The 56,073-nt window shown below is 70.6% G+C and carries 57 protein-coding genes, 2 tRNA genes and 1 pseudogene (1 of these 60 only partly in view); 38 read left to right on the top strand and 22 right to left on the bottom strand.

What is annotated here, in order from left to right; genetic code table 11:
- The 3 genes from otsB to GUI43_RS03215 all read right to left on the bottom strand — a co-directional run.
- A protein-coding gene (gene otsB / locus GUI43_RS03225; RefSeq protein ID WP_112584176.1) for a trehalose-phosphatase crosses the window boundary here: on the bottom strand, positions 1-436 show its 5' portion. Its footprint begins 2,129 nt before the window's first position; 436 of the gene's 2,565 nt are visible here — the first part of the coding sequence; the start codon lies at positions 434-436; its stop codon lies beyond the left edge, outside the window.
- 41 nt (positions 437-477) lie between these two features.
- Positions 478-1,878, bottom strand: a complete 1,401-nt coding sequence (locus GUI43_RS03220; RefSeq protein ID WP_030333449.1) for an alpha,alpha-trehalose-phosphate synthase (UDP-forming) — start codon at positions 1,876-1,878, stop codon at positions 478-480.
- A 142-nt stretch (positions 1,879-2,020) separates the two neighbouring features.
- The gene (locus tag GUI43_RS03215) at positions 2,021-2,683 is read right to left on the bottom strand and encodes a hypothetical protein (protein WP_112584126.1); all 663 of its coding nucleotides are present in this window, start codon (positions 2,681-2,683) and stop codon (positions 2,021-2,023) included.
- Positions 2,684-2,891: 208 nt separating this feature from the next.
- Between GUI43_RS03215 and ettA the strand changes: the two genes are divergently transcribed.
- The 4 genes from ettA (at position 2,892) to GUI43_RS03195 (ending at position 6,477) form a co-directional block, all read left to right on the top strand.
- Positions 2,892-4,568 (top strand): energy-dependent translational throttle protein EttA, encoded by a 1,677-nt coding sequence (gene ettA / locus GUI43_RS03210; protein ID WP_112584177.1) that lies wholly within the window; start codon positions 2,892-2,894, stop codon positions 4,566-4,568.
- A 12-nt stretch (positions 4,569-4,580) separates the two neighbouring features.
- On the top strand, positions 4,581-5,027 hold the full coding sequence (locus tag GUI43_RS03205; RefSeq protein WP_112584127.1) for an acyl-CoA thioesterase: 447 nt from the start codon (positions 4,581-4,583) through the stop codon (positions 5,025-5,027).
- Positions 5,024-5,761: a DUF8185 domain-containing protein gene (locus tag GUI43_RS03200; RefSeq protein ID WP_112697958.1), complete on the top strand. Its 738-nt coding sequence runs from the start codon at positions 5,024-5,026 to the stop codon at positions 5,759-5,761. The genes GUI43_RS03205 and GUI43_RS03200 overlap by 4 nt, the downstream gene beginning before the upstream one ends.
- A 131-nt stretch (positions 5,762-5,892) precedes the next feature.
- Positions 5,893-6,477, top strand: coding sequence for a type III secretion system chaperone family protein (locus tag GUI43_RS03195; RefSeq protein WP_030333460.1), 585 nt, complete (start codon positions 5,893-5,895; stop codon positions 6,475-6,477).
- A 21-nt stretch (positions 6,478-6,498) separates the two neighbouring features.
- Here GUI43_RS03195 and GUI43_RS03190 read toward each other — a convergent pair whose 3' ends face one another.
- The 3 genes from GUI43_RS03190 to GUI43_RS03180 all read right to left on the bottom strand — a co-directional run bounded on the left by GUI43_RS03190 (position 6,499) and on the right by GUI43_RS03180 (position 9,662).
- Positions 6,499-6,927, bottom strand: coding sequence for a globin (locus tag GUI43_RS03190; protein ID WP_112584129.1), 429 nt, complete (start codon positions 6,925-6,927; stop codon positions 6,499-6,501).
- Between the two features lie 123 nt (positions 6,928-7,050).
- Entirely contained in the window at positions 7,051-8,436 is a 1,386-nt protein-coding gene (locus GUI43_RS03185; protein WP_112697957.1) for an MFS transporter, read from the bottom strand.
- Between the two features lie 233 nt (positions 8,437-8,669).
- Entirely contained in the window at positions 8,670-9,662 is a 993-nt protein-coding gene (locus GUI43_RS03180; protein WP_482805329.1) for a mechanosensitive ion channel family protein, read from the bottom strand.
- Between the two features lie 403 nt (positions 9,663-10,065).
- On the opposite strand from GUI43_RS03180, the gene GUI43_RS03175 reads away from it, so the two are divergent.
- Positions 10,066-10,602 carry an HNH endonuclease gene (locus GUI43_RS03175; protein WP_030488239.1) on the top strand — a complete coding sequence of 179 codons (537 nt, stop codon included), beginning with the start codon at positions 10,066-10,068 and terminating at the stop codon, positions 10,600-10,602.
- A gap of 12 nt (positions 10,603-10,614) precedes the next feature.
- On the opposite strand, the gene GUI43_RS03170 is transcribed toward GUI43_RS03175, so the two are convergent.
- Complete coding sequence (locus tag GUI43_RS03170) at positions 10,615-12,210, bottom strand: DUF6194 family protein (RefSeq protein WP_112584132.1); 1,596 nt, start codon at positions 12,208-12,210, stop codon at positions 10,615-10,617.
- Between the two features lie 3 nt (positions 12,211-12,213).
- Here GUI43_RS03170 and GUI43_RS03165 point away from each other — a divergent pair, with 3 nt between their 5' ends.
- The 3 genes from GUI43_RS03165 to GUI43_RS03155 are packed head-to-tail and all read left to right on the top strand — an operon-like array spanning position 12,214 to position 13,742.
- A complete protein-coding gene (locus tag GUI43_RS03165; protein ID WP_112584133.1) occupies positions 12,214-13,032 on the top strand; it encodes a MerR family transcriptional regulator in 819 nt (272 codons plus the stop codon).
- A gap of 24 nt (positions 13,033-13,056) precedes the next feature.
- Entirely contained in the window at positions 13,057-13,335 is a 279-nt protein-coding gene (locus GUI43_RS03160) for a type II toxin-antitoxin system Phd/YefM family antitoxin (protein ID WP_170158668.1), read from the top strand.
- A complete protein-coding gene (locus tag GUI43_RS03155; protein ID WP_112584135.1) occupies positions 13,332-13,742 on the top strand; it encodes a type II toxin-antitoxin system VapC family toxin in 411 nt (136 codons plus the stop codon). The genes GUI43_RS03160 and GUI43_RS03155 overlap by 4 nt, the downstream gene beginning before the upstream one ends.
- Positions 13,743-13,766: 24 nt before the next feature.
- Here GUI43_RS03155 and GUI43_RS03150 read toward each other — a convergent pair whose 3' ends face one another.
- The 3 genes from GUI43_RS03150 to GUI43_RS03140 all read right to left on the bottom strand — a co-directional run bounded on the left by GUI43_RS03150 (position 13,767) and on the right by GUI43_RS03140 (position 15,702).
- Positions 13,767-14,603, bottom strand: a complete 837-nt coding sequence (locus GUI43_RS03150; protein ID WP_112697956.1) for a class F sortase — start codon at positions 14,601-14,603, stop codon at positions 13,767-13,769.
- A 12-nt stretch (positions 14,604-14,615) separates the two neighbouring features.
- Positions 14,616-15,140, bottom strand: a complete 525-nt coding sequence (locus GUI43_RS03145) for a hypothetical protein (RefSeq protein WP_211326635.1) — start codon at positions 15,138-15,140, stop codon at positions 14,616-14,618.
- 97 nt (positions 15,141-15,237) lie between these two features.
- Positions 15,238-15,702 carry an Lrp/AsnC family transcriptional regulator gene (locus GUI43_RS03140; protein ID WP_112584137.1) on the bottom strand — a complete coding sequence of 155 codons (465 nt, stop codon included), beginning with the start codon at positions 15,700-15,702 and terminating at the stop codon, positions 15,238-15,240.
- Between the two features lie 148 nt (positions 15,703-15,850).
- Here GUI43_RS03140 and GUI43_RS03135 point away from each other — a divergent pair, with 148 nt between their 5' ends.
- From GUI43_RS03135 to GUI43_RS03070, 14 genes and pseudogenes are all read left to right on the top strand, one after another.
- On the top strand, positions 15,851-16,753 hold the full coding sequence (locus GUI43_RS03135; RefSeq protein WP_112698020.1) for a tryptophan 2,3-dioxygenase: 903 nt from the start codon (positions 15,851-15,853) through the stop codon (positions 16,751-16,753).
- Positions 16,729-18,065 (top strand): annotated as a pseudogene (gene kynU / locus GUI43_RS03130) (kynureninase); the annotation flags it as partial. The gene GUI43_RS03135 and the pseudogene kynU, both read left to right, overlap by 25 nt.
- A gap of 74 nt (positions 18,066-18,139) precedes the next feature.
- Entirely contained in the window at positions 18,140-19,477 is a 1,338-nt protein-coding gene (locus tag GUI43_RS03125) for an FAD-dependent oxidoreductase (RefSeq protein ID WP_112697955.1), read from the top strand.
- A gap of 23 nt (positions 19,478-19,500) precedes the next feature.
- On the top strand, positions 19,501-20,982 hold the full coding sequence (locus tag GUI43_RS03120; protein WP_112698019.1) for a 2-hydroxymuconic semialdehyde dehydrogenase: 1,482 nt from the start codon (positions 19,501-19,503) through the stop codon (positions 20,980-20,982).
- Positions 20,983-21,002: 20 nt separating this feature from the next.
- Positions 21,003-21,800: a 2-keto-4-pentenoate hydratase gene (locus GUI43_RS03115; RefSeq protein WP_112584140.1), complete on the top strand. Its 798-nt coding sequence runs from the start codon at positions 21,003-21,005 to the stop codon at positions 21,798-21,800.
- Positions 21,797-22,732, top strand: coding sequence for an acetaldehyde dehydrogenase (acetylating) (locus GUI43_RS03110; protein WP_112697954.1), 936 nt, complete (start codon positions 21,797-21,799; stop codon positions 22,730-22,732). The genes GUI43_RS03115 and GUI43_RS03110 overlap by 4 nt, the downstream gene beginning before the upstream one ends.
- Positions 22,729-23,793: a 4-hydroxy-2-oxovalerate aldolase gene (gene dmpG, locus GUI43_RS03105; RefSeq protein WP_112584142.1), complete on the top strand. Its 1,065-nt coding sequence runs from the start codon at positions 22,729-22,731 to the stop codon at positions 23,791-23,793. The genes GUI43_RS03110 and dmpG overlap by 4 nt, the downstream gene beginning before the upstream one ends.
- Positions 23,790-24,563: a 2-keto-4-pentenoate hydratase gene (locus GUI43_RS03100; protein ID WP_112697953.1), complete on the top strand. Its 774-nt coding sequence runs from the start codon at positions 23,790-23,792 to the stop codon at positions 24,561-24,563. Before dmpG ends, GUI43_RS03100 begins: the two co-directional genes overlap by 4 nt.
- Positions 24,560-24,982, top strand: coding sequence for a RidA family protein (locus tag GUI43_RS03095; RefSeq protein ID WP_091405437.1), 423 nt, complete (start codon positions 24,560-24,562; stop codon positions 24,980-24,982). The genes GUI43_RS03100 and GUI43_RS03095 overlap by 4 nt, the downstream gene beginning before the upstream one ends.
- Positions 24,979-25,503 carry a 3-hydroxyanthranilate 3,4-dioxygenase gene (locus tag GUI43_RS03090; protein ID WP_112584144.1) on the top strand — a complete coding sequence of 175 codons (525 nt, stop codon included), beginning with the start codon at positions 24,979-24,981 and terminating at the stop codon, positions 25,501-25,503. Before GUI43_RS03095 ends, GUI43_RS03090 begins: the two co-directional genes overlap by 4 nt.
- Positions 25,503-26,504: an amidohydrolase family protein gene (locus GUI43_RS03085; protein ID WP_112601427.1), complete on the top strand. Its 1,002-nt coding sequence runs from the start codon at positions 25,503-25,505 to the stop codon at positions 26,502-26,504. Before GUI43_RS03090 ends, GUI43_RS03085 begins: the two co-directional genes overlap by 1 nt.
- A 180-nt stretch (positions 26,505-26,684) precedes the next feature.
- Positions 26,685-28,148, top strand: coding sequence for an amidase (locus GUI43_RS03080; protein ID WP_112697952.1), 1,464 nt, complete (start codon positions 26,685-26,687; stop codon positions 28,146-28,148).
- 57 nt (positions 28,149-28,205) lie between these two features.
- A complete protein-coding gene (ctaJ, locus tag GUI43_RS03075; RefSeq protein ID WP_428842198.1) occupies positions 28,206-28,520 on the top strand; it encodes an aa3-type cytochrome oxidase subunit CtaJ in 315 nt (104 codons plus the stop codon).
- Positions 28,507-28,914, top strand: coding sequence for a DUF5130 family protein (locus GUI43_RS03070; RefSeq protein WP_091405419.1), 408 nt, complete (start codon positions 28,507-28,509; stop codon positions 28,912-28,914). Before ctaJ ends, GUI43_RS03070 begins: the two co-directional genes overlap by 14 nt.
- Before the next feature lie 53 nt (positions 28,915-28,967).
- Here the strand turns inward: GUI43_RS03070 and GUI43_RS03065 are convergent, their stop codons facing one another.
- Both GUI43_RS03065 and pepN read right to left on the bottom strand, forming a co-directional pair.
- On the bottom strand, positions 28,968-29,531 hold the full coding sequence (locus GUI43_RS03065; protein ID WP_112698018.1) for a Uma2 family endonuclease: 564 nt from the start codon (positions 29,529-29,531) through the stop codon (positions 28,968-28,970).
- 83 nt (positions 29,532-29,614) lie between these two features.
- Positions 29,615-32,164 (bottom strand): aminopeptidase N, encoded by a 2,550-nt coding sequence (gene pepN / locus GUI43_RS03060; RefSeq protein ID WP_112697951.1) that lies wholly within the window; start codon positions 32,162-32,164, stop codon positions 29,615-29,617.
- Between the two features lie 223 nt (positions 32,165-32,387).
- Between pepN and GUI43_RS03055 the strand changes: the two genes are divergently transcribed.
- From GUI43_RS03055 to GUI43_RS03040, 4 genes are all read left to right on the top strand, one after another.
- Positions 32,388-33,014, top strand: coding sequence for a mycothiol-dependent nitroreductase Rv2466c family protein (locus GUI43_RS03055; protein ID WP_112697950.1), 627 nt, complete (start codon positions 32,388-32,390; stop codon positions 33,012-33,014).
- A 182-nt stretch (positions 33,015-33,196) separates the two neighbouring features.
- Positions 33,197-33,712, top strand: coding sequence for a hypothetical protein (locus GUI43_RS03050; protein WP_112584152.1), 516 nt, complete (start codon positions 33,197-33,199; stop codon positions 33,710-33,712).
- Between the two features lie 89 nt (positions 33,713-33,801).
- The gene (locus tag GUI43_RS03045) at positions 33,802-35,001 is read left to right on the top strand and encodes a DUF1015 family protein (RefSeq protein ID WP_091405411.1); all 1,200 of its coding nucleotides are present in this window, start codon (positions 33,802-33,804) and stop codon (positions 34,999-35,001) included.
- An 87-nt stretch (positions 35,002-35,088) separates the two neighbouring features.
- Complete coding sequence (locus GUI43_RS03040; protein ID WP_112584153.1) at positions 35,089-35,556, top strand: ribose-5-phosphate isomerase; 468 nt, start codon at positions 35,089-35,091, stop codon at positions 35,554-35,556.
- A gap of 11 nt (positions 35,557-35,567) precedes the next feature.
- On the opposite strand, the gene GUI43_RS03035 is transcribed toward GUI43_RS03040, so the two are convergent.
- Positions 35,568-35,909 carry a hypothetical protein gene (locus GUI43_RS03035; RefSeq protein ID WP_091405403.1) on the bottom strand — a complete coding sequence of 114 codons (342 nt, stop codon included), beginning with the start codon at positions 35,907-35,909 and terminating at the stop codon, positions 35,568-35,570.
- Positions 35,910-36,047: 138 nt separating this feature from the next.
- Here GUI43_RS03035 and GUI43_RS03030 point away from each other — a divergent pair, with 138 nt between their 5' ends.
- The gene (locus tag GUI43_RS03030; protein ID WP_112584154.1) at positions 36,048-36,593 is read left to right on the top strand and encodes a hypothetical protein; all 546 of its coding nucleotides are present in this window, start codon (positions 36,048-36,050) and stop codon (positions 36,591-36,593) included.
- 165 nt (positions 36,594-36,758) lie between these two features.
- Here GUI43_RS03030 and GUI43_RS03025 read toward each other — a convergent pair whose 3' ends face one another.
- Both GUI43_RS03025 and GUI43_RS03020 read right to left on the bottom strand, forming a co-directional pair.
- Positions 36,759-37,025, bottom strand: a complete 267-nt coding sequence (locus GUI43_RS03025) for a hypothetical protein (RefSeq protein WP_091405397.1) — start codon at positions 37,023-37,025, stop codon at positions 36,759-36,761.
- Positions 37,026-37,096: 71 nt separating this feature from the next.
- A complete protein-coding gene (locus tag GUI43_RS03020) occupies positions 37,097-37,861 on the bottom strand; it encodes a class I SAM-dependent methyltransferase (RefSeq protein WP_112584155.1) in 765 nt (254 codons plus the stop codon).
- Positions 37,862-37,991: 130 nt separating this feature from the next.
- Here GUI43_RS03020 and GUI43_RS03015 point away from each other — a divergent pair, with 130 nt between their 5' ends.
- From GUI43_RS03015 to fxsT, 3 genes are read left to right on the top strand one after another with little or no spacing between them, the layout of a single operon-like run.
- Positions 37,992-38,363 carry a CU044_2847 family protein gene (locus GUI43_RS03015; protein ID WP_112584156.1) on the top strand — a complete coding sequence of 124 codons (372 nt, stop codon included), beginning with the start codon at positions 37,992-37,994 and terminating at the stop codon, positions 38,361-38,363.
- Between the two features lie 57 nt (positions 38,364-38,420).
- Positions 38,421-39,392, top strand: coding sequence for a trypsin-like peptidase domain-containing protein (locus GUI43_RS03010; protein ID WP_170158667.1), 972 nt, complete (start codon positions 38,421-38,423; stop codon positions 39,390-39,392).
- Entirely contained in the window at positions 39,389-42,589 is a 3,201-nt protein-coding gene (fxsT, locus tag GUI43_RS03005; RefSeq protein ID WP_146765854.1) for an FxSxx-COOH system tetratricopeptide repeat protein, read from the top strand. Before GUI43_RS03010 ends, fxsT begins: the two co-directional genes overlap by 4 nt.
- A gap of 39 nt (positions 42,590-42,628) precedes the next feature.
- Here fxsT and GUI43_RS03000 read toward each other — a convergent pair whose 3' ends face one another.
- From GUI43_RS03000 to GUI43_RS02995, 3 genes are all read right to left on the bottom strand, one after another.
- Positions 42,629-43,729 (bottom strand): aKG-HExxH-type peptide beta-hydroxylase, encoded by a 1,101-nt coding sequence (locus GUI43_RS03000; RefSeq protein ID WP_249037638.1) that lies wholly within the window; start codon positions 43,727-43,729, stop codon positions 42,629-42,631.
- 86 nt (positions 43,730-43,815) lie between these two features.
- Entirely contained in the window at positions 43,816-44,010 is a 195-nt protein-coding gene (locus GUI43_RS33425; RefSeq protein WP_146765853.1) for a hypothetical protein, read from the bottom strand.
- 146 nt (positions 44,011-44,156) lie between these two features.
- On the bottom strand, positions 44,157-46,304 hold the full coding sequence (locus GUI43_RS02995; RefSeq protein WP_112697948.1) for a M14 family zinc carboxypeptidase: 2,148 nt from the start codon (positions 46,302-46,304) through the stop codon (positions 44,157-44,159).
- Between the two features lie 179 nt (positions 46,305-46,483).
- Between GUI43_RS02995 and GUI43_RS02990 the strand changes: the two genes are divergently transcribed.
- On the top strand, positions 46,484-46,993 hold the full coding sequence (locus GUI43_RS02990) for a SigE family RNA polymerase sigma factor (protein WP_112697947.1): 510 nt from the start codon (positions 46,484-46,486) through the stop codon (positions 46,991-46,993).
- A complete protein-coding gene (locus GUI43_RS02985; protein WP_112584162.1) occupies positions 46,990-47,820 on the top strand; it encodes a hypothetical protein in 831 nt (276 codons plus the stop codon). Before GUI43_RS02990 ends, GUI43_RS02985 begins: the two co-directional genes overlap by 4 nt.
- Before the next feature lie 111 nt (positions 47,821-47,931).
- Here GUI43_RS02985 and GUI43_RS34210 read toward each other — a convergent pair whose 3' ends face one another.
- The 3 genes from GUI43_RS34210 to GUI43_RS02970 all read right to left on the bottom strand — a co-directional run bounded on the left by GUI43_RS34210 (position 47,932) and on the right by GUI43_RS02970 (position 49,306).
- Positions 47,932-48,324: a hypothetical protein gene (locus GUI43_RS34210; protein WP_211326634.1), complete on the bottom strand. Its 393-nt coding sequence runs from the start codon at positions 48,322-48,324 to the stop codon at positions 47,932-47,934.
- Between the two features lie 118 nt (positions 48,325-48,442).
- Complete coding sequence (locus tag GUI43_RS02975; RefSeq protein ID WP_146754586.1) at positions 48,443-48,955, bottom strand: hypothetical protein; 513 nt, start codon at positions 48,953-48,955, stop codon at positions 48,443-48,445.
- Positions 48,956-49,232: 277 nt separating this feature from the next.
- Positions 49,233-49,306: transfer RNA gene (locus tag GUI43_RS02970), tRNA-Gly, on the bottom strand.
- Between the two features lie 322 nt (positions 49,307-49,628).
- Here GUI43_RS02970 and GUI43_RS02965 point away from each other — a divergent pair.
- The 6 genes from GUI43_RS02965 to GUI43_RS02940 all read left to right on the top strand — a co-directional run bounded on the left by GUI43_RS02965 (position 49,629) and on the right by GUI43_RS02940 (position 55,192).
- Positions 49,629-49,702 (top strand) — tRNA-Pro (locus tag GUI43_RS02965).
- Between the two features lie 138 nt (positions 49,703-49,840).
- Positions 49,841-51,187, top strand: coding sequence for a trigger factor (gene tig / locus GUI43_RS02960; RefSeq protein ID WP_091405381.1), 1,347 nt, complete (start codon positions 49,841-49,843; stop codon positions 51,185-51,187).
- Between the two features lie 248 nt (positions 51,188-51,435).
- Complete coding sequence (locus tag GUI43_RS02955; protein WP_007464111.1) at positions 51,436-52,077, top strand: ATP-dependent Clp protease proteolytic subunit; 642 nt, start codon at positions 51,436-51,438, stop codon at positions 52,075-52,077.
- 10 nt (positions 52,078-52,087) lie between these two features.
- On the top strand, positions 52,088-52,750 hold the full coding sequence (locus tag GUI43_RS02950; RefSeq protein ID WP_030333536.1) for an ATP-dependent Clp protease proteolytic subunit: 663 nt from the start codon (positions 52,088-52,090) through the stop codon (positions 52,748-52,750).
- Between the two features lie 209 nt (positions 52,751-52,959).
- Complete coding sequence (clpX, locus tag GUI43_RS02945; RefSeq protein WP_030333537.1) at positions 52,960-54,255, top strand: ATP-dependent Clp protease ATP-binding subunit ClpX; 1,296 nt, start codon at positions 52,960-52,962, stop codon at positions 54,253-54,255.
- 139 nt (positions 54,256-54,394) lie between these two features.
- Positions 54,395-55,192, top strand: coding sequence for a carbon-nitrogen hydrolase family protein (locus GUI43_RS02940; protein WP_112584182.1), 798 nt, complete (start codon positions 54,395-54,397; stop codon positions 55,190-55,192).
- 3 nt (positions 55,193-55,195) lie between these two features.
- Here GUI43_RS02940 and GUI43_RS02935 read toward each other — a convergent pair whose 3' ends face one another.
- On the bottom strand, positions 55,196-55,420 hold the full coding sequence (locus GUI43_RS02935; RefSeq protein WP_112584164.1) for a hypothetical protein: 225 nt from the start codon (positions 55,418-55,420) through the stop codon (positions 55,196-55,198).
- Positions 55,421-56,073 lie beyond the last annotated feature (653 nt).

The following is a 56,073-nucleotide window of genomic DNA, read 5'->3' as shown; positions in this document are numbered from 1 at the left end:
CGGCGGCGATCTGCGGGTCGACCCCACGGGTGTGCATCGCGACGCTCGCCGGTTTGCGTTCCAGCCGGATACCCGGGTGCTGGGCGGCGATCTCACGCAGCGCGTTGCGGACCTGGGTCCGCACGGCGACCAGCTCGGGGGAGAGCCGCTCGACGAAGCCGATGTCGAACTCGGAGCCGTGGCTGCCGACGAGGTGCACCTCGCTGGGCAGCCGCGAGAGCGCGGCCAGGTCGCGCAGCGCCCGACCGGAAACCACCGCCACTGTGGTCTGCGGCAGCGCGGCGAGCGCGCGGACCGCGGCCACCGACTCGGGCAGCGGGACGGCCGTGCTCGGGTCCTCCACGATCGGCGCCAGCGTGCCGTCATAGTCGCAGGCGACCAGGAGCTGGGGGACCCGGGCGATCCGGCCGATGGCGGAACGCAACTCAGGGTCCATGACCCCGGTGGCGATTGCCGCCCCATCGTTGACGGGCGTGTTCACTCGGCCTCCGCCTCGGGAACTCCGAGCTCCGAGAGGAAAGACTTGGCCCAGTGGCCCACGTCGTGGGTACGCAGGTGACGTTGCATTGTCCGCATCCGGCGGCGTGCCTCGGTTTTCTCCACGTGCACTGCCCGGAGGAGGGCGTCCTTGACCGCGTCCGGGTCGTGCGGGTTACACAAAAATGCCTGGCGAAGCTCGGTGGCGGCGCCGGCGAACTCGCTGAGTACGAGCGCGCCACCCTGGTCGGCACGTGATGCTACGTATTCCTTCGCCACGAGGTTCATTCCGTCTCGCAGCGGGGTCACCATCATCACGTCGGCAGCAACGTACATCGCCGCCAGCTCACTGCGACTGTACGACTGATGGAGGTAATGGACCGCCGGCACGCCGACCCTGCCGAACTCGCCGTTGATCCGGCCGACCTCGCGCTCGACCTTCACCCGTAGTGCCTGGTAGTGCTCCACGCGCTCGCGGCTGGGTGTGGCGACCTGAACCATGACCGCGTCGGGAACTGTCAACTTTCCGTCAGCCAGCAGCTCCCGGAAGGCCTTGAGTCGCAACTCGATGCCCTTGGTGTAATCCAGCCGGTCCACGCCCAGGATTATCGTCTTCGGGTCGCCCAACTCGGCGCGGATCTGCTTGGCCCGCGCCTGGATCGCCGGATCGGCGGCCATCCGCTCCATCTCCTGGGTGTCGATCGAGATGGGGAAGGCGCCCGCCTTCACCTGCCGACCGTCGACCTGGATCATCTGCCCCTCGTAGCGCAGCCCGAGCAGGTGCCGGGCCAGCCGGACGAAGTTCTGCGCGGCCAGCCGCTGCTGGAAACCGACCAGGTCGGCGCCGAGCAGACCGCGAAGGATCTCGGTACGGAACGGCATCTGCATGAACAGCTCGATCGGCGGGAACGGGATGTGCAGGAAGAACCCGATCCGCAGGTCCGGGCGAAGCTCACGGAGCATCGCCGGCACCAACTGGAGCTGGTAGTCCTGCACCCAGACCGTCGCGCCCTCGGCCGCCACGTCGGCTGCGGCCTCCGCGAACCGGGCGTTGACCAGGCGGTACGCCTCGCGCCACCGGCGCTTGTAGGCCGGCGTCTCCACCGCGTCGTGGTAGAGCGGCCAGATCGTCGCGTTGGACTGGCCCTCGTAGTAGCGCTCCAACTCCTCGGCACTGAGCGGGACCGGGTGCAGCCGGATCCCCTCGAGGTCGAACGGCTCGGGGGCGGCGCCGGTGCCACCGGCCCAGCCGACCCAGGTGCCCTTGTGCTCGGCGAGTACGGGATGCAGCGCGGTGACCAGCCCGCCAGGGCTACGTCGCCACTGCCGGCCCTCGGGTGTGCTCACCTCGTCGACCGGCAGACGGTTCGCCACTACGACAAAGGAGCTACGGACGGTCACGATCGGCCACCTCCGGGTACTGACGGGTCCACCGCGATGAGCGTACTGAGCGTAGCTGCGGCGTCTTGTGCCCCGTGCCGGAGTCTCCTACCCGCCTCGGTGCGACCGAATCCTAGAGGTGATCTTGTCGACAGCCCGCGGGTCAGAGGTCGATGATCGGCCATTCCTTCGGCAGCACCTCGCCGAGCAGCTCCCGTCGGTCCGTCATGATCGGTGTGATCGCCCGAGCCGCCTCCATCGCAGCCTGGGCCAGGTCCATGGCCGGCACACTCCGCGACCACAGGCCCAGCGCAGCCGAGCAGTCCGCAGTCACGGCCGTGACCTGCGTCGGGCGTAGAGCGGCAAGGAGGCCCAGCACCCACCATCCCTCTTGAGGAACTTGTCGGTAGGCGCTGGCCAGGCATCCCGCCGGGACGACCACCGTCAGTCGGCGATCAGAGGCCACCGCGATTCTGGCGGCGACATCCTCATCGCCACCCGCGAAGGCCAGCACCGCCGGAGTGTCCAACACGAATGCTGATCTGCCAGGAGTCAACGCCGGTTTGTCCGGCATGCCCGCCCTGGGTCCTGCGACGAGAGCACCCAGTTCCGGTGTGATCAGCTGCAGCGCCGCGTTCAACACCCGCCCGGCCCGCTTCAGGTGAGCCGGAGAGAGTGCGAAGCCCGCCTGCCGGAGTGTGCGCAGGATGCGCTCGTCGGTCATGTCATTTCGTACACACTCCGTCACAAAGGCTGATATGTCGGGTTCCTCGGCCAGCCGGTCGGCCAGTTCGTCCGGCAGCTCGATGACGAACTCGGTAGGCATCGAGTCACGATAAAAGCGGACTGCCGAGCGGCAAGGAGGCGCGCCCGCGTACTCCTGGGGCGGGGTGATGTGGGCGAAGCGCGCCGTACCTGTCAGGATTGACGATGGCGTGCGCGCGGCCGGCTCCCGGCCGGCAGCGGCGGGCGGTCCTCGCAGCCCGCGCCGCGCCGCCGATCAGCGACAGCAACCGACGGAGGTAGCCCGCACCGTGGCCCAGTACATCTACGTTCTGGAAAAGGCGCGCAAGGCGCACGGCGACAAGGTCGTGCTCGACAACGTCACGTTGAGCTTCCTGCCGGGAGCCAAGATCGGTGTGCTCGGTCCGAACGGCGCCGGTAAGTCCAGCCTCCTCAAGATCATGGCAGGGCTGGACAAGCCGAGCAACGGCGAAGCGCGACTCATGCCCGGCTACACCGTCGGCATGCTCGCCCAGGAGCCCCCGCTCAACGAGGCCAAGACCGTGCTCGGCAACGTCGAGGAGGCGGTCGCCGAGACCAAGGCCAAGCTGGAGCGGTTCAACAAGATCGCCGAGCAGATGGCCACCGACTACTCCGACGAGCTGATGGAGGAGATGGGCAAGCTCCAGGAGGAGCTTGATCACCTCGACGCCTGGGACGTCGACTCCAAGCTCGAACTGGCCATGGACGCGCTGCGCTGCCCGCCGCCGGACGCCGACGTGACCCAGCTCTCCGGTGGTGAGCGTCGCCGGGTCGCGCTCTGCAAGCTGCTGCTGGAGGCGCCCGACCTGCTGCTGCTCGACGAGCCCACCAACCACCTGGACGCGGAGAGCGTCTCCTGGCTGGAGCAGCACCTGGCGAAGTACGCCGGCACCGTCATGGCGATCACCCACGACCGGTACTTCCTCGACAACGTGGCCGGCTGGATCCTGGAGCTGGACCGCGGCCGGGCGATCGGGTACGAGGGCAACTACTCCACCTACCTGGAGAAGAAGGCCGCCCGGCTGGCCGTCGAGGGTCGCCGCGACGCCAAGATGAAGAAGCGCCTCACCGAGGAGCTGGAGTGGGTCCGCTCCAACGCCAAGGCCCGGCAGACCAAGTCCAAGGCCCGCCTGGACCGGTATGACGAAATGGCCAACGAGGCGGAGAAGACCCGCAAGCTCGACTTCGAGGAGATCCAGATCCCGCCGGGCCCGCGCCTGGGCAGCACGGTGATCGAGGCGGTCGACCTCAGCAAGGGCTTCGGCGACCGGCTGCTGATCGAAAACCTGTCGTTCTCGCTGCCGCGCAACGGCATCGTCGGCATCATCGGCCCCAACGGCGTCGGTAAGACCACCCTGTTCAAGACCATCGTCGGGCTGGAGGAGCCGACCGGCGGTCAGGTCCGGGTCGGCCCCACCGTCTCGCTGTCGTACGTCGACCAGAACCGTGAGGGCCTCAACGGCGACAAGACCGTCTGGGAGGTCGTCTCCGACGGGCTGGACTACCTGATGGTGGGCAAGGTCGAGATGCCGTCGCGGGCGTACATCGCCGCGTTCGGTTTCAAGGGCCCGGACCAGCAGAAGCCGACGAAGGTGCTCTCCGGCGGTGAGCGCAACCGGCTCAACCTGGCGCTGACCCTGAAGATCGGCGGCAACGTCATCCTGCTCGACGAGCCGACGAACGACCTGGACGTGGAGACGCTGTCCAGCCTGGAGAACGCGCTGCTGGAGTTCCCCGGCTGCGCCGTGGTCATCTCGCACGACCGGATGTTCCTGGACCGCGTCGCCACGCACATCCTGGCCTGGGAGGGCGACGACCAGGATCCGTCAAAGTGGTTCTGGTTCGAGGGCAACTTCGAGGCGTACGAGAAGAACAAGATCGACCGCCTCGGTGCGGAGGCCGCCCGGCCGCACCGGGTGACCTACCGCAAGCTGACCCGCGACTGACCGGCCGAGAAGGTGTCTGACCGCTTCGTCTACCACTGCACCCTGCGCTGGTCCGACCTGGACGCGTACGGCCACGTCAACAACTCGCGCTTCCTCACCCTGTACGAGGAGGCGCGGGTGGCGTTGATGTTCGCCGGGGGTCGGGCCTGGGGCGTCGGCTCGTTCGCCGACGGGGTGGTGATCCGCCGGCACGAGGTCGACTACCTGCGCCCGGTCGACTACGCGCTCGGCCGGGCCACCGCGGAGGCGGCACCCACAGTGCGGATCGAGCTGTGGGTGGAGGAGATCCGGGCCTCCCGGTTCACCGTCGCCTACGAGTTGTACGACGGTGAGGTGCTGGCCAGCCGGGCCCGCTCGGTGCTGGTGCCGTTCGACCTGACCCGCCAGGTGCCGCGGCGGATCACCACCGAGGAACGGGACTTCCTGCTCACGTACGCGCCGCAGGGCGGTGTGGCGTGACCCGGCCGGGCACCGCCGAGCCGGGCCGGACGGCGGCGTCCACCCACGGTGTCGCCGGGGTGGCGGACGCGGGCGCCTTCCTGGCCCGGCTGGTCCGGTTGGATCCGGTCGCGCCGGTCCGGCTGCGGCCGGCCGGCGCACCGGGCCGGGTCGCCCTGTGGGCCCGGCTGCCGTGGCAGGTCCTGGTGGTCCGCACGGTTGCCGGTGGGCCGGACGACGGCGTCGCGGAGGACGTCACTGTGGCAGCCGCGGAGCTGCTCGCCGAGCTGGAGCGGGGCGGCACGACCCTGCCGACCCGCCGGGACGCCCAGTGGCGGTGGCCGCTGCCGCCGACGCGGAGCCGCCAGGTGGAGGCGCTGCCCGTTGCCGAGTTGCGACGGATCGCCGACGCGGCGGCGGGCACCCTGCGGACGGCGAGCGAGCAGGGTGTGGCCGGCCGTGCCGTGGGCCAGCGGGCCCTGCGTGACGCGTTGCTCGACCACGTGGCGGTGCTGATCACACCGGACGGGACGCCCGCCGCGCCGGTCGAGGTGCCGCAGCGGCTGGTGCAGGGGGTGGTCCGGATGGGCTTCCTCGGCGCCGCCCACGGCTCAACGGCTGACGAGGGCGGGAACGCCGTTCAGGTGCGGGTGGCCGGTCGTTGGGTCGGCCTGGTGGGACCGCACGGAGCGGCTTGGTTGCAGAAGGCCACGGATCTTGCCGTGACACCCCTGAGCGCTCGTCCGAACGGATGACCCCGGATCATTCTTCTGGTCAGGGGCGGTCGTTGGGGGGGTGCTTCAACCCGGCTGTCCGGGTACCGTCCATCCTCGGATCCAACGCACCGTAGGCGACTGGATCCGCTGGGGAGTGAGGTGCGCGAGCGATGCCGTGGTGGTCATGGCGCCCCGGTCCCGCCGACGGCGGCGATCCGGAAACCCGAAGCGGGATCACAGTCGATAGCGCGGTCCGGATCGGGCCGCCCAGTCCTCGCCAGCCCGGGGACGACTGCCCGTCCAACGAGCGGCCCGTGCTGACCGAGATGCCCGCCACCGTCGAGCCGGTGAGTCTGCGCCGGGTCTGTGACGCGCTCGATCTGCTCGACGTGCGTTACCTGGCCGACGGCGACGGCAACCTGCTGGCGATGTGGGAGCGGCACGCGGTGCTGGTCACCCTCGAAGGGCCGGAGGACGAGATCCTGGTCATGCGGGCACGTCCGCACGCCACGGTCCCGCCGGACTGGGCCGACCGGGCGTACCGGGTGGTCAACGAGTGGAACCACACCCGCCGGTTCTGCAAGGCGTACATCGGTGACCCGACCGAGCGCGGTCAGCTACCGATCTACGCCGAGCTTCAGGTGCCCCTGGGTGCCGGCACCCACGACGCGCTCCTGGTCGAGATGCTCGACTGCGGCGCGGCGGTCGCCACCAGCTTCGTGGACTGGCTGCACGACGAGGGCGCGCTGCTCTGACGCCGCTCCGGGTGGGGTGGGTCAGCCGGCGTTGGCCGGGTCGTCCTCGACGTTGACCATGAAGTACGCGGCCCGCTCCAGGTAGTCCCAGAGGGTGCTGGCGATCTCCGGCTCAAGGTCGAGCCGGTCCACGGCGCGGCGCATGTTCCGCAGCCAGGCGTCCCGTTCGGCCGCGCCGATCCGGAACGGCGCGTGGCGCATCCGCAGCCGCGGATGCCCGCGCTGAGCGGAGTACGTGTTCGGCCCGCCCCAGTACTGCATCAGGAACAGGGTCATCCGGTCCGCGGCCGGGCCCAGGTCCTCCTCCGGGTACATGGGTCGCAGCAGGGGGTCGGTGGCGACGCCGGCGTAGAACTCGTCGACCAGCTTGCGGAAGGTGGGTTCGCCGCCGACCGCTTCGAAGAGGGTCATCGACGCACCGGGACGGTCGGATTCACCTGCGGAAGTCACCGTTCCATCCTGCCAGGTGCGTCCGGTGCCGACCCGACCCGCACGGCGTGCGTCGGATCACGCCGGGTCGACAACCCCGAATATGGGGCACCCGGCCTGCTCGGGTGGGGGCCGGTTCGACTGTCAGGTGACCGCGTGCCGGCGGTGGCCGTCACCGGCATGCGGGTCGGACGTGCCTTCCACCGGGCGGTCGCTGGTCGGGTCGCCGAGCCCGGAGGGTGGCGGATCGGCGTTGGCCAACGAGGCGGCGGTGATCGCGTCGTCCACCGTCTGCCGGTCTGGCCAACGCAGCGTGGCCACCGCCATCAGCGCCACCCCGGCTGCGCTCCAGACCCCCACCACGATCGGAATGGGGAACCGTTCGGCGAGCATGCCGGTGACCAGCACCGCGAGGCCCTGGATGACCTGTATGCCGGTGGCCATCACCCCGAAGGCGCGGGCTCGGAAGCCGTTGGGCAGCGCCTGGACGAACAACCCGTTGGCCATCGGCATCATGCCGGCGACTGCGAACCCGCAGAGCGCGGCGAGCAGCGCTACCACCAGCGGCGGGGGGTCGAGTAGTACCGGTACGAGCATCAACGGGGCGATCACCGCGAGCGGCCGCATCAGCTTCAGTCGGCGAGCCGGCCCGAACAGGCGACTCACCAGCAACCCACCGAGGATGAAGCCGACCGGGTTTGCCACCATGATCGCTGCTTGTGCGGTGCCCGCGCTCACCGCGCCACGGCTCTCGTCGTTGGCCCAGGCTGCGGCCAGACCCTCGGGAACGATCGAGAAGAGCATCGAACTGAACACCAGCACCGCGATGGCCCGCAGCACCGGTGTGCGGAACACGATGCCGAACCCCTGCCGGGTCTCCTGCAACAGGTGGCTGCGGTGCTCCGGGTTCATCACCGCCGGGCGGTGACGCACACCGAGGCGAACCAGCAGCGCCGAGAGACCGAACGTGACCGCGTTGAACAGCAGCGCCGCCTCCGGGTCGACCGCGGCGACAGCGGCGCCGAAGACGTACCCCACGACCTGGGCGGCCTGCCCGACGCTGCTGTTCAGCGACAGCCCCAGCACCAGTCGGTCCCCGGTGAGCAACTGCGGGATCAGCGCGGACTTCGCCGCCTGGCTCGGTGGGTTGGCCAGCGTGGCGGCGAAAATGAGCACCAGCACCGCCTGGTACGGCAGGCCCGGAATGGCGATGAGCAGCATCAGCGCCATGCGGATGATGTCGCATGCCACCATCACCCGTCGGAACGGGTATCGCTCCGCGAGTGCGGCGAGCACGGGACCGCCGAGCAGCCAGGGCAGGAAGCTGACCGCGAAGGCAGCCGCGGAGAGCGCGACGGACCGGGTCTGCTGATAGACGAGCAGAGTTACGGCGGCCTTCGCGACATAGTCGCCGACCCAGGAGAGAGCGCCAGCCACGAACACAGCCCGGAACTCGCGCTGGGCGAAGACTTCGCGAAATGTGGCGGGGCCTTCCGCGGAAGGTCGCTCGTCAGGCACCGTCGCCTCCATCGGCCCCGGCTCGGCCGCTCGTGGCAGCCCGGCCGGAAGCGCTCGTCAGATCTACGGATCAGCGAGGATGTGATCACGCTTTGGTGGGAACGCGTGCTCCGGATTCTGCCCGATCGTCTGACAACTAGCTAGGTCGAACGGGTCGTTCGTCGCCTCCCCGACTGAACGAACGGACGATACCCGAGGGGCCGGCCGGCTCGCGACCCCTGAATTGCCGGACAGTGTCGGCGGTGTCAGGTGGCGCCGCCCTGACCGGTCTCACCCTCGGGCAACGGACGGGTCGACAGACCGGGATAGATGCGGGCCGCAGCGATCTGCGCGGTGATCCCCGAATTTTCCAGCGCCTCGGCGAGACGCCGACGCAGTTCCCGGCCCACCGCGAACTGCCCGTCCGCTGTGGTCTTCACCACGGTGCGGATGACCGCGCCGTCCACCGTCACCTGCTCGACACCCAGCACCTCGGGCGCCTCCACGATCTCCGGTGACAGCTCCGGGTCCATGGCGATCGAGGCGGCAGCGGTCCGGAGCACCGCCGTGGCCTCCTCGGTGCTGTTGAAACCGATGGGCAGGTCCACCACCACGAGTGCCCAACCCTGGCTCTTGTTGCCCACCCGGATGATCTCGCCGTTGCGGATGTACCAGAGCACACCGCGGCCGTCGCGCACCGTGGTGACCCGCAGGCCGACCGACTCGACCACGCCCATCGCCTCGCCCAGGTCGACGTTGTCACCCACGCCGTACTGGTCCTCGATCAGCATGAAGAGGCCGGCGATCAGGTCCTTCACCAGGCTCTGCGCGCCGAAGCCCAGCGCGACGCCAGCGATCCCCGCGCTGGCCAGCAACGGAGCCAGGTCGAAGCTGAACTCGCGCAGGATCATCAGCAGCGCGATGCCGAAGACGAACGCGGTGGTCAGGCTGCGCAGCACCGACCCGATCGCCTCGGCCCGCTGCCTCCGTCGCTCGGGCACGAACTCGGCCGGGTCGACCGCGGCGGTGGGCACCCGTTCGCGCAGCGGCCGCAGCATCGTCGGCACCGCACCGTCGGTGGTCGTCCGGACCAACCGGTTGATCGTCCGGTGCAGCGCCCAGCGGGCCACCATCGCCAGTGCCAGGATCAGCAGCACGCGAAGCGGTTTGAGCAGGATCCAGTAGCTTCCCTCGGCGAACCAGGCCGACCCGGTGATCCGGTAGATCCACTCGCAGGAGGTGCTGCCCTGGCAGCTCACCGAGACGGCGTCGGGCAGGGCTAGGGGCGTCACACTGGCGGCACTCACTCTGTCTTCGTACCGCAAGGGGCCCGAGCGCCCGCCGCCGACCCACCGGCGGGACGCCACAGCTCGCGCTCGCGGCCGCCGATTCGATCAGGCGGCCGGCGCAGGTCCGGTACCGGTGAGACCGGCGGCGGGGGTGTCACACGTCAGCGTCCGCCCAGGCTGGAGCAGTTGCCCGTCCCGACGTGGGTGATCCGCTTACCAGAAGAGAGATTAGTACGTGCAATCCGGGGTCCGATCAGGGACTATTGGCGCAACGGACGTCGGTGATCGGCCCGGCGTCGACCGTGTGGGCCCCTGTGCCCGGCCCCGGTCGGCGGCGGTCCCCAGCAGCCGCTGAACCGGGAGGGTGAGCGCGATGCCTGACATACGACCCACGGTGGGCTCCGGCGCGCTGGTCCTCAACGCCACCTACGAGCCGCTGTGTGTCGTGTCGGTGCGTCGCGCCGCGATCCTCGTCCTCTCCGCCAAGGCGGTCTGCGTCGCCGACGGTGACGGCATCCTGCACAGCGCCCGGGACGCGCTGCCGGTGCCATCAGTGGTCCGGCTGACGCGCTTCGTCCGGGTGCCGTACCGAACGCATGTCGGGCTGTCCCGCCGGGCGATCTTCGCCCGGGACGGGTGGCGGTGCGCCTACTGCCGGGGCCCGGCCGAGACCATCGATCACGTTTTTCCGCGCAGCCGCGGTGGCCGGCACGCCTGGGAGAACGTGGTCGCCGCGTGTGCCAGGTGCAACCACACCAAGGGCGACAAGACCCCGGCCGAGATGGGTTGGCGGTTGCACGCGTTGCCGGCGCCGCCGAAGGGCACCGCCTGGCGGGTGCTGGGCCACCGCGCCCCGGACCCCCGCTGGGCCGACTGGCTGGACCTGCGGGAGCCCGAGGCAGCCGCCTGACCACGGGCGTGGTCAGGCTCCGGGTTGCGGGCGGATTGCCCGGCGCGCTGCGCGTTCGTGGCGGTCGACCGCTCGGCTGTAGGCGATCGCGAGTAGCCGGTCGATCTCGGGCAGCAGTTGCGGACCGGGCATGACGATGCTGGCGAAGCCGTACTGTGCGTAGCCCGGGTGCGGCACGAGGGTGTCCAGTCGGGCGAAGTCGAACTCGTGCCGGTGCTCCTCGAACGCCTTGGGCGGGAAGCCGAACAGCCGCTCGAACTCGGCCCGGCCCAGGTCCAGGTTGAGGCGGAAGACGCCGGGGCGGTCAAGCTGTGCGGCCTCGTCGAAGCCGGGCACGTCGTGCTCGACGATGGTGGCGAACGGCTGGCGGCGGTCCGGGCCGACGAAGAAGAACCGGTCGCCCCGGGCCGCCTCAGGTGATCCGTTCTCCTCGGTCGCCACGACCTGCTCGACGCCGGGCAGTGCGGCGATCCGATCGGCGAGCACGGCCGTGTCGACACCGGTCGGGACGTGCAGGACCGCGTCGGCGTGTTCGATGGTGGCCTGGTCCAGCGGGAAGTAGCGGTAGTCGTGCGTTCGCTGCTCGGCCGCTGCGATGTCGGATGTCGGCAGGTACCGGGGAAGGCTGGTCTCCTGCTGAAGTCGGCCCTCGTAGGTCGAGGCGGCGGGCGGCCCGATGCCGAGTGCCGGGCTCGCGCCGAGGCTGCCGGCGATCACCGCGTACCGGTCGCCCAGCAGCGACGCGATGATGGCGCCGGCGCCGGCCCATGTCACCTTCGTGTCGGCCAGCGTCATCGTGCTCAGGTGACGCTGGAGGTGCGTGTTGTGCGCGAAGACCAGTGTGGGCCCGCGGTGTGCCTCGGCCGATCGGATCGCGAGCAGGTTCTCGGCCATCAGCGCGTCCCGGACCGCGGCCAGGCGGGCGAAGCGTTCCTCCTGGGCCAGTGGTGCGGCGGCTGCGGCGTGGTAACGCAGCAACGCGACAGCGGCCGTGGCGTGCACGAACGCGGCCCGCCAGCCCGCTGACTTCCACGGTGCCCGCAGGTACAGCTCGGTCAGCAGGTCGTCGGCGAGCACCCGCAGTCGCTGGGCGTTGATCGAGCGCCCGACCGATCTGCCGGGTTCCCAGATCGCGGCCGTGTCACTCCACAGCACCTCGTCCCCGATCAGGTCGTCGATCTCGGCAGCCCGGTCCAGGTTGAGGAACTGGCAGACCTGGATGAGGTGGTGTCGCGGGCTCGGGGCGCTCTCCAACTCCACCGGGGCGTCGAAGCCGTGGAACGTCAGGCGCTCGGCGACCGGCCGTCCGGCGTTCCACTCCCGCATCCGCAGCAGGAGGTCGCGGTTGGCCGGGGCCGCTCCGAATCCGTGGCTGAACCCTTCGGCGAGGGCCCGGTCGAGCGTCACAGCGGCGACGCCCTGCACGAAGTCGTCGGCGATCAGCCCGGCCGTCCGGTCGCTCTCCAGGGCGATCGAGCGGTAGCCGTGCTCCGCCAGCGACAGAAAGGCCTCGTTGCGGAGCTGGAGGAAGGCGGACTCACCGTGCGTCGGCTCGCCGAGCGCGAGCAGGTCCGGGGATACCGCCAGCAGGTCGAGAAAAGGTGGCATTCCATGAACCGTATCGTTGAACCGGCGGTTGAGACCTACGAGCGGTGGAGCGCGGTGACAGGCACAAAAGCTTCAAACCCAGGGGTACGCCGACCGGTCGACCTCGCGCGCGCCCACGGCCTCTCCGCGCAGGCCGTGCGCAACTACGAACGAGACGGCGTCCTGCCGCCGGCCCAGCGCACGCCGAACGGCTACCGTCGCTTCACCGAGCTGCACGTCAAGGCGCTGCGTGCCTACCTCGCGTTGATCCCGGGCCACGGCTATGCGGCCAGTGGCGAGATCATGAGGGCCGTCAACCGGGGTGAGATCGACACGGCGTTGCGCACCATCGACCAGGGCCATGCCCTGCTCCAGCGCGATCGGGAAACTCTGGACGCTGTCGAGGCGGCGGTGGCGACGCTCACCGGAACGAGACCGCAACCGCAGAGCCAGAAAGCCGTGCCGATCAGCGTGCTGGCTCACCGGCTCGGTCTACAGCCGGCCACGCTGCGCAAATGGGAGCGGGCCGGGGTGCTGCGGCCGGTACGTGACCCGGTGACCCACTACCGGCTCTACCTGCCCGACGATGTCCGTGACGCCGAGCTGGCCCACCTGTTGCGCCGTGGCGGGTACCGGCTCGACCACATCGCCGGCGTGCTGCGTCGAGTGCGCGACGCTGGCGGTGCCGAACCGCTCGCCGCCTCGCTGCGCCAGTGGCGGCAACGGCTCACCGAGCGAGGCCTGGCCATGCTCACCGGGGCCGCCGGGCTCGCCGAGTACGTCGACGCTTGTCAACCACCGGCACGCGCCTTGACCAGCGAGGCGAATAGGCTCGCAGTGTAGAACATTTAGTTCTACACTGTGTTCGTGGAGCGTATCGGGGTCCGAGAGCTGAACCAGAACACGAGTCAGGTCCTGGCTCGGGTGAGTGGTGGTGAGACGGTTGAGATCACCGATCGCGGGCGCCCCGTCGCCCGACTCGTTCCGGTTGGCGACGACAGGTCGGTGCTGGCCAAGCTCGTGGCGGCGGGGCGGGCAGTCGCTCCAACCGGCGGTGGTCCTGTCCCGCTTCCGCCAAAGCTCGGCGCTGAGGATGTGGACGCCGCCGCCACGCTCGCCGAGATGCGGGACGAGGAGCGCTGGTGATTTATCTCGACTCCGCCGCAGTCGTCAAGCTGGTTCGGCAGGAGGCTTGCAGCGCTGACCTCGTCTCCTGGCTCAACAGCCACGGAGACGTCCCGCTGGCCTCCTCCGCCCTCGTCGAGGTTGAGGTGCCCAGAGCGTTGCGCCGATCAGCCCCGCAGGCGTTGATCGGAGTGCCGGCAGCCGTCGGACGCCTCTTCCGGCTGGAGATCGACAGCACTGTCCGCGCGACCGCAGCTGCGTTCGCCGAGCCCACGCTACGCAGCCTCGACGCTATCCACCTCGCCACGGCCCAGGTTCTGACAAACGAGTCCGGAACGGCACTTATCGCGTTCGTCAGTTACGACCGGCGACTGCTCGACTGTGCCAAGGCCGCAGGGTTGCCCGTGGCAAGCCCTGGCCAGAACTGACCCCTGGTTCCGAACTGCCCGCCCTCACCCTGGACGCGCCTTGACCAGCGAGGCGAAGACCACCACGTTGTCCGCGTAGCCGGTCTCGCCACCGACCCACTGGCCGCCGCAGGTGATCAGTCGGAGGCTCGGGCGGCTGAAGTCGCCGTACACCTCGTCCACCGGCAGTCGGCCCTTGTCGAACTTCTCCACCGAGTTGACCTCGAAGACGGCCACGCGCTGGTCGGTGCGGGTGACCTCGATCTCGTCACCGGAGCGCAGCTCGCGGAGTTTGTGGAAGACCGCCGGCCCGCTGGTGGTGTCGACGTGCCCGACGATCACGGCTGGGCCGTACTGACCGGGGGTGGGCCCCTGGTCGTACCAGCCGGCCTCCTGGGCGCGGCCCGCGTCCGGCACGGCGATCGTGCCGTCCGGGGCGATGCCGACGTCGTGTACGGGCGCCCGCACGTCGATTTTGTCGATGGCGAGGCTGGTCGGCTGGCTGGCCGGCAGCACCGGGAACTTCTTCGGCGGCGGTCGCAGTCCGGCGCTGAGCCGGTCCGGCAGCAGGCTCATTCCGGTCACCTGCTCGACGCCGAGCATCGCCACGATCAGCACCATCAGCGCGGCGATGGCCAGCACCGGCAACCCGGGACTCGTACCGAACCGGTGCCGAGTCGACCCCGGCCCGGCCGGACGCCGCGGCGGCAGCGGCCGGGCGGCCGGGTCGGTGGTGGTGACGCTGGCCGACACGGCCTGCCCGGCGACCCGACGCAGCCGTCCGGAGACGCGGGCCACCAGCCGGCCGGACGCGCGCAGCGCCGGCCCGGCCCGGAGTCGGGCGCGGCGATCCGGCCGCGCACGCGCGGATCTGCGGGTCATGGGTGATCCGGCTCAGGAGCCGGCTCCCGGCCGACGTCGGCCGCCGGCCATTCCGAGCACGATCGCGGTGGCCACCAACGCCACGCCACCGAGCACCAGCAGCGAGCCGGTGCCGCGACCGCCGGCCATTCCACCGCCACCGGTCGCCGGGCCCTTGCTCGGTGAGGCCATGTTCAGCACGGTCAGCGTGGTCGACGCCGTCTGGCCGTTCTCGCAGCGCAGGTCGACCGGGTAGTCACCGGCCGGCTTGTCCCTCGCGATGGTGGCCTGCCCGGTCAGGAAGCCCCTGTCCGGTTTGAGCTGCACGTGCCCGAACGCGTCGGAGTGCACGCTGGACTGCCGGTTGTTGTTGTCGTTGTCGCAGCTCGCCTTGATGTTGACCCGGCTGCCGGCCTGGGCGCTGTTCGGTGTCACCTCGACGAAGACGTTCTCGCCGGCCCGCGCCGGTGCGACCGACAACAGGACGAACGCTCCGATCAGCCCCACCAGTGTCAGTACGGACGAGAGCGCGCGGTTGATCGTGCGGATTGCCTGCATGATTTCCCCCCAACCGGCGACGACCGCCGGAACCCTCCCCTGGGCACGTGCGCTGCTTTCCCGCTGGCACTGGGGCAAACCCGCACTGTGGGCGGGGTCAGCGCGGGCGGGGGATGGGCCCGGTGGCGGGGAGGGGGGTGACGGGGTGCCAGTTCAGCGGGGAGGACAGGACCATCGTGCTCGACGGTTGGCCGTACGGGGCGAGACGGTCGATGACCCCCTCGAACGCGCCGATCGAGCCGGCCGCCACCTTCAGCACGCTGCACGCGTCCCCGGTGATCCGGTGGATCTCCAGGATCTCCGGCCAGTCGGCCACGGCCGGGTCGTGCAGGATGCACCGCGCGCCGTAGCAGGACATCCGGATCAGCGCGACCACGCTACGGCCGGCGCGGCTCAGGTCGACGTGGGCGTGGTAGCCGGTGATGATCCCGGCCTCCTCCAGCCGCCGGACCCGCTCCGCGACGGACGGTGGCGACAGGTGTACGCGCCGGGACAACTCGCTGAAGGAGAGCCGCGCGTCGGCCTGCAACTCGCGCAGCAGCGCCCAGTCCATGTCGTCCACGCTCAGACCTTACTTTCGTGAACCGACTTCGCCTAGTTGCCTTTGGTTTGCCAGGTGAAGGGGCTGAGAGCCGTTGATTCGGCATTCCGCAGGCCGATCCGACCGCGAGATCATGACGTCGGCCAGTCCGGGGGAGGGAGACGAGATGGTGGATCAGACGGAGCGGCGGCCGCCGAACCGCCGTGCCACGGTGCAACCGGTGACCCCCGGGCAGCGCGTCGCGCAGGCGGAGCGCACCGGTGGTGAGCCGACCCTGGAGTTCGCCGACATGGTGCCGTACGACGCGTACGTGCAGGCCAGCGCCCTGCACAAGATGCAGCATCCGCTCAGCAGCGACCCTGGCGAGATGTCCTTCCTGATGGTCAGCCAGATCATGGAGCTGTACTTCGGGCTGACCTGCCACGAGCTGCGGGAGACCCAGCGGCTGATCCGCGCCGACCAGATCTGGGAGGCGTTGGCACCGCTGGGCCGAGCCAAGCTGCACCTGGAGGGGCTCAACGCCGCCTGGCAGGGCCTGCGCTGGATGAGCCCTGCCGACTTCAACCGGTTCCGCAATCTGCTCGGTGAGGCCTCCGGCTTCCAGTCGGCGATGTACCGGCAGTTGGAGTTCCTGCTCGGGTTGCGCGACCCGACGCTGATCCGCCCGTTCCGCCGGCAGGCCGAGGTGCACGCCGAGCTGAGCGCCGCCCTGGCCACCCCGAGCCTCTGGGACGATGTGCTCGCGCTGCTCGCCCGGCGCGGTTTCGACCTTCCCGCCGGCCTGCTCGACCGGGACGTGGCCGTCGAACACGACCCGCACCCGTTGGTCGAGGCGGCCTGGGTACGGATCTACGACGACGCCAGCCCGGACAATCACCTGCGGCTGCTCGGCGAGGCGCTGAGCGCTGTCGCCGAAGAGTTCGGCGACTGGCGCTGGAACCACGTCAAGGCGGTGCAGCGGACGATGGGCGCCAAGGTCGGCAGCGGAGGCTCCGCCGGCCTGGCGTGGTTGCAGCGCAGCATGGCCCGGGTGGTCTTCCCGGAGCTGTGGTCGGCCCGCACCGCGATGTGACCGGAGAGCGAGAAGAGCAATGACGACCCCTCAAGCCGAGCCGCTGGGCCTCGCCGCTGGCGAGGCGGAAGCGCATCGCCGTGACGAGGCCGACCCCGGTCACCGGCACCTGTTCCACGTGCCGCCGGCCGACGGTGGCGACCACCCCGAGTCGGCGTACCTGGCCGGCAACTCGCTCGGCCTGCAACCTCGGGCCACCCGCGACGAACTCCTGGCCGACCTGGACGCGTGGGGGCGGCTCGGCGTGGAGGGGCACCTGGAGGCGGAGCGCCCCTGGCTGCCGTACCACGAGTTGTTGACCGGGCCGGCCGCGCGACTGGTCGGCGCCCGGCCCACGGAGGCCGTGGTGATGAACTCGCTCACTGTCAACCTGCACCTGCTGATGGTGAGTTTCTACCGACCGGCTGGCGCGCGCACCCGCATCGTCATCGAGGACGCCGCGTTCCCCTCGGACAGCTACGCCGTGCGTAGCCAGGCCCGGTTCCACGGCCTGGACCCGGACGACACAGTGGTCCGGTTGCGTCCGCGCGCGGGTGAGGACGCCCTGCGCACCGAGGACGTGACCGACTACCTGGCCGCCGAGGGCGACCGGGTGGCGCTGCTGCTGCTCGGCGGGGTCAACTACCTCACCGGTGAGCTGCTGGACATCCCGGCGATCACGGCTGCCGGCCGGGCCGCCGGAGCGGTGGTCGGTTGGGACCTCGCCCACGCGGTCGGCAACGTGCCGCTGGCCCTGCACGACTGGGACGTCGACTTCGCCGCGTGGTGCTCCTACAAGTACCTGAACTCCGGCCCGGGTGCCCTCGCCGGCGTCTTCGTGCACGAGCGGCACCTCGGCGACGAGAACCTGCCCCGGTTCGAGGGATGGTGGAGCACCGCGGCGGCCACCCGGTTCGAGATGACGCCGGTGTCCCGGCCACCGGCCACTGTGGAGGCCTGGCAGATCTCCAACCCGCCGATCTTCGCGATGGGTCCGGTGCGTACCTCGCTGGAGCTGTTCGACGCGGTGGGGATGACCGCGCTGCGCGCGCGCAGCCAGCGCCTCACCGGCTGGCTGGAGTCACTGCTCGACGAGGTGACCGTCGGCCGGCCGCTGCGGGTGGTCACCCCGCGCGACCCGGCCCGCCGAGGCTGCCAGCTCTCCGTGCGCATCGGTTCCGGCAGCGCCAACGAGCTGACCAAACGCCTACGGTACGAGCACGGGGTCATCGCCGACGCCCGCGAACCCGACGTCGTGCGGTTCGCCCCGGTGCCGCTGTACTCCACGTACCTCGACTGCTGGCGTGCCGCCGCGGCGCTCGCCTCGACGGTGGGGGCGACCTCTGTGAGCGCGAGGAGTGAGCCGGGGTTGCGAGCCCCGCAGTCGCGAACGAAAGGCGGCTCAGCATGACCGCGCGGCGCGACGAGATCGCGATCGTCGGTGCCGGGCTGGCCGGCTGTCTGGCGGCCTGCTTCCTGGCCCGGCGTGGCTACCCGGTGGCCCTCTACGAGCGCCGCTCCGACCCGCGCGCCGGCACCGCCGAACGCGGTCGTTCGATCAACCTGGCGCTCTCCGAGCGCGGCCTGGACGCGTTGCGCCGCATCGGGCTGGCCGAGCAGGTGATGGCCGACGCGCTGCCGATGCGCGGCCGGATGATCCACCCGGTCGAGGGCGAGCAGCAGTTCCAGTCGTACAGCGCGGCCGGCGACCGGGCGATCAACTCGATCAGCCGGGGTGCGCTGAACAACGCCCTGCTGGACGAGGCCGCTTCCCTTCCGGGCGTGCGGGTCGTCTTCGACCACCGGCTGGTCGGGCTCGACCCGACCGACGGCGCCCTGAGCTTCGAGACCCCGCAGGGCCCGGTCGCGGCGAAGGCGTCGGTCGTGCTGGGTGCCGACGGCGCCGGCTCCGCGGTGCGCGGGCAACTGCTGGCGTACGGGCTGCTGGACGAGAGCGTGGACTTCCTCGACTACGGCTACAAGGAGCTGACGATTCCGCCGCTGGGCGGGGACTTCGCCCTGGACCCGGACGCGCTGCACATCTGGCCGCGCGGCACCTCGATGATGATCGCGCTGCCGAACCCGGACCGCTCCTTCACCTGCACGCTGTTCTGGCCCAACGACGGTGCCGGCAGCTTCGCCTCGCTGACCAGCCCGGCGGAGATCGAACGGCACTTCACCGAGCACTATCCGGACGTGGTCCCGCTGGCCCCGAACCTGGTCGACGACTACCAGCACAACCCGGTGGGCGTGCTCGGCACGGTCCGCTGTACCCCGTGGCAGGTCTTCGGCAAGGTCGGGCTGCTCGGCGACGCGGCGCACGCCATCGTGCCGTTCTACGGCCAGGGCGCCAACTGCGCCTTCGAGGACGTGGTGGAGCTGGACCGCTGCCTGGACGAGTGCGCCGACGACTGGTTGGCGGCGCTGCCGCTGTTCCAGCGGCGCCGACAGGAGAACGCCGAGGCAATCGCGACGATGGCGCTGACCAACTTCGTGGAGATGCGGGACAAGGTCGCCTCCCCGGTCTTCCAGACCCGGCGGCGGGTGGAGCACGCACTGGAACGGGCACTGCCCGGCCGGTACGTTTCCCAGTACGAGCTGGTGTCGTTCTCCACCACCCCGTACGCGGAGGTGCGCCGCCGGGTGCGCCGACAGCACCGGGTGCTCGGGGCGGTAGTCGGCGGGGCGGCGCTGCTGCTGGTCGGCGCGATCGGTGCGGCACTGGGCCGAGGGAGGCGGGCATGACCGGCAACTGGGATCCGCGGCTGATGGCCGGCCACGCGCCGAGTGGCCCGCAGCGGTTGCGTAACTTCGTCGCCGGCGAGTTCGTCGACGGCGGGTCTACGTTCGCCAAGGCCAGCCCGGTCACCGGGGAGCAGGTCTTCGAGGTGGACGAGGCGTCGCGGTCCACTGTGGACGACGCGGTGGCCGCCGCCCGGGCGGCACTGCGGGGGCCGTGGGGCCGGATGGGAGAGCGCGAGCGCGCCGAGGTGCTGCGCCGCGTCGCCGACGAGCTGGAGCGCCGCTTCGACGACCTGGTCACCGCCGAGGTCGCCGACACCGGCAAGTCCATCGCCCAGGCCCGCACCCTGGACATTCCGCGCGGCGCGGCGAACTTCCGAGCGTTCGCGGAGATCGTGGCGACCGCCCCCACCGAGTCGTTCACGACTGTCACCCCGACCGGCGGCCGGGCACTCAACTACGCGCTGCGCAAGCCGGTCGGCGTGGTCGCGGTCATCGTGCCGTGGAACCTGCCGCTGCTGCTGCTCACCTGGAAGGTGGCTCCGGCGCTGGCCTGCGGCAATGCCGTCGTGGTCAAGCCCAGCGAGGAGACTCCCGCCTCGGCGACGGTGCTCGCCGAGGTGATGGCCGCCGCTGGCGTACCGGCCGGGGTGTTCAACCTGGTGCACGGTTTCGGGCCGGACTCGGCGGGCGAGTTCCTCACCCGCCACCCGGGCGTCGACGCGATCACCTTCACCGGCGAGTCGGCCACCGGCGGCGCGATCATGCGGGCCGCCGCCGACGGGGTGAAGGCGGTGAGCTTCGAACTCGGCGGCAAGAACGCCGGCCTGGTCTTCGCCGACGCCGACCTGGACGCCGCGGTGGCCGGCTCGGTGCGGTCCAGCTTCACCAACGGCGGGCAGGTGTGCCTCTGCACCGAACGCATCTACGTGCAGCGCCCGGTCTTCGAGGAGTTCACCGCCCGGCTGGCGAAGCGGGCCGGCGAGCTGGCGTACGGCTGGCCGACCGACGAGGCCACCGCCACCATGCCGCTGATCTCCCACCAGCACCGGGCGAAGGTGCTCGGCGCCTACGAGCTGGCCCGCTCGGAGGGCGCCGAGGTGCTCACCGGTGGCGGCACGCCCACCTTCGGCGACACCCGCGACGGCGGGTCGTACGTGCAGCCGACGGTGCTCACCGGGCTCGGCCCGGACGCCCGCACGAACCGGGAGGAGATCTTCGGCCCGGTGGTGCACGTCGCGCCGTTCGACACCGAGGACGAGGCGTACGCCCTCGCCAACGGCACCGAGTACGGCCTGGCGGCGACCGTGTGGACCCCGGACGTGGGCGTAGCGCACCGGGCCGGAGCCCGGCTCGACGCCGGCATCGTGTGGGTCAACACGTGGTTCCTGCGTGACCTGCGTACCCCGTTCGGCGGGGTGAAGGCGTCCGGGATCGGTCGCGAGGGCGGCGTGCACTCGCTGAACTTCTACTCCGAACTCACGAACGTCTGTGTGGACCTGTCGTGAGCCGTAGCGAGGGAGCGGGCATGGAAGCTGACATCGAGGCCGCCAACCGGGAGTTGGCCGACGCCCGCAGCACCGGCAAGCCGTGCGCGCCGCTCCGGGGCCGGCTGCTGCCCGAGGGCGACGTCGAGGCCGCGTACCGGGTGCAGCAACTCCAGGCGCGGGCCTGGCAGGGCCGCGGCGAACGCCGGGTCGGCGCGAAGATCGGGTTGACCTCCCGGGCCGTGCAGGAGACCTTCGGGGTGTTCCAGCCGGACTTCGGCATGCTGACCGACGCCATGGCGGTCGGCGACGGGGTCGAGGTGCCCATCGACCGGCTGCTCCAGCCCCGCGTGGAGGCGGAGATCGCCTTCGTGCTCGACAAGGATCTCCCGAACCCGCAGCTAACCACTGTCGACCTGATCCGCGCGGTCGACCACGTGCTGCCGGCGATCGAGATCGTCGACTCCCGGATCGCCGCCTGGGACATCTCCATCGTGGACACCGTCGCCGACAACGCCTCCAGCGGGCTCTTCGTGCTCGGCACCACGCCGCGCCGGCTCGCCGACGTGGACCTGCGACTGTGCGGAATGGTGCTGGAGCACGCCGGCGAACCGGTCTCGGTGGGCGCGGGCGCCGCCTGCCTGGGCAACCCGCTGCACGCCCTGCAGTGGTTGGCCGGCACCCTGGCCCGTGCCGGCGATCCGCTGCGCGCCGGGGACGTGGTGCTCTCCGGGGCGCTCGGTCCGATGGTGCCGGTCACCCCCGGTGCCGCGTACGAGGCCCGGATCTCCGGACTCGGCTCGGTGCGGACATCCTTCAGCGACAGGGGCGGCCAGTGACCACCAACGTGGCGGTGCTGGGATCGGGAAACATCGGCACCGATCTGATGATCAAGGTGTTGCGGCTCAGTGAGAGCCTGCGCATGGTGGCGATGGCCGGCATCGACCCGGCCTCCGACGGTTTGGCGCGCGCTCGCCGGCTCGGCGTCGCCACCACCGCCGACGGGGTGGACGGGCTGGTCGCGATGCCCGAGTTCGCCGACGTCGAGCTGGTGTTCGACGCCACCTCGGCCGGCGCGCACCGACGCCACGACGAGGTGTTGCGCGCCCACGGCCGGACTGTGGTCGACCTGACCCCGGCCGCGCTCGGCCCGTACGTGGTGCCGCCGGTCAACCTCGACGAGCACCTGCATCAGCCCAACGTCAACATGGTGACCTGCGGCGGGCAGGCGACTGTGCCGATCGTCGCCGCGGTACGTCGGGTCACCCCGGTGGCGTACGGGGAGATCGTCGCGTCGATCGCGTCGAAGTCCGCCGGGCCGGGCACCCGGGCCAACATCGACGAGTTCACCGAGACCACGGCCCGGGCCATCGAGGTGGTGGGCGGTGCGGAGCGGGGCAAGGCGATCATCGTGCTGAACCCGGCGGACCCGCCGCTGCTGATGCGGGACACCGTCTACTGCCTCTGCCCGGACGCCGACGCCGACACCGACGCCATCGCCGCCTCGGTCGCCGAGATGGTGGCGGCCGTGCGGGAGTACGTCCCTGGCTACCGGCTCAAGCAGGACGTGCAGTTCGACCGGGTCGAGGCGTACCTGCCGACGCTCGGGCGGCGGCTCACCGCTCTTCAGGTGTCGGTCTTCCTGGAGGTCTCCGGCGCCGGGCACTACCTGCCCGCGTACGCGGGGAACCTGGACATCATGACCTCCGCCGCGCTGCGCACCGCGGAGCGGCTGGTCGCCCTGCGTTCCTCGGAGGTGGCCGCGCCATGACCGACCTGTACATCCAGGACGTGACGCTGCGCGACGGCATGCACGCCATCGCCCACCAGTACACAGTCGACCACGTACGCACCATCGCCGCCGCGTTGGACGCCGCCGGGGTGGCCGCCATCGAGGTGGCGCACGGTGACGGTCTCGCCGGCTCCAGCGTCAACTACGGCCACGGCGCCGCCAGCGACGCGGAGTGGATCTCGGCGGCGGCCGAGGTGCTGACCACTGCGAAACTGACCACCCTGCTGCTGCCGGGCATCGGCACGATCGCCGACCTGAAGGCCGCGAAGGCGCTCGGGGTGACCAGCGTCCGGATCGCCACCCACTGCACGGAGGCGGACATCTCCGCCCAGCACATCTCCTGGGCCCGGGAGAACGGCATGGACGTGGCCGGGTTCCTGATGATGTCGCACATGTTCGATCCGGCCGGGCTCGCCGGGCAGGCCAAGCTCATGGAGTCGTACGGGGCGCACTGCGTCTACGTCACCGACTCCGGCGGCCGGCTGCTGATGTCCGACGTGGCGCAGCGGGTCGACGCGTACCGGCAGGTCCTCGCCCCGGAGACGCAGATCGGCATCCACGCCCACCACAACCTGTCGCTCGGGGTCGCCAACAGCGTGCTCGCCGTCGAGCACGGCCGGGTCACCGGGCCCGCGCCGGTCGGCCCCGACGCGGTGCACGGCCGGACCGTCCGCGTCGACGCCTCCCTCGCGGGCATGGGCGCGGGTGCCGGCAACGCCCCGCTGGAGGTCTTCGTCGCGGTCGCCGAGCTGCACGGCTGGAAGCACGGCTGCGACGTGTTCGCGTTGATGGACGCCGCCGACGACATCGTCCGCCCGCTTCAGGACCGGCCGGTCCAGGTGGACCGGGAGACGCTCTCCCTCGGGTACGCCGGGGTCTACTCCAGCTTCCTGCGGCACGCCGAGCGGGCCTCCACGAAGTACGGCGTGGACGTCCGGTCGATCCTGGTCGAGCTGGGCCGCCGCCGGATGGTGGGCGGCCAGGAGGACATGATCGTGGACGTGGCACTCGACCTGGCCGACAAGGAGCAGCATTCATGATCGGCGTAGACATCGTCGGGATCGCCGAGAAGCTGGGTGCGGCGGCCGACACGGCCAGCGCGATCCCGCAGCTCGCCGCCGAGACCGGCCTCGACGTGGACACCGCGTACGCCGTGCAGGCCGCGCTGCTGCAACGCCGGCTGAACGCCGGTGAGCGGCTCGTCGGGTTGAAGATGGGGCTGACCAGCAGGGCGAAGATGGCCCAGGTCGGCGTGGACGAGGTGATCTGGGGGCGGCTCACCAACGCGATGCGGGTTCCCGACGGCGGCGCCGTGGACCCGACCGCGTACATCCACCCCCGGGTCGAGCCGGAGGTGGCGTTCCTGCTGGACCGGCTGCCCGAGCCGGGCGAGCCGATCGGCGACTTCGCCACGGCGGTCCGCGCGGTCGCCCCGGCCATCGAGTTGATCGACTCCCGGTACGCGGACTTCCGTTTCTCGCTGCCGGACGTGGTAGCGGACAACACCTCGGCCGCCGCCTTCGTGATCGGGCCGTGGTCGCCGGTGCCGGCGGGGCTGGACAACCTGGGCGTGCTGCTGGAGGTCGACGGGCGGGTGGCGCAGGTCGGCTCGACGGCGGCGATCCTCGGTGATCCGCGCCGGGCGCTCGACGAGGGCATCCGGCTGGCGGGCCGGCACGGGGTGCGGCTGGAGTCCGGGTGGGTTTTCCTGGCCGGTGCCGCCACCGCGGCGGTGCCGCTGCGTCCCGGCGCCCACGTCCGTGCCGTCGTCGAGAAGCTCGGCACGGCCTCGCTGCGGGCGTCGTCGTGACCGCCCGGGTGGTGGCCGGGAAGGCCGTCCCGCGGGGAGCCTTTCCGCACGTCAAGGTTGCCGGCGGGTTCGTCTTCGTCTCCGGTACGTCGTCGCGGCGCCCGGACAACACCTTCGCCGGTGTCGAGGTGGACGGGTTCGGCACCACCAACCTCGACATCCGTGTGCAGACACGGGCCGTCATCGAGAACGTGCGGGATCTGCTGCGTTCGGTCGGCGCGGACCTCACCGACCTGGTCCAGGTGACGACGTATCTGGTCAACATGAACGACTTCGGTGGTTACAACGAGGTGTGGGCCGAGTTCTTCGACGCCTCCGGCCCGACCCGTACGACGGTGGCGGTGCACCAGCTGCCGCACCCGCACCTGCTGATCGAAATCCAGGCCGTGGCCCTTCTTCCCTCGGGAGGTCAGTCGTGAGTGAGATCGCCGAGCCGTTCAGCTTTCCGGGCTGGATCGCCGACAACCAGCACCTGTTGAAGCCCCCGGTGGGCAACAAGGAGATGTTCCCCGGCGGGGACGACTTCATCGTGATGGTGGTGGGCGGGCCCAACCAGCGCACCGACTTCCATGTGGACCCGTACGAGGAGTTCTTCTACCAGGTCAAGGGCAACATGCACATCAACCTGGTCACCCCGGAGGGGCCGCGTACGGTGCACGTGCGCGAGGGTCAGATGTGGATGCTGCCGCGCAACACCCCGCACTCGCCGCAGCGGCCGGAGGCCGGCTCGATCGGTGTGGTCGTCGAGCGCGTCCGCGAGGAGGGCACGCTGGAGACGTTCCAGTGGTACTGCCCGCAGTGCGGCAGCAAAGTGCACGAGGTCGAGTTGCAGGTTCGCGACATCGCCGCCGATCTGCCCCCGGTGTTCCAGGCGTTCTACGCCGACGAGCAGGCGCGCACCTGCGCCAACTGCGGCACCCTGCACCCGGGCAAGGGCTGATGCCCGCAGGCGTGGTCGACGTGCACACGCACGTCGTACCCAAGGGTTGGCCGGACCTCGGCGCGGCGTGCGGCGGGTCCGGCTGGCCGTGGTTGCGGGTCGACTCCGAGCGCGCCGCCATGATCATGGTGGGGGAGACGGAGTTCCGCCCGGTCGGCGCCGAGTGCTGGGACGCGTCGCGCCGACTGGCCGACATGGACGCCGACGGCGTGGCCGTGCAGGTGGTCTCGCCCACCCCGGTCTTCTTCAGCTACGACCGCCCGGCCGACCAGGCGGTGAAGGTCGCCCGGATCTTCAACGACCTGACCCTGGAGGTCACCGCGGCCGGAGGTGACCGGCTGGTGCCGTTCTGCCAGGTGCCGCTCCAGGACCCGGACGCCGCCTGTGCCGAGCTGGACCGCAGCCTCGCCGCCGGGCACGTGGGCGTGGAGATCGGCAACCACGTCGGCGACCGGGACCTGGACGACGCCGGCGTGGTCACCTTCCTCCAGCACTGTGCCGAGGTGGGCGCACCCGTCTTCGTCCACCCGTGGGACATGCCCGGCGGGCCGCGACTGGACCGCTGGATGGCCCGTTGGCTCACCGGGATGCCCGCCGAGACGCACCTGTCGGTGCTGGCGATGATCCTCGGTGGTGTCTTCGACCGGGTGCCCGAGACGCTGCGGATCTGTTTCGCGCACGGCGGTGGCAGTTTCCCGTTCTGGCTCGGCCGCGCCGACAACGCCTGGCACCGCCGTGGCGACCTGGTCCGGGGCGCGTCTGCCGGCCCGCCCAGCAGCTACCTCGACCGGTTCAGCGTCGACTCGGTGGTCTTCGCGCCGCCCGCCCTGCGGCTGTTGGTGGACACGCTGGGGGAGGACCGGGTGCTGGTCGGCAGCGACTACCCGTACCCGCTGGGCGAACGGCCGGCCGGCGCGGTGGTTCACGCGGCCGACTTCCTCAGTGACGACCAGCGCGACAAGCTCCTGTCGACCAACGCCCTCCGTTTCCTGCACGGCTGATCGTCCGCCTAGCTCTCGACGTGAGCAGATCTTGGACAGTTTCCGTCCGGCGCTGACGGAAACTGTCCAAGATCTACAGACCGGGCAGGCCGGGCGGACGGGCGGGCGCCCGGTTGGTCCGTTTCCGGTCGTCGGCGCGTGTCGGCTGCGCGAACGACCGACTGCCGGCAGGATGACGGCATGGCCGAGCCGCACGACCTGACCGCGTTGGAGCAGGCCGCCGCGATGACCCGCGGCGAGCTGTCCAGCGTCGAGCTGGTCGAGCATTCCCTGCGCCGGGTGGCGGCGCTCGGCGACACAGTGGGCGCGTTCGTCACCGTCACACCGGACCTCGCCCGGCAGGCCGCGCGCGCCGCCGACGCGGTGCCGACCGAGGAGCGCGGCCCGCTGCACGGCGTGCCAACCGCGATCAAGGACCTGACGCTCACCGCCGGGGTCCGCACCACCTTCGGTTCGGCCGCCTTTTTCGACTTCGTCCCGCCGGTCGACGCCGACGTGGTCCGCTTCATCAAGGCCGCCGGTCTGGTCAGCCTGGGCAAGACGACCACCTCCGAGCTGGGCTGTTCGCTCTACTCGGAGGGCCGGGTCGCGCCGCCGGCCCGCAACCCGTGGCAGCTGGCGTACACCGCGGGCGGGTCCAGCGGCGGCGCGGCGGCGGCGGTCGCGGCCGGGCTGGTCCCGGTCGCCCAGGGGTCGGACGGCGGTGGATCGCTGCGCATCCCGGCGTCGCTCTGCGGCCTGGTCGGCTACAAGCCCAGTCGGGGCCTCGTCTCCGGCGGGCCGATCGGCTCCGGCGCGTTCGGCCTGCCCACCAGTGGCCCGCTCGGGCGGACGGTCACCGACGTCGCGGCACTGCTCGACGTCATGGCCGTCCCGGTCCCCGGCGAGCCCTACCTGCCGCCGCCCGCGCCGTCCGGCGGCTACCTGGCGGTCGCGCGCCGGGCCGAGCCCGGCCCGCTACGGATCGGCCGGTTCACCACGCCGATGCTCGCCGACGAACCGGTGCATCCCGACTGCGTCGCCGCCGTGGACCGGGCCGCCGCGCTGCTCACGGCGGCCGGTCACGAGGTGGTCGAGGTGCCGCCGCCGCTCGGGCCGGCGGCGTGGCCGCTGTTCGAGATCCTCTGGTACGTCCTGGCGCTCGCCCCGGTGCCACCGCAGCGGGAGGCGGAGCTGCTGCCGTTGACCCGGCTGCTCCGGGCCCGGGGCGCCGAACTCTCCGCCGGCACCCTGTCCGCCACCCTCGGGGAGTTGCAGGCCCAGGTCCGCCTCGGTGCCCGCCGCACAGCCGGCTGCGACCTGCTCCTCTGTCCCACCCTGGCCACACCGCAGGCACCCGTCGGCTGGTTCACCGCCGACGCGGACCCGGCCGCCGACTTCGACCGGCAACGCCGGTTCTCGCCCTACTGCGCCATCTTCAACGTCACCGGCGATCCCTCCGTCTCCCTGCCACTGGGTACCACGACCGACGGCCTGCCCGTCGGGGTGCTGCTCACCGGTCGGTACGGCGACGACGCGCGGCTTATCGCTACCGCTGCGCAACTGGAGAACTCCAGTGACGGATGGGATCGGCACCCCGCAATCTGGCGGGCCGTCGACTCCGCTAACGTGAATGGCGACGGAGTCGGGCGGTCGGCAGCGTGATCGTCCACCCGACCCGGTTGTTCAAGGTCGTCCTTCTTCCGCCTGGGGGCGTTGGGATTGTCTGTTACCGAGACGTTGCTGGTCTTCGTCGGCATCCCGTTGGCCGCGGTGCTGGTCATCGCCGGCCTGTCGTACGCCGGTAGCCGTGGGGGTGCCACCGGCGGTGGCGGTGGCGCCAAGCGCTACCGCCCGGGCCGGCCCTTCGACTTCACTCCGGTCTGGTTCCTGGGCCGTCCGGAGCAGCTGGCCGACTCGGCCGGCACCGCGCTGACGGCGGGGGCGCAGGCGCCCGCGCTGACCAGCCACAAGCTTGAGCAGGCCAGCGTCGAGGCGCCGGCCGGTGGAACCGGAGGCGCAAGTGACCGTTGGTGAGAAGCAGACCGGGTCGGAAAATCCGCCCGAGGTGCTCGACGGGCCGTTCTCGACCCGCCAGTTGCTGCGCATCGACGAGGCCCTGCGCCTGGCCGACAAGGGCACCGGCCTGGTCTTCTCGGTCTTCGTCGGCGGTCTCGACGAGCCGATCCGCGAACACGCCCAGCGGCTGCACCGTCAGCTCGCCGAGCCCGACAAGTCGGTGCTGATCGCCGTGTCGCCCAACCAGCGGCAGCTGGAGATCATCACCGGCCGGTACGCCCGCAAGCGCATCCCCGACACGTACGCCAAGTTGGCCGCGCTCTCCATGGTCGGCGCGTTCAGCGGCGGTGACCTGGCCGGCGGCATCATCAACGGCCTCGACCAGCTCGCCAGCCACGCCGGCAAGGGCTGACCCACAGACACGACGAAGCCGGGCCCGCGTTCAGCGGGCCGGGCTTCGATGTGTCAGCGGGGCCAGGCGGACGGGTCCAGCTTCATCGGCCACGGCTCGTCCACGTTCACCGGGTCTTCCGGGCCCAGGGTGCCCAACAACTCGTAGTGTTCACCCTCGCCAAGCCGATAGCGGTAGATCACCGGGCCGAAGTTGCCCCGTTCCACCCGCCAGTAGTGCGGGATGCCTGCCTCGGCGTAGAGGGCGGGCTTGGTGAAGCGATCGTGCCGGCGGCTTGCCGTCGACTCGACTTCCAGGACGAGCCCGATGTCCACCGGTTCGGCCCACATCCGCCCACGCGGCGCGCCTGGACGCAACGCCGTCAGATCGGGGATGAGATTGCCGCCAGAGACGTGTACCCCGATCTCCCGGATCACCCGCCACCCTGCGGGAGCTGCCTGGCGGAGCGCCATTCGGATCTCGTCGGCCAGTTCATGGTGTTCGGGACTGGCCGGTGGCGTCACGTGCAGGCTCCCGTCGATGATCTCGTAGCGGTTCCCGTTCTCAGGCAGGTCGGACAGGTCCTGCTCGCGCCAGCCCCGCTCCGGGGGCTGCCATTGGTAGGTCGGCTGTGCCATCACGTCCACCTCCTTTCGCAACCATAATGGCCCGGGCCGGCGTCGGTTCGCACCCACGCCGGCCCGGGCCGAATCCTCGCTGGTCAGCTCTGCTGGGCGTCCTTCGCGCGGGCCTTCAGCGCCCGCACCACACCGTCGCGGCCCTCGGCTACCAGTCGACGCAGCGGGGCGGGGTGCCCGTCACCGGCCAGCCACGCGTCGGTGGCCGCGACCGTGTCGTCCTCCACCAGGTAGGTCGGGTACGCCAACTGGGCGAACTCCTGCGCCGGCTCGCTGTCCCGGGTGGCCCACACCTGCCCGACCGCCGCGAAGTACCGCTCCCGGTACGGGGCGACCAGCTCCACCTGCGCCGGGTGGGCGAAGCCCTGCAACAGCGCCCGGTGCCGCCAGTTGGGCAGCGCGTCCGGGCCGGTGAGCAGGGCCCACACGGCGGCCTTGTTCTCGGCCGTCGGCATCAACGCGTGCGCGTACGCCGCTTCCCGCTCGCCGCTGGCCGTGCGGTCGCTGCTCAGCTCGGCCTCGATCTCGGCGGTGCCGGCGGCACCGTTGGCCACCAGCGCGGCGAGGACCGACCAGCGCAGCTCGGTGTCGACTGTCAGCCCGGCCGGCATGCCGGTGCCGTCCAGCCAACCGCGCAGCGTGGCCAGGTCTTCCTCGGAGCGGACCGCCGAGGTGAACGCACGGGCCCAGGCCAACTGGAACCCGCTGCCGGGCGCGGCGGCGGCGAGCGCGTCGCGGGCGGTACGGGCCAGGTCGGCCCAGCCGGTCGGCGCCCAGGCCGCGTCGGCGTACAGGGTGAGCGCGGTGGTCGCCTGCCGCAGGGTGGCGGTGACCAGGTTGATGTCGGTCTCTGCGGGCAGCCCGCTCAGCGTCAGCGCCACGTAGTCGCGGGCGGACAGCTCGGCGTCGCGGATCATGTCCCATGCGGCGGTCCAGCAGAGAGCGCGGGCCAGCGACGAGTCGAAGCCACCGATGTGCTGCACCACTGTCGCCATCGAGCGCTCGTCGAGGCGCAGCTTGGTGTAGCTGAGGTCGTCGTCGTTGAGCAGCAACACGTCGGCCGCCCGGACGCCACGCAGCGGGGCGAGATCCGTGTGCTCGCCGGTCACGTCCACCTCGTACCGCTCCCGACGGACCAGCCGCCCGTCGGTCAGGTCGTACAGGCCCACGCCGATCCGGTGGGTCCGCAGCGTCGGGTACGCCGCCGGGGCCTCCTGCCGCACCAGCACCTGCTCGTACGTGCCGTCGGCGCCGATGGTCACCTCCGGCCGCAGCGTGTTGACCTGCGCGGTCTCCAACCACTGCGCGGCGAACTTGCGCAGCTCCCGCCCGGATGCGGCCTCCAGCTCGGTGAGCAGGTCGTCGAAGGTGGCGTTGCCCCAGGCGTGCTTGCCGAAGTAGGCCCGCAGCCCGGCCACGAACGGCTCCTCACCCACGTACGCGACGAGCTGCTTGAGCACGCTCGCGCCCTTGGCGTAGGTGATGCCGTCGAAGTTGACCTCCACGGCCTCCATGTCCGGCATCTCGGTGTAGACCGGGTGGGTGGAGGAGAGCTGGTCCTGCCGGTAGCCCCAGTTCTTCCGGATGGACAGGAAGGTCGTCCACGCCTGGGTGAACCGGGTCGCGTTGGTGTTGCACCAGTGGCTGGCCCACTCGGCGAACGACTCGTTCAGCCACAGGTCGTTCCACCAGCGCATGGTGACCAGGTCACCGAACCACATGTGGGCCAGTTCGTGCAGGATCGTGTTGGCCCGCTGCTCGTACTCGAAGTCGGTGACCTGCGAGCGGAACAGGTAGTGCGACTCGGCGTGCGTCACGCAGCCGAAGTTCTCCATCGCGCCGGCGTTGAAGTCGGGCACCCAGAGCTGGTCGTACTTCGGCAGGGGGTAGCGCACGTCGAACTTCTCGTGGAAGAAGTCGAAGCCCTGCTTGGTGATCAGGAACAGGTCGTCGGAGTCCAGGTACTGTGCCATCGACGCCCGGCAGAACACCCCCAGGTCGATGCCGTCGTGCGTGTCGCGCACCTCGTGGTACGGCCCGGCGCACATCGCCGTGATGTAGGTGCTCATCCGGGGCGACTCGGTGAAGTGCAGCGTCTTGAGCGCCTCACCCGCCGGCTCCTCCCGCTGCACCGGCATGTTGGAGACCGCCCGCCAGTGCGCCGGCACTGTGACGTGCCAGGTGTAGACGCTCTTCAGGTCGGGCTGGTCGAAGCAGGCGTACACCCGCTGCGCGTCGGCCGTCTCGAACTGGCTGTAGAGGTACGTCTCGCCGTCCACCGGGTCGACCGTCCGGTGCAGACCCTGACCGCTGTTGGAGTAATTGAAGTCGGCGTCGACCACCAGGACGTTGTCGCTGTCCAACCCGGACAGGGTCAGGCCCTTCTCGGCGGACCAGTCGGAGAGGTCGACGGGCGTGCCGTTCAGCGTCGCGGACCGCACCGAATCGGCGGCCAGCTCGATGAAGGTGCTCGCGCCCGGTTCGGAGCAGCGGAACCGGACCTCGGTCGTCGACCTGAACGTGCGGCCGTCGGCCGCCAGCACGGCGCTGGACAGGTCCAGACTGATGTCATACCCCGTCACGTTGAGCAGGCGTGCCCGCTCGGTCGCCTCGACCTGCGTCAGGTTGCGCACTCCCGGCACTGTTCGTCTCCATCCCACATGTCGCCGTACGCCCGGCGGCGCCCGTTCGCCTACCGCTCGTGACGGCTGGCCCGATTCGAGTCTTCCATGTACGGGCAGCCCGCGGTGGCCGAGGTCACGCTCTCATTCGGGTGCCGGCCGACGCGCTGCGGGGTGAAGATTCTCCTGAGACGCCGACCGCTGCCGGCGCCACCCGTCGCGAAAGGATCTCACCGTGGCCGAGCGTGTCACCGCCGACATGTGGTTCGACCCGGCCTGCCCGTGGGCCTGGATCACCTCCCGTTGGCTGCTCGAGGTCGAACAGATCCGGGACGTGGACATCCGCTTCCACGTGATGAGCCTGGCAGTGCTCAACGACGGCCGGGACGAGCTGCCCGAGGAGTACAAGGAGTTCCTGAAGACCGCCTGGGGCCCGGTGCGCATCTGCATCGCCGCCGAGCAACTGCACGGCAATGACGTGCTGCGCCCGCTCTACACCGCGCTCGGCACCCGGATCCACCTGCAGAAGCAGGAGCGGGGTCCGGAGCTGTACGTGGCCGCGCTCACCGAGGCCGGCCTCGACCCGGCACTGGCGGCGGCCGCCGACAGCACCGACTACGACGAGGCGCTGCGGGCCAGCCACGAGGCGGGCATGCGCCCGGTCGGGCAGGACGTGGGCACGCCGGTCGTGCACGCGCCCGGCCCGGACGGCACCCCTGTCGCGTTCTTCGGCCCGGTGATCACTCCGGCTCCGAAGGGGGAGGCCGCCGGCCGGCTCTGGGACGGCGTGCTGCTGGTCGCCGGCACCCCGGGCTTCTACGAGCTCAAGCGCACCCGGGAGCAGAGCCCGATCTTCGACTGAGCGATGACCACCGCGCCCCCGTCCGTGCTTCGTCAGTCGCGCGGACGGGGGCGTTTCTCGTCGGGTGCCGAGGTCGGCGGAGGGTCGTGGCGTCACCGGGAGGCGGGCGGCGTCGTTTCCCTCGGTGTCCGCCGCAGCGACCCGCAGGGGCCGCGCGCCGCAGTTCGTGGAGGCAAATCCCGATGGCCAAGCACCGTGCGTCCGGTGACGATCAGTTGACCCGGCAGGGGGTGATCGAGACTCCCGGCGCGGACTACTGGTCCGTCGACGACTCCCGTTGGCCGACTGTCCGCCCGGACCTGCCCGCCCACCTGGTGGATCTACTCGCGCCGCCCATCGTGGTGGGCGTGGCCCGGGTCCCGGTGACCTCCCGGCTCACCCCGCCCATGGCGGCCGACTCACTGCCGTCGTCCGTCGACGCGGTGTCGAGCGACACGCCTGCGCTGGTGCCATCGGGGGCGGCACCGGCCGAACCGGCGCCTCCGCCGCCGGCGCCGGCTCCTCCGCGCCCGGTGCCGACGCCGCCGCTGAGCCCGCGGCCCGTTCCCACGCCTCCGCCCGACCGTCCGGTGCCGGGGCCGCCCGCGTCGCCCCGCCGCGCCCTGAACACCGGGCCGCTCGGGACCGGTCGGCGTGGCAACGGTGGGCCGGTGAGCGCGGGTAAGCACCGCCGGGGCACCTCCGACCGCGCGGGCTGACCAGCCGGGCCCCACCGGGCGTTTTCATCTGGTGGACGCCCCGCGGGTCCCCGTCGGCGGCGACACCGTCGCCGGTAGCGTCAGTGGGCATGACGGTCGTGCATCCGATCACCCGGGCCTGGGTCACCACTGGCGGCACCGGCGCGCAAAACTACGACGAGTTCGCCGACGACGCGGAAATCACCGCGATCATCGAGTCGAACCCGCACAGCGCTCTCGGCATCGAGATGCCGCACCGCGCCCCGCAGAGCCTGGGCAAGTCGTTCCTCGACGCGCTGCCGGACGCGGTGGCCCGCCTCGCCGAGGCCAAGGCCGACGGCAGCTACACCCCCGCCGAGCAGGTGGTGGTGCTCTACCGGATCAGCGCGCCCGGTGAGGAGCCGGCGTACGGGCTGTTCGCAATGGTGGACACCGACCAGATCTCCACCCGGGCAGACGAACCGGGCCTGGTCATCCGCAACGAGGACGTCTTCATCGCCAAGGTGCGCGAGCGGGTGGCGTTGGCCGACGCGCTGGGTCACCTGCTCTCACCCGTACTCCTGCTCCAGACCGGGCGTGGCGACGAGCTGCACGCCGCGCTCGCGGCGGCGACCGACACGGCCGGCGCGCCCGCCGCGACGGACACCGACCAGGCGGGGCGCACGCACGCCATCTGGCTGCTCGGCCCCGGCCCGGAGCAGGCAACGCTGACCGCTCTCGCCGGTGGCGGGGACCTGGTCGTCGCGGACGGCAACCACCGCAGCCTGGCCGCCCAGACCGGCGGGCTGCCGCGCTTCCTGGCCGTGGTCACCACCCCCGCGTCAGTGGCCATCCAGCCGTACAACCGGCTGGTCAGCGAGCTGACCACCACCCCGGCCGAGCTGCTCGACCGGCTGCGCGCCGCGGGCGCCGAGGTCGAGCCGATCGACGGCCCGGTCGAGGTCCCAGCGGCCGGCGGCACCGTGCACCTCCGCCTCGACGGCCAGGGGTACGCGGTGCGCCTGCCCGCCACCGCCTCCGCCCGCCTGGAAAACCTGGACCACGCCCTGGTCGAGCGGCTGGTGCTGCGCGACGCGCTCGGTCTGGACCCGGGTGACAAGCGGATCACCTACGTCGGCGGTGACTACCCGGCGAGCTGGCTCACCGGTGAGGTCGACGCCGGCCGGGCCGAGTTGGCCATCCTGATCGCGCCGGTGACCGTGGCGGATTTCGTCGCGGTCAACCTGGCCAGGGAGAAGATGCCCCGCAAGAGCACCTGGTTCACCCCGAAGGCGCGCGGTGGTCTGGTCGTCGCCGAGCTGCCGCGTTGAGTGCCATCCCCACGACCGTGTGACGAACCCGGCTCGGGGACGCCGCCCCTGTGACGTCCCCGAGCGCGGCCTGACAGACTGCCCGGTATGCGCGTCTACCTGGGATCCGATCACGCCGGTTTCGAGTTGAAGGTGCACCTGGCCAACCACCTGGCCATGCAGGGCTACGACGTGGTCGACGTCGGCCCGCACAGCTACGACCCGGACGACGACTACCCCACGTTCTGCCTGCACACAGGCGACCAGGTGGTGGCCGACGAGACGGGCCTCGGAGTGGTCATCGGTGGCTCCGGCAACGGTGAGCAGATCGCCGCGAACAAGGTTGCCGGCGTCCGCGCCGCGCTGGCCTGGAGCGTCGAGACCGCTCAACTGGCCCGCCAGCACAACGACGCGAACGTCGTCGCCATCGGTGCCCGCCAGCACACGCTGGACGAGGCGACCGGCATCGTCGAGGCGTTCCTGAACACGCCGTTCTCCGGCAACGAGCGGCACGCTCGCCGGATCGCCCAGGTGGCCGAGTACGAGCGGACCCGGAAGCTGCCCGACCTGCCCTGACCGTGCGGCGCTCAGCGCGGCGAGCGGGGCAACTCCTCGCGGGGCACCCAGTTTCGCCGGACGACCACCACCCGGGCTTCCGCCTCGGCCAGGTCGTCGTCGGTGGGGCGGGCCGCATCCCGGGCCCGTAGCGCCGCGCTCAGCCCCACCTGGGACGAGCCGGAACCGACCAACCCGCGCAGCCCTCGCTCGCCGTCGCGCTCGTCGCCGCCCGTGCTTCTGCGTCTCGGCGGCGGCTCGTCACCGTCGTGCACGCCCGGCGTGCTGACCGTCGGGCCGTCCGCACCCGGTCTGGCCGTCTCGGTGTCGGCGTGGTGGCGCAGCCGTCGCCGTCGTCGGTCGGGGTCACCCATCAGCCGACCGTACCCTGGCCGGGTTCGATCCGGCACCGTCGCGGGGCCGCGCGTCCCGGCCGGGGTCGGCGACCGATTTGCCGGCTGGCTACTCTCGAATCAGGCGGTGCTGTTGCCGTCGGTCAGGGGGAGGACGAGATGGCAGACCAGACGCAGCCGTGGGCGGAGCGGACCGTGGAGGTGCCACCGCAGGCCGGCGTCGGGGTGCCGCCGCAGCGTGACGGGTTCCGCCGGGGGGTCGCTCCGGTGGGTGAACCGCGCACCCCGCGGACGGAGCCGTTCCCGGTGGTAGAGCAGGAGCCGACCGGCACCGGTTGGCCCGGAGAGCCGGTGCCCCGCCGCTCACTGAGCTCCCGGGTGGCGCAGCTGCGGCGCGGCGGTGAGTGGAGCGCGGCGGCAGGCCTTTTCGCGTTCGTGTGTTGGGGGATCTGGGCGCTGTCCGGTCAGGGTGACCTGAGCGGCCCCCTGCTGGTGCTGGTGCTCAGCCTGCTGGTGGCGGTCGGCCTGTTCGCCCTGTTCCGGCTGGTCGGCCGGGTGGTGTTGGAGCGGCAGTTGGGCCGGGTCCGGCGCAGCGCCCGAGGTGCCCACCTGGCGACGGCGGTGTTCCTGGTCGGCCTCGGCGTGGCGTGGCTCCAGCAGACCGACTGGGTCGTCTCGGCCTGGAACTGGATCTCCTCGAACTGACCGGGTGTGCACGGGCGGGCCGGTCCGCGACCGCCCACCCGTGCACCCGGTCGTCTCCCCACCAGGCAAGGTCGCCGCTTACCCGGCCGGCCGCGGTTCATCCGTGGCCGGCCGCTCCGACCGGTATCTCCTTCGTGGGCTTGCGTGATCCCGATGGTGCGGCGGTCAGTGGGTGCCGCCGTGCCCCTCGGCGTCGGCTCGGGGCGATGCGACCCGGGCGGCTGGATCCTCGACGCCGGGCTCGCCGCCGTCCGGGGCGACCGCCCCGTCGTAGTTGTAGAGCGGTCGACCATCGTCGTGTTGCTTGGTGGTCTTGATGTAGCGGTGCATCAGGCCGTCGATCTCCACCTCGACGAGTGCCTCGTTGCCGGTCTCGTGGGTGCTGCCGTCTCGGGGGCCGCCCACCAGGTGGGCCGTGGTGTTCGTGTCCATGAAGGGGCCCTACCCACCAGACACCCGGCGGAAACGGGCGAAACCCGGCCAGCAGCGCGGGCGCTGTCGTGTCAGCGCTCGGGCTTGTGCGCCCGGACCAGGATGCGCTGGGCGTGGGCCACGAACGGACCGTGGCGACGGATGTGGTCGTGCAGATCGGCGAGGCGGGCCCGGTAGCGGTCGACGTTGAAGTCCGGCACCGTCCAGATGACTTTGCGGAGGAAGTGCACCACCGCTGCCACGTCGTTGAAGGTGGTCGGCAGCGCCTCGTGCCGCAGCTCGTCGATGACCAGGCCGGCGGCTCGTGCGTCGGCGGCGGCGCGGGCTGGGCTGCGTTCGTCGCTGATCTCGCGGGGACCGGTGAGGAACTGGGCCAGCTCCCGGTTCGAGCCGGGGCCGATCTGCTGGGCGAGGTACCGCCCGCCGGGAGTGAGCACCCGTGCGATCTCGTCCCAGAGCACGACGTTGGGATGCCGGCTCACCACCAGGTCGAACGTCTCGTCGGGAAACGGGAACGGAGCGTCCTCGGCGACGTCGACCACCCGCACGCCGCGCGGTTCGAGCGCGCGTCGGGCCAGCTGGAGGTTGGGCGGCCAGTGTTCGGTGGCCACGGTCACCGGTGGGAATGCCGGCACCTCCGAGAGCACCTCGCCGCCGCCGGTCTGGATGTCCAGTGCGGCGTGGGCCACTCTCATCTGGGCTGCCATGAGTTTCAGATATCCCCAGGACGGCCGCTGTTCTGTCGCGCGGCCGTCGAACCAGGAGAAGTCCCAACCGTCCACTGATGCGTCGGCGCCTTCGCGGAGCAGATCCTGGAAGGTCGCCGTGTCCTGCATTGCGTCAGGCTGACAGGCCGCAGTGGTGATGGCAAGCAGATGTGTCCCGTGTCGGCGCACTGTGCATGCAATGACTCCTGTCAGTGATCTGACACCTATTCCGAACGATCTTTCGGCGAGAATTTGTCACGTGGCGGATCTCCTTCGTTTCGAGACTGATCAGGGCGTCCTCCTCGTCGAGGAACACGCTGGCACCGATCTGGAACGGGTCGGTCTGCTCGACCGGATCCGCCCCGCCCGGCAGACGCTGGAAATGGCACTGGCCCACATCAAGCCCGCGCTCGACGCGGCGCTGGGCGTGGTCCGGGGGGTGGCGGTGCGCCCCGATCAGGTGGAGGTCGAGATCGGCGTCACCCTCACCGCGGAGGCTGGCGCCGTCGTCGCCCGCACCAGCGCTCAGGGCCACCTCAAGGTCAAGTTGATCTGGACCTCGCCCGTCCCCGCACTGCCGTCACCTGCTGAGGACGGGGCCGGCGCGCAGGAGAACGCCGCGCATGACTGACCGCAGTGCCTGCCGCCGGCCGCTGGCCGTCCTGGTCGAGTGGTTGGCGGAGAACGGGTGACCGGCACCCGGTCGCTCGCCGGCCGGGTGCGGATACTCGGTGGCCACTCCTCGTCGGTCGTCGGCGCGGGCATCCAGTTGACCAGTGACCTGGTGCTGACCTGCTGGCATGTCGTCGATGACGGCACCGGAGCGGACCAGCCCCGGGTGCTCGTCGACACACCGAGCCACCCCGGCACCCGGGTCGCCGCCGAGGTGACCTGGTCCCGGGCTGTCGGCCCGGCGGGCGACGGCGACCTGGCGGTCCTGCGCTGCGCCACACCGCTGCCGTCCGCCCCCGCCACCCTGGCCGATCGTGGCGACGAGTTCGACGTGCGGATCGTGGGTTTTCCGGCCAGCACTCCCGCGTCCGTCATGGTGCTGGCGCGGGCCGTCGGTCCGGTCGACGCGGGCACGGGATGGCGTCAACTCGACCGGATCTCCCCTGCCACGGCCGGAATCGACAGGGGGTTCAGTGGTTCCGGGGTGTACGCGCCGGATGGCGCCGTGGTGGGCATGGTGCTGGCCCGCGCGAGCGTCGGCCAGCAGTTGGTCGGCTGGATGTTGCCCGTCGGGCAGTGGCGTGCCCTGCTGCCGCCCGGCCTGTTGCCGCCTGCTCTGCTGCCGTCCGGCCCGCTGGCGGCTGTCGCCCGGGCGGCGCACCGGCCGGCACCCGCGCCGCTCTCATTCGCGCAAAAGATGGCGCTGGCCCGACTGCTGGAGGAAATCCCGGTACTCCGGCACCCCGACAGCCGTCAATTGGTCATTCAGTCGCTGCCATCGCACATCAGTCGGATGGTGAACCCATTCGGGCCATTGGGTCTCGACATGTTCGGCCTGATTCGAACGGGCTTAGAATACGACGATGGGATCGCGGCTCTCTATCGCGTCCTGCTGTTGACGGAAGGGCCGGCGAGCAGGCCACTGCGGGCCTTCCGTGACCTTGCCGAGAGCCTCGGTCTGCTGACGGGTACGGAGGACAATCGGTGACGACGCCCCGGATGCCGAGCGCCCAGGTGCAAGCCATCTGCGACGCGCTGCTGTCGATGAGCTCGATCAACGACGGAAACACCCGGGCCCTCTACCTCGACGAGGTCGAGGGGGAGCTGCGCAAGCCACTGTCGGTGCCCCGGCACTCCGAGGTCCGGTACGACGTCTACCGCATCGTGCGCGCCTGCGCGCAGGAGCCCCGGGGCATGTCGACGCTGTTGCAGGTGATCGGTAACTTCCACCCCGGTGCCAGCGCGGTCACGTCCGCCCAGCAGATCTACCTCTCCTGGCTTCTCGCGCAGTTGCTCACGGACGTCCCGCCCGAGGTGGTGACCGGAGCCGTCGCGGCGGTCACGGATCATCCGCTGTCACCGGAGGACCTGCCCGGCCTGGTGGAGGCCGTCGGCTGGCAACCGGTGGGTGACTGGCAGGTCCCGGCGGCCGTGGCGCTGGCGGGCCTGGTCCACGCCGGCCTCGAGTCGGACGGCAAGCCGCTTGAGCAGTGGTTGCGGGATGCGGCGGCGGCCCTGCGGCTCACCACCGCCGACCTCGACGATATGCGCGTGGCTGCGAAGGCGCACTGGACGTCGCTACGATCCCCGCACCAGGCGGCACCGGCCGAGGCCGGTGGAGAGGAACCTGAATCCGACATGCGCAGGACGATCATCATCGAGGAGACGACGCCCCAGCGGTCCCGAACTCTCATCCGGGGCGGCGTCCCACCGCGCAACCTGTACTTCACCGGCCGGGAGAAACAGCTCGTCGCGCTCGACGAGCTTCTGTCGTCACAGCACCGGGCCTCGGTGCTGCCGGAAGCGGCGCTGCGCGGTGTCGGTGGGGTCGGCAAGACCCAGCTCGCTGTCGAGTTCGCCTACCGGTACGCGGACCGTTACCAGCTGATCTGGTGGATGGCCGCCGAGGATCTCACCGCGCTGCGTACCTCGATCGCCGCTCTCGGTGAGCGGCTCGGCCTGGCCGCCAGCGCCAGCCTGGAGCAGACCGTGCGGACGGTCCTCGACTCGCTGTCGACGAGTTCGCTCAGTTGGCTGCTGGTCTACGACAACGCCGACGACCCGCACGAGCTGGCTCCGCTCATGCCTTCCTCGAACCTCGTCGGCGAACGCGGCCACGTCCTCGTCACGTCGCGGAACATGGCCTGGTCGGCGAGTGCCCTGACCCTGGACGTCGACGTTTTCACCCGAGCCGAGAGCGTGGAACTGCTGCTCAAGCGGCGTCCCGCCACCAGCCCTGACGACGCCCGCCGGCTCGCCGCCGAGCTTGGCGACCTGCCACTCGCCCTGGAACAAGCCGTCAGTTGGCTGCTCACCATGCTGTCGTCGGTCGACGAGTACCTCGTCGACCTCAAGGAACACGCCCGGGAGCTGCTGGGTGAGGGGCAGCCCAGGCAGTACCGGGGCACCGTGTTGACTGTGGTGTCGATGGCCCTCGCCGCGGTACGCGAGCAGAATCCCGCCGCCGCGCAGCTGATCCAGCTACTCGCCTTCCTCAGCCCCGACCCGGTCCCGATGCGCCTGCTCTGGGAGGGGCGCCGCGCCGGGTTGGACGAACCGCTGCGCACCAGCCTCCAGGAGCGCAACGACATAGCCCGGGCCATCCGGCAACTGGCGTCGCTGGGGCTCGCGAAGGCGGACAACGCCAGCCGGCACGTACAGGTGCACCGACTGGTGCAGGCGGTCATCCGGGAGGGGCTCGCCGAGCAGGGCGACGACAGTCCGCTGACGAACGCCCGCCGGCTGCTGGCCGCCGCCAACCCGGGCTTTCCCGACGACCGGAGCACCTGGCCCCGCCATGCCGACATCGCGCCACACGTCCGCGTCGCCGGTCTGATCCACGGTGACCTCGACGCCCGCCGGACGGCGATGGACCAGCTGCGCTACATCTACAACCTGGGTGACTTCGAAGGCTGTCGGGACTTCGCTGAGGAGATCCTGGCCGCCTGGGACCAGCCCGGTCCAGACGGCGGGCGCAGCGGCGATCCGCTGACCCTGCTGGCGATGCGACGGTACGCGGACGCCCTGCGGCTGCTCGCCGACCCGCGCGCGGCCGCGTTCGGCCTCGAAGCGCTGGAGCGGATGCGGACGAGCCTCGGTGAGGAGCACGAGTACACCCTGGGTGCGGCGAACAGCGTCGGCGCGGACCTGCGGCGGATCGGCGACTTCGCGGCCGCGGCCGACCTGGACCGGCGCAACCTCGACGTGCACCGCAGGGTGCTCGGCGACGGGCATCCGAGCACGCTGCGGGTGATGAACTCGATGGCGATCAACCTTCGCCTGATCGGTGACTTCGAAGGGGCGTACGAGCTCAACCTCGAAGTGGTGCGGCATGCCGGTGCCGCTGCGGAGGACGGCACCTATGCACTGGTGCTGGCCCAGGAGGCCCAGGCGCGCGACCTCTACCTCCTGGGCCGGTACGCCGACGCGCTGGAGCTGCTGGACAGCTCCCTGCCGGTGCAGCGGTCGCTGCTGGGAGCGGAGCACCTCACCGTGCTGCGCGCCACCTGCATCCACATCGCCTGCCTGCGCAAGACGGGGCGGCTCGACGCCGCCGTGAGCGAGGGCGCGGCCAACTACCGGCTGGTGACCCGCCGCTTCGGGACCGATCATGTGCTGGCCGCGGAGGCGGGCATGACCTGCGCGAACGCCATGCGCGCGGCGGGCGACGCGACCCAGGCGTACGCCCTGGCCGCCCAGGGGCACACCACCTTCCGAGCCGTCTTCGGAGATCGGCATCCGGTCACGCTCTGCGCTGCGGTCAACCTCGGGGTGATCCTGCGGGCTCGCAACTTCGACCGTGAGGCGCGGGAGTTGGGTGCGGCCACCCTGCAGGCGATGGGCGAGGCGTTGCCGCCCACCCATCCGTACCTGCTGAGCGCGCGCACCGCGCAGGCGATCAACCTGGTCCGGTCGCACCGGCTGGAGCAGGCGCAGGTGCTCTCCGAGGCGATCCTTGAGGACTCGCGTCGCCTGCGTGGGCCGGGGCACCCGTACACGCTCTACTGTGCGGTCAACGCGTCGGTCGATCTGATCGAGGTCGGCGAGGAGGATCGGGGCCGCGAGCTGCTCGACGAGGCTGCCGCGGCGCTGGAGGCGTTGTTCGGGCCGGACCACCCGGAGGTGGACGCCGCGCGGGGTCAGCGGCGCATCGAGTGCGACATCGAAACCGTCGGGCTGACCTGACGCCTCGCCCACCGGCGGGGTTCGTGCCGAGCCATGGGTTCATCCGGTGGTGATCGCCGGTCGGCACGCGCGCTCGGCCTCCGCCACCTCCCGCCGCCCGGCGGCGTCGGCGGACGCCGGAACCGGCACGGCGGCCAGCTGGCCGATCCGTTCGGCCAGGCGATCTGCCCACAGCCGCCCGGCCGAGGTGAGGCTTCCGGCCCGGGCGAGCTCGACCAGGGCGCGCTCCAACTGCGCCCGTACCACAGCGAACCGCGCGGTGGCCTGGGCCGCCAGTTTCGGATGGGCGCGCAGCGCGGCCCACACCTCGGCGACGGCCGTGAACGCGTAGGTGCCGTGCAGCAGCCCGCCGATCGGACGCGGGTCAGGACGCCAGGGCGCGAAGTACCGCGCCGGGTCGGCGGGTTCGTGCAGCTGGACCAGGCCGAGGACAGCGTTGAGTTTGCTGTGTTGCAGCTCGTGCACCATCGTCACGGCCAGATCCACCGGGTCGAGGTTGGCGTCGGCGGCCAACGCCCCGAAGGCGTCGGCGTGCGTGACGCTGTGCCCGCGCTCGGTGCCGTCGGCCAACGGCACGAAGGTGCTGATCCCGGCGGCCACCTCGGCGGCGTGCGTCGGGGCGTACCCGACGAGCAGGTGCCAGGCGTGCCCGACGGACCGTTCCAGCTCCGCGGCCTGCGGTGCGGAGAGCCGGGCGGCGACCGGTAGCCCGAAGCAGTCGCGGTAGGGGTCCAGGTCGTCGACGCGGAGGTCGAGGGTGACCGACTGGTCGGTGAAGCGCCACCAGCGGGTGGGCGTCCACTGGCGCCCGGTCAGGTCGGCCGGCGTGACAGTTGTGCTGCGGCCGCGTCGGCGCAGCACCCCGAGGCCCGGCACGGGCACCAGGCCCGCGCGCGGCGTGACTGGCACCGCCGCGTCCGACCGACCGCTGAGGGCGGCCGCCGCGAGCGCCGCGAACGGAAGGTAGTCGGGTCGGCCGGTGGCACCGTGCCGGACCCGATCGATCGCCCAGACCGCCAGCCACGGGTGATCGAGCAGCACGTCCGCGGCGGCCGGGTCGAGGCGGTGGGCCTGGCCGAGCAGGTGCGCCGACGCCGCCAGGGCGTCGTCGGTGTCGGCGAGGCTCTTGAGGACGAGCATCGTGCGGTTGCGTTGCGCGCGCCGCAGAGCGCGGATGGCAGCCGGGCCAGCCCGGCCGTCGGCCAGGCGGGTGAACTCCGAGCGGGTCAGCTGGAGTCGGCGCCGGGGTCGAGGAAGCTGTTCCAGCCGGCCAGCGTCGTCTGCCGGGGACTCTTCAGTGTCGCGACCAGTTCCTCGATCCATCGGGCCAGTTCCGGATCCTCGTCGCGTAGCAGGTGGCTCAGACCCTGCGTCAACACGTCGACCACAACGAGGTGATCAGGTGCGGGTTGCTCAGTCATCGATGTCCCGGGTTGGCGCAGGCGTGCTGACATGAAAACACGTCAACGTCTGTGATCACCATCGGCTTACCGTCCGTCACCGGGGGTCGCGCGTCCTGGGCCGTACCGCCGCCGGCAGCAGCTGGCGGCGGTACGGGACCCGCGGGTCAGTCGGCGGCCGCCTCGGCGGCGTAGTCGCGGGCCACCCGGACCATTTCCACCAGCCCGCCGGCGTACTCCTGGGATTCGCCGTGCGCCTCGTCGAACGGCGGCTGGAAGCCGACGCCCTCCCACTGGTTGGTCGCCGGGTTCCACCGGTCGTTGCCGACCTCGAAGTCCCAGGCGAAGATTCCCAGCTCGTAGTAGAGCTGGTCGGCCGAGTTGCCGGCGGCGGAGTAGAGCACGTCGGCGACCGGTCCGGTCTGCGACGGCCAGGTGACGGTGCCGCGCTCCTGGGCGATGGCGCCGACGATCCGCCGGGCGCTGTTGAGGAACAGCGTCGACTCGTCGATCGACGGTCGCGGCAGGGTGACCCTGCCGTCGGCCCGGTACGCCCCCGGCGGCCACATGAAGTACCCGCCGTAGGAGTGCACGTTCATCGCGAACTTGATGTTCGGGTGGTCCTGAGCGAGCGCGATCACGTTGCCGCTCTCCGCCTCGGACAGCTCGGCGGTGCCCGCGTAGTTACCGGACAGGCAGTTGGCGCTGGCGCCCACGTACCCGTCGAAGTACGACCCGACTGTGTAGTTGCGGTTGATGTCGACGCCCCACGAGGTGCGGTTCTTCGGGTCGCGGGCCGCGCCGGTGCAGTGGTTGACGAGGTTCTTGCGCTGGAAGTTGAAGTCGTTGAACGAGTAGTTCGCGCCGTCCGGGTTGACCGTCGGGATGACGAAGATGTCGACCTGCTCCAGCAGCTCACGGGTGGCCGGGTCGGTCCGGGCGTTGGTCAGCATCCGCTCGGCGAACTCCAGCGTCACCAGCGGGGTGGCCCACTCCCGGGCGTGTTCCTGGGAGTACGCGAGCACCCCGACCCGGGAACCGTCCCGGTGTACGCCGAGGCGCAGCGCCTGCACCGTCCACGGCCGTGCCGGCACCTCGGTGCCCTGGAGGCCGTCGTCGAGTCGGGTGGGGCCGGCGACGGGCATCGGCAGCCCGGCCGAGCCGTCCTCGACGATGGCCCGGAACCGGTCCGGCTGACGGGCGTTGATCGCCGCTGCGACCTCGTCGGTGGTGCTCACCGTCTTGCCCGCGGTGTCGGTGGCCAGTGACACGGTGAGGACGCGGTCGCGGTAGCCGACGGTCAGTGGCCGGTTCGCCCGGCCCGGGTCGACAGCCCGCACCTGTACGCCGTTCATGTTCTGGTCGCCGAAGCGGACCGACTCGACCACCAGGGCGGCCACCGCCGGGTCGCCCAGGTAGCCGACGGCGTTGCGTCGGTATCCCTGGGTCTTGTTCGGCAGGTCGATCACGTCCACCAGGTCCCGGTACTGCCGGGCCAGCCGCTTGATCCGCGCCTGGATGTCCACCGGCGTCAGGTACGCGTCGATGAAGTCCTTCTGGTAGCCGGCCGGCAGCGGCGGCGGGGAGGCGTTCGGCCAGAGCGTCGGGGTGACCGCCCGGCTGACCCCGCCGAGGCTGGAGGTGGCGGTCAGCTGAACCGGTCGGCTCGGCACCGGCTGGGGGAGCGCGTAGTGGTACTGGTACTCGCCGGAGTCCTCGAACCGGTACAGCGGGAACGAGCCGGTGGCGCCGTCCGCCGTCCGCCAACTGACGGTGATCTCCACGTCCGGGTCGTCGGTGGCGGTGGTCGCCACCTGGGCCTGCAGGAAGGTCTGTCCGGTCGTGGTCCACCAGTACGCCTGCTGCACCTGGAGGGTGTCCACGGCAGTGGCGGCGGCGGTGGACCGTTGGCCTGCGGCCGGCGCGCGCAGCCCGGCGGCGGTGCGGGCCTGAGCCGCGCGGACACTGTCGGCATAGTGCCGGTTGCCGTCCCCGGCGCGCTGCACGATCTGCACGGCCGTCGCGCCCTGCGCGGTCAGTTCGTCGAGCTGCGTGCCGCTGAGCACCAGGTCGGCGAGGATCCGGCCGTCCCGCGCCCGGGGTCGGTTGGCCAGGTCCACGCCGGTGGCGACGAGCCGGTCCAGTTGGGCCTGATCGCGGAGTTGGACTCGGACCAGTGCGGTTTCGGTGGCGCTCAGAGAGATCGGGGCGGCCGGGTCGGCAGGTGCGGCCGCTCCGGAAGCCGGATGGGACAACACTGCGCTGAACAGGATCACTGTGGTGGCGGCAGCTGTCCACCGTCGTCGGACGATCATGTGCCCTCCTGTGACGGACGTCGATGTGCTTGGTCCTTACACCAGTGCACAGATCGACACCTGTCAAGGCGTCCTTCGTGCCTTCGCGGCGTTGATCCCGTGACATGTCCGCGAGATTCGGAGCAACCCCCTGGGCCAGACCCCGCGTGACTAACTCGAAACAGGGATCGGAGGCCTGAATGAGCGATCGCGACGAGGCGTTCGCCGAGTACTTCGCGGCACGGTCCGGTGCCATGCGCGGCACCGCGTACCTGCTGTGCGGCGACTGGCACCGTGCCGAAGACCTGGTCCAGACCACGTTCGTCAAGCTCTACCGGGTCTGGAACCGGATCTCCCGGCACGAGGTGCTCGACAGCTACGTGCGCCAGATCCTGATCCGGACCTTCCTCGACGAGCGCCGCCGCGGTTGGTGGCGGCGTGAACGGGTGGGTGGCGAGGACGCCGAGCAGGCGGCCCCGCCCGACTCGCCGGAGAGCCGACTGGTGCTGCTGCAGGCGCTGGCCCGGGTGGCACCGCGTCAGCGGGCCGTGCTGGTTCTGCGGTACTGGGAGGACCTGTCGATCGAGGACGTCGCGGCGCTGCTGGAGTGTTCTCCAGGGACGGTGAAGAGCCAGGCGGCACGCGGGCTCGACACCTTGCGCGGCCTCCTGACACCCACCAACAGCGGGATCGGGATGGGGGAGCGATGAACGAACAGGAGTTGCGCGAGGGGCTGCGCAGCGAGATGGCGGAAACAACCCCGCCACCACCATTGAGTACGACAGCCGCGCTCGACGCGGCACGGCGGAGGCACTTCCGTCGACGCGCGCTGTGGGCGTCCCTCGGATCGGCGGCTGTCGTGCTGGCGGTCACCGGCTTCGCGGCCGTCGCCACCCCGGACGGCCACGTCTACCAACCGGCGGGCCAGGGGCCACTGGCTTCTCCGGACACCAAGGAGCCGTGGCCGACCGGGCCGGACGGGCAACCACAGGAGGACCGGACCGCGCGGGCCGGGTCCAGGTACGAGCAGGGGGCTCACCTGCTCACCGAGGCCGTCTCGGTCATACCTTCCGGCTACACCACGCCCGAGGACCCGTCGGGCCGGTCCGCCGAGGAGCGGACGCTGCGGACCCACCAGGCGCAGTTCGAGGCCAAGGTGGACGGCGTCGACGTGTGGAGCTACTCGTCCTCGGTGGCCGTGGCGCAGGGCAAGGGCACCGGACGCGTGATCGTCGAGGTGCACGACGCCGGCAACCAACTGCCGACCGAGCCGTGCGACCTGGCCCAGAAATTCTGGGGCATGCGGGGCGAGTGTCAGGTCGAGACCGTCGGAGCCGTGCGGGTCGGCGTGGTGGTCCGACCGAGCGGCGACGATCGGCTCGACCAGTGGTCGGCGTACCGGCACCCGGACGGCGTGGTGGTCTTCGTGGCGCAGGGCGTGCGACTGGACGAGAGTCGGCCGGCGTTGACGAAGCTGCCGTTCTCCGTGCCGCAGTTGGCGGCTCTCGCTGTCGACGAACGGTTCCACCTGAAGTGACACGGCGACTCGGCCTCGCCGAGTGGGTCCAGGTGCCGCCACCGGCGGTTCACCTGGGCCTTGCCGTGTGGCGAAACCGCCGTGACCCGTACGAGCTGCGGCGCGTCTCTCTCAGCGGCGCGCCGTGAGGGGCACGAGGACGAGGACGGCAATTCCGAGCGTGGTGGCGCCGACCGCCCACCACCAGAAGAACCCGGCGAACACCGAGGCGACCAGGAGCCCCACGCCGAGGCCAGCCAGCAGGCCGAGTGCGAACAGGGCCCGCGGGGGGAGGGCGAGGTACGGCAGGCGTCGTACCACCAGCACCTCCAGCCAGGTGCCGCCCAGTGCCAGCAGCCCTGCGCCGATCCCGTCGACGGCGGACAGCCCGTGACCCTCGCTGATGGGCACGAGAACCCTGCCCTCGTCGCCCGCCGGGACGAAGAGGACGAGCACGCCGGCGACGATGAGCAGAGCGGCAGTGTGGACCTGCCTGCGCGGGGCGCCCTCACCATCGGGTGACATCGCTTCAGTCTCGGCCGCCCGTCATCGTTTGCACAGGAGCCGTATCGGCGAACTCCGAACTTCTGGCGCCCCGGCTGGTCGGCTGTCAGGCCGCTCAGCCGATTGGGAAGCGCGCCAGTCAGCTCTCGAGGATCCGGCGATGCCCTTCCCGGCTGGTCACCTTGAGCGTGGCAGGCTGCGCTGCGGGGGACGGCCAGATCTGCAACAGGTACTCGTCAACAACCGCGCGATAGTCCCCACTGCTGTTTCCAGCGTCGTCCATCCCCCGGCAGTGGTAGCGCATCCGGTACGAGCCGGGCCCGGCCGGTAGTAGCGGCAGCGCATGGGACTTTTCTCCGGCCCATTCAATGAGCCTCAACTCCGGCCGGGGCGCCTCGAACGGCACCTCCACCACGTCTTCGAACCCCTCGAGGTCAGGCCCTGGGTCGCCGTCGTCGGCCCTGACCGTGAACCCCACGGTGCCGGTATGGCGACCCGTGATGAGGAAAACTTCGCCTGGAGAGGTGGCGATGAGGCCGGTCGGGCGCCTGCCGAAGAAGACGTTGGGCCAATCGGTCCGACCCCAGGACTGATCATCGGCGATCTCGAGGAAGCCGTAGTGCACTCCGATATGCGCTCGAAACTCAGCCACGCGGCGACAGTAATGCACGCCCCTCGATGCGTTGACCGCACGCTCTGCCATGACCAGCGGATCTCCTCGTCGGGCAGTCGCGGGCCGTCCGGCCTCCCCGCACAGGGGCGTAGGCGACGCTCACGTGGGGCCGGTACCGGCTGGTGTCCTCCGGGACCTGGTCCTCACCGACAATGCAGCCGATGGCGGCCCGGGTAGCGGCGCGCAGGATCCGGGATGGGAGAGACGGGAAAGGCCCAGGTGCCGCGATCATGCGGTCTGCCTGGGCCTTCGTGCATGGAGCGGGCGACGAGAATCGAACTCGCGTAGTCAGTTTGGAAGACTGAAGCTCTACCATTGAGCTACGCCCGCGTGCATCCCGCCGGAACAGGACGCGCCCCTAGCGTACCCAATGTCGACGCCCGACGCGTAACCGCGTCGCCGCCCCCGCGGTGCCGCGTCCTCCGCGACCCGGCGGCACGGCGACCCAAGATCCGCACAACATCCGGGATGTAGTGGCCTCGCCGTGCCAGGAGCCCACTACATCCGTGAAGTTGTGCGGATCTTGGAGCCGCCCTGCGGATCTTGGCGACACGCGGACGGAGCGGAATGGTAATTTTCGGGTGATGTGTCCGGGTGGGGGATGCCCCGGCACCGACTGAGGCGTGGCGACGGCATAGACTGCACGTCGCCACGGGGTGTGGCGCAGCTTGGTAGCGCACTCGCTTTGGGAGCGAGGGGCCGTGGGTTCAAATCCCGCCACCCCGACTGTCGTCCGCGGCCGGGCCGCCCCGGGTGCCGCCCAGTGCGGCCCCCGGGCGATGCCGGAGCGTCAGGCCGGCTCGCCTACACTCGATGGGCTGAATCACGCCCAGACTCAACTGAGATCCGTCAAGGAGTACGCCTGTGAAGAGCACCGTCGAGACTCTGAGCCCGACGCGCGTGCGGCTCGCCATCGAGGTGCCGTTCGTCGAGCTCGAGCCGAGCCTCAAGAAGGCGTACCGGGAGATCGGTTCGCAGGTCCAGGTTCCGGGCTTCCGCCGGGGCAAGGTGCCGACCGCGGTGATCGACCAGCGGGTGGGCCGGGGCACCGTCCTCAACGAGGCGGTCCAGGAGGCCATCCCGGAGAACATCCTCGCCGCGGTGCGCGAGCACGACCTGAAGACGCTGGGGCGCCCGGAGGTCGAGATCACCGAGTTCAACGACGGTGACTCGCTGAACTTCACGGCCGAGGTCGACGTTCGCCCGGAGATCACCATCCCGGACGCGAGCACCATCGAGGTGACCGTCGACGAGCTGCAGATCGACGAGAGCGAGATCGACGAGCAGGTGAAGAACCTGCGGGAGCGGTTCGCGACCCTCAAGACCGTCGAGCGGGCCGCCGCCGAGGGCGACTACGTCCAGATCGACCTGAACGCCACCGTCGACGGCGAGGACGTGCCGGGCGGCCAGGCGAGCAACATCTCCCACGAGGTGGGCAGCAAGCAGCTCCTGCCGGGCCTGGACGAGGCAGTGGTCGGCCTCGCCGCCGGCGACGACACCACCTTCACCACCCAGCTGGTCGGCGGCGACTTCGCCGGTCGCGACGCCGAGGTGGCGGTGACCGTGCGCACGGTCAAGGAGAAGGAGCTGCCGGAGCTGAACGACGAGTTCGCCCAGATGGCGAGCGAGTTCGACACGATCGAGGAGCTGCGCGGCGACCTGCGGAACCGGGTCACCCAGGGCAAGCAGGTCGAGCAGATCTACGCCGCCCGGGACAAGGCCCTGGCCCAGCTCGTCGAGGCCGCCGAGATCCCGGCCCCGGAGGGTGTCGTCCGCGAGGAGGTCGAGAGCCGCAAGCAGGCGATGGTCGACCAGCTGGAGCGGATCGGCGCCTCGATGGAGGAGTACCTCGCGGCCGAGGACAAGACCGAGGAGCAGATCGACGCCGAGCTGACCGAGGCGGCGACCGAGGGCGTCAAGGTCCAGCTCCTGCTGGACACGCTCGCCGACGCGGAGGACGTGCAGGTCTCCGACGACGAGTTCGGGCACGAGATCGTGCACCGGGCGCAGCGCGCCGGGATGGCCCCGCAGCAGTACTACGACCAGCTGGTGCGCTCCGGCGCGGCCGCTGCGGTCTTCGGCGACGTGCGGCGGGGCAAGGCGCTCGCGGCCGTCATGGAGAAGATCACGATCAAGGACTCGGCCGGCAACGGGATCACCCTCGACGCCCTGCGCGCCGCCAACGAGGCGGAGCACAACCACGACCACTGATCGTCGGGTGCGGCCGCCGTCCGCCGCTGAGCGGCGGACGGCGGCCGTTTCCCTTTCCGGGTACGCCCGGGCAGCCAGCACTGCCGGGTACGCCCGGGCAGCAAGCACTGCCGGGTACGCCCGGAAGCCCGCGCCGCGGGTACGCCCGACACAGCTGCGCTGAGAGCGAACAGTGCCCCGACCGGGACTCTGCCGCCCCGCACAGCGGTTAGTGTCGGGAAAGACGGTACGGAGAGCGAAGGGCTGCCATGACCGACATGCACATCCCCAAGAAGTCGCTCCGGGCGATTGACGCGCGCGGTGGCGACTCCATTGGCAACCTCGACGACTCGGTCTACAACCGGTTGCTCAAGGAACGCATCATCTTCCTGGGCAGTGAGGTGACCGACCAGGTCGCCAACCGCATCTGCGCGCAGCTGCTGCTGCTCGCCGCGGAGGACCCGGACCGCGACATCAACCTGTGGATCAACTCGCCGGGTGGCTCGGTCTACTCCGGCATGGCGATCTACGACACCATGCAGTTCATCGACAACGACGTGTCGACCGTGGCGATGGGCATGGCTGCCTCGATGGGTCAGCTGCTGCTCTGCGCGGGCACCAAGGGCAAGCGGTACGCCCTGCCCCACGCACGGATCATGATGCACCAGCCGTCCGGTGGTCTGGGCGGCACGGCGTCCGACATCGCCATCCAGGCGGAGCAGATGCTCTACACGAAGCGGATGTTCCAGGAGCGGGTCGCGCACCACACCGGCCAGAGCCAGTCGCAGATTGAGGCCGACTCGGACCGGGACCGTTGGTTCACCGCCCAGGAGGCCATGGACTACGGCTTCATCGACAAGGTGATCATCGGAGCCGCACAGGTTCCGGATGGCGCCGGGACCCTGAGCTGAGGAGCTGACGATGACCGATCTGAGCCTGCCGCCCCAGTTCGCGGCCGTGCACAACCGCTACGTGCTGCCGTCGTTCGTCGAGCGCACGTCGTACGGGGTCAAGGAGTCGAACCCGTACAACAAGCTCTTCGAGGACCGGATCATCTTCCTCGGCGTCCAGGTGGACGACGCGTCGGCCAACGACGTGATGGCCCAGCTGCTGACGCTCGAGGGCACCGACCCGGACCGCGACATCATCATGTACATCAACTCGCCGGGTGGTTCGTTCACCGCCATGACGGCGATCTACGACACCATGCAGTACGTCCGCCCGGACATCTCGACGGTCTGCCTCGGGCAGGCGGCGAGCGCGGCGGCCGTGCTGCTCTCGGCGGGCACGCCGGGTAAGCGGATGGCCCTGCCGAACTCGCGGATCATCATCCACCAGCCGGCCACCGAGGGCGGCTACGGGCAGGGCTCGGACATCGAGATCCAGGCCCGGGAGATCCTGCGGATGCGTACGCAGCTGGAGGACATGCTGTCCCGCCACTGCAACCGCCCGATCGAGCAGGTCCGCAAGGACATCGACCGTGACAAGATCATGACGGCCGAGGAGTCCAAGGAGTACGGGCTGGTTGACACGATCCTGACCAGTCGCAAGAAGGGTCTGCTGGCGGCCAACGCCGCCCGCTGAGCTGTACCGGGTCAGAGGTTGGCCGGGGCTCCGTTCCCGGCCGACCTCTGACACACCCGTTTTGGGGGTCGGAGAATGCCCCGCCAGCGGGTAACGTCGGGTCCGTACCGCTTCGCCGGTTGGGCCGGCGGCGCGAACTAAGCCGGGCGGCGCGCAACGTCCGCAGGTCAGGGCCGGGTCTCCGGCCGATGAGTGCAGGGAGAACGTAGGTGGCACGGATCGGTGACGGCGGCGACCTACTGAAATGCTCCTTCTGCGGCAAGTCGCAGAAGCAGGTCAAGAAGCTCATCGCGGGCCCAGGGGTCTACATCTGCGACGAGTGCATCGATCTCTGCAACGAGATCATCGAAGAGGAGCTGGCCGAGTCCGGCGAGGTGAAGTGGGAAGAGCTTCCCAAGCCGATGGAGATCTGCCAGTTCCTCGACACCTACGTCGTGGGTCAGGATCAGGCCAAGAAGGCGCTCGCCGTAGCGGTCTACAACCACTACAAGCGGATCCAGGCCGAGGCGGCCGGTGCGCCGGGCTCCGGCAGTGACGCCGTCGAGCTGGCCAAGTCCAACATCCTGCTGCTCGGCCCGACGGGGTGCGGCAAGACCCACCTGGCGCAGACACTGGCCCGGATGTTGAACGTCCCGTTCGCCATCGCCGACGCCACCGCGCTGACCGAGGCGGGCTACGTCGGCGAGGACGTCGAGAACATCCTCCTCAAGCTGATCCAGGCCGCCGACTACGACATCAAGCGCGCCGAGACCGGCATCATCTACATCGACGAGGTCGACAAGATCGCCCGCAAGTCGGAGAATCCGTCGATCACCCGGGACGTCTCCGGTGAGGGCGTGCAGCAGGCCCTGCTCAAGATGCTCGAGGGCACGGTGGCCAACGTGCCGCCGCAGGGTGGCCGTAAGCACCCACACCAGGAGTTCATCCAGATCGACACCACGAACGTGCTGTTCATCTGTGGTGGCGCGTTCGCCGGCCTCGACCAGATCATCGAGTCCCGCACCGGGCAGGGCGGCACCGGCTTCGGCGCCCGACTCCGGTCGGTCTCCGAGCGGTCGACCGACGACATCTTCAGCCAGGTCATGCCGGAAGACATGCTCAAGTTCGGGCTGATCCCCGAGTTCGTCGGCCGGCTGCCGGTGATCACCAACGTTCGCAGCCTGGACCGCAGCGCCCTCGTTCGGATCCTCACCGAGCCGCGCAACGCCCTGGTCCGGCAGTACCAGCGCCTGTTCGAGCTGGACGGTGTCGAGCTTGAGTTCGACGAGCCGGCGCTGGAAGCCATCGCCGATCAGGCGATGCTGCGGGGCACCGGTGCCCGTGGTCTGCGGGCCATCATCGAGGAGGTTCTGCTCTCCGCGATGTACGAGGTGCCGAGCAACCCCGACGCCGCCCGCGTGCTGATCACCCGCGAGGTTGTCCTGGAGAACGTCAACCCGACGATCGTGCCGCGTGAGTTCACCGGGCGCCGGGCTCGGCGCGACCGCGAAGAAAAGTCCGCCTGATCCTTCCCGCGTCACGCCGGCCGTTCGATCCTGAGCGGCCGGCGTGATCGTGTTCGGTGGCCGTTCGCCAGTGATCACGAGCCGTGCCGGCCAGACTGTGACGCTGTCCGTCAGAGCCCTCCAGCCGTACCCTTTGCTCATGCGTGTCGCCGTCTGCCAGCTGAACGCCCGGGACGACCGTAAGGCCAATCTGGCGGCCGCGGAGGCCCTACTGGAGCGCGCCGCCGCCGGCGGCGCGGATCTCGCCGTCCTTCCGGAGTACGTCGACTACCTGGGTCCTGCCGCTGGGCTGCCCAAACCGGAGCCGGTCGACGGTGAGGTGGGCAGCTTCTTCGCCGGGGTCGCCCGGCGGCTCGGGATCTGGTTGGTGGCCGGCTCGTTCCACGAGGCAGGCCCGGATCCGGACCACACCTGGAACACCTCGCTGGTCTTCGACCGTTCCGGCAGTCTGGCCGCGAGCTATCGCAAGATCCACCTGTACGACGTGGAGATCCCCGGTCGGGTCTCCTACCGGGAGTCGGCGAGTGTCGCGCCCGGGGTCCAACCGGTGGTGGTCGACGTCGAGGGGCTGCGGGTCGGCCTGTCGATCTGCTACGACCTGCGCTTCCCGGAGCTGTACCGGCTGCTCGCCTCAGATGGAGGCGCGCAGCTGCTTGTGGTTCCGGCCGCGTTCATGATGCACACCGGCCGGGACCACTGGGAGGTCCTGCTGCGGGCCAGGGCTATCGAGAACCAGTGTTTCGTGGCGGCGGCCGGTCAGACCGGCGACCACGAGCCAGGTCGCACCTGCTTCGGCCGCAGCATGGTGGTCGACCCGTGGGGGACGGTCATCGGCCAGGTGCCGGACGGCGCGGGGGTCTCCGTCGTCGACCTGGACCTGGACCGGCTCGACACGATCCGCGCCGAGCTGCCCAGCCTGGCCAACCGCCGGCTCTGAACCTCAGCCCTCCAGCAGGACGCCGATCACCGCGAACCCGGCGATGGCCGCCGCGGTGACCAGCAGCGCCGTGGTCATCCGGGACCTGCCCCGCCGGGCCAGTCGTCCCACCGAGAGCACAAGTACGACCAGCACGACAGCGCCGATCACCACCTGCCAGAACGGCCCGATGAGGCCGAGCAGCGCCTCCTCGGCGAACACCCTGGCGCCGTGCCCGGACTCATCCATGACTGACACTCTGGCACGTCCAGGTGGCCCGCGTCCTCGGGCTGTGGCGGGGAGTCGAGGTGCTCGGTCCTCGGCTGCGCCGGGGACGGTATGGCGCTCTTCGTTCGAACCAGTGATGAACCCTGATTTGCCTTCTCCGGGCCGTCCGCGTAACTTTCTCTCTGCACGGGGGAGGCCGGACAAACCGGCCGAGAACGGGCGCCAGGCTCGTGGCGGGAACGCCGAGCGAGACTGAGGATCGGGCGGTGCGGAACACTCCGGAAACGGGGTTGCGAACGTGGAGCCGACCGGGTAGAGTTTCGAAGCCGGCAGGAGCCGGGCGGAGAGCCGCGAAGCGGTGATCGGCCGGTCTGCGGCTTCCCACGACAGAAACGAACGTTGGCAACGACGTGCGTCATCGTGGACTCGAGCAAGCAAGACTATCCGCGTTATCGGGTTGAAGCACGACGAACCGCGAAATATCGGTTTGACACGGCGGAAACGAGCGGGTAACGTAGTAAAAGTGCCTGGCGCTGAAAGCGCCGGTCGCGGAGCGGGAAAAGCCCCGAGATGGGTTTCACTGAGGTGGAGCTTTGATCGGTGTGTGGTTGTTCTTTGAGAACTCAACAGGGTGCTTGTAAAGCCAGTGCCAATTATGATTTATACCCCGGACT

It is taken from the genome of Micromonospora noduli (assembly GCF_003264365.1).
Taxonomy (GTDB): domain Bacteria; phylum Actinomycetota; class Actinomycetes; order Mycobacteriales; family Micromonosporaceae; genus Micromonospora; species Micromonospora noduli.
The sequence above is the reverse complement of the archived record's forward strand: the minus strand, read 5'-3'. Positions and strand labels throughout refer to the sequence as shown.

Coding starts and splice junctions, on each gene's coding strand:
- GUI43_RS02990 (WP_112697947.1), top strand. CDS start 46,484: ATGAGCGATCGCGACGAGGCGTTCGCCGAGTACTTCGCGGCACGGTCC.
- GUI43_RS02940 (WP_112584182.1), top strand. CDS start 54,395: ATGCGTGTCGCCGTCTGCCAGCTGAACGCCCGGGACGACCGTAAGGCC.
- GUI43_RS03170 (WP_112584132.1), bottom strand. CDS start 12,210: ATGCCACCTTTTCTCGACCTGCTGGCGGTATCCCCGGACCTGCTCGCG.
- GUI43_RS03020 (WP_112584155.1), bottom strand. CDS start 37,861: ATGCAGGACACGGCGACCTTCCAGGATCTGCTCCGCGAAGGCGCCGAC.
- GUI43_RS03185 (WP_112697957.1), bottom strand. CDS start 8,436: ATGGAGGCGACGGTGCCTGACGAGCGACCTTCCGCGGAAGGCCCCGCC.
- GUI43_RS02955 (WP_007464111.1), top strand. CDS start 51,436: ATGACCGACATGCACATCCCCAAGAAGTCGCTCCGGGCGATTGACGCG.
- GUI43_RS03045 (WP_091405411.1), top strand. CDS start 33,802: ATGACGGTCGTGCATCCGATCACCCGGGCCTGGGTCACCACTGGCGGC.
- GUI43_RS03085 (WP_112601427.1), top strand. CDS start 25,503: ATGCCCGCAGGCGTGGTCGACGTGCACACGCACGTCGTACCCAAGGGT.
- GUI43_RS03050 (WP_112584152.1), top strand. CDS start 33,197: ATGGCCAAGCACCGTGCGTCCGGTGACGATCAGTTGACCCGGCAGGGG.
- GUI43_RS02950 (WP_030333536.1), top strand. CDS start 52,088: ATGACCGATCTGAGCCTGCCGCCCCAGTTCGCGGCCGTGCACAACCGC.
- GUI43_RS03025 (WP_091405397.1), bottom strand. CDS start 37,025: ATGGACACGAACACCACGGCCCACCTGGTGGGCGGCCCCCGAGACGGC.
- GUI43_RS03035 (WP_091405403.1), bottom strand. CDS start 35,909: ATGGGTGACCCCGACCGACGACGGCGACGGCTGCGCCACCACGCCGAC.
- GUI43_RS03120 (WP_112698019.1), top strand. CDS start 19,501: ATGGCCGGCCACGCGCCGAGTGGCCCGCAGCGGTTGCGTAACTTCGTC.
- GUI43_RS03100 (WP_112697953.1), top strand. CDS start 23,790: ATGATCGGCGTAGACATCGTCGGGATCGCCGAGAAGCTGGGTGCGGCG.
- GUI43_RS03125 (WP_112697955.1), top strand. CDS start 18,140: ATGACCGCGCGGCGCGACGAGATCGCGATCGTCGGTGCCGGGCTGGCC.
- GUI43_RS03215 (WP_112584126.1), bottom strand. CDS start 2,683: ATGCCTACCGAGTTCGTCATCGAGCTGCCGGACGAACTGGCCGACCGG.
- GUI43_RS03065 (WP_112698018.1), bottom strand. CDS start 29,531: ATGGCACAGCCGACCTACCAATGGCAGCCCCCGGAGCGGGGCTGGCGC.
- GUI43_RS03175 (WP_030488239.1), top strand. CDS start 10,066: ATGCCTGACATACGACCCACGGTGGGCTCCGGCGCGCTGGTCCTCAAC.
- GUI43_RS02995 (WP_112697948.1), bottom strand. CDS start 46,304: ATGATCGTCCGACGACGGTGGACAGCTGCCGCCACCACAGTGATCCTG.
- GUI43_RS03000 (WP_249037638.1), bottom strand. CDS start 43,729: ATGCTCGTCCTCAAGAGCCTCGCCGACACCGACGACGCCCTGGCGGCG.
- dmpG (WP_112584142.1), top strand. CDS start 22,729: ATGACCGACCTGTACATCCAGGACGTGACGCTGCGCGACGGCATGCAC.
- GUI43_RS03150 (WP_112697956.1), bottom strand. CDS start 14,603: ATGACCCGCAGATCCGCGCGTGCGCGGCCGGATCGCCGCGCCCGACTC.
- GUI43_RS03080 (WP_112697952.1), top strand. CDS start 26,685: ATGGCCGAGCCGCACGACCTGACCGCGTTGGAGCAGGCCGCCGCGATG.
- GUI43_RS02935 (WP_112584164.1), bottom strand. CDS start 55,420: ATGGATGAGTCCGGGCACGGCGCCAGGGTGTTCGCCGAGGAGGCGCTG.
- GUI43_RS03030 (WP_112584154.1), top strand. CDS start 36,048: ATGGCAGACCAGACGCAGCCGTGGGCGGAGCGGACCGTGGAGGTGCCA.
- GUI43_RS02985 (WP_112584162.1), top strand. CDS start 46,990: ATGAACGAACAGGAGTTGCGCGAGGGGCTGCGCAGCGAGATGGCGGAA.
- GUI43_RS03165 (WP_112584133.1), top strand. CDS start 12,214: ATGAACCGTATCGTTGAACCGGCGGTTGAGACCTACGAGCGGTGGAGC.
- GUI43_RS03145 (WP_211326635.1), bottom strand. CDS start 15,140: ATGCAGGCAATCCGCACGATCAACCGCGCGCTCTCGTCCGTACTGACA.
- GUI43_RS03040 (WP_112584153.1), top strand. CDS start 35,089: ATGCGCGTCTACCTGGGATCCGATCACGCCGGTTTCGAGTTGAAGGTG.
- GUI43_RS03115 (WP_112584140.1), top strand. CDS start 21,003: ATGGAAGCTGACATCGAGGCCGCCAACCGGGAGTTGGCCGACGCCCGC.
- GUI43_RS33425 (WP_146765853.1), bottom strand. CDS start 44,010: ATGACTGAGCAACCCGCACCTGATCACCTCGTTGTGGTCGACGTGTTG.
- GUI43_RS03195 (WP_030333460.1), top strand. CDS start 5,893: ATGCCGTGGTGGTCATGGCGCCCCGGTCCCGCCGACGGCGGCGATCCG.
- GUI43_RS34210 (WP_211326634.1), bottom strand. CDS start 48,324: ATGTCACCCGATGGTGAGGGCGCCCCGCGCAGGCAGGTCCACACTGCC.